50 protein-coding genes (1 of these 50 running past the window's edge) are annotated in these 57,038 nt (G+C 73.6%); 24 read left to right on the forward strand and 26 right to left on the reverse strand.

Features of this window, described 5'->3' with window-relative positions; all coding sequences use genetic code 11:
* Positions 1-333, reverse strand: a 333-nt coding sequence (locus tag AC4H2H_RS00005) for a VOC family protein (protein WP_494368755.1), incomplete at its 3' end; no start/stop codon positions are given.
* 160 nt (positions 334-493) lie between these two features.
* Here AC4H2H_RS00005 and AC4H2H_RS00010 point away from each other — a divergent pair.
* Together AC4H2H_RS00010 and AC4H2H_RS00015 are read left to right on the forward strand one after the other, a co-directional pair.
* Positions 494-1,795, forward strand: coding sequence for an endonuclease/exonuclease/phosphatase family protein (locus tag AC4H2H_RS00010; protein WP_494368756.1), 1,302 nt, complete (start codon positions 494-496; stop codon positions 1,793-1,795).
* A 267-nt stretch (positions 1,796-2,062) separates the two neighbouring features.
* Positions 2,063-3,277 (forward strand): ScyD/ScyE family protein, encoded by a 1,215-nt coding sequence (locus AC4H2H_RS00015; protein WP_494368757.1) that lies wholly within the window; start codon positions 2,063-2,065, stop codon positions 3,275-3,277.
* Between the two features lie 74 nt (positions 3,278-3,351).
* Here the strand turns inward: AC4H2H_RS00015 and AC4H2H_RS00020 are convergent, their stop codons facing one another.
* Together AC4H2H_RS00020 and AC4H2H_RS00025 are read right to left on the reverse strand one after the other, a co-directional pair.
* On the reverse strand, positions 3,352-4,764 hold the full coding sequence (locus AC4H2H_RS00020) for a pyridoxal phosphate-dependent decarboxylase family protein (protein WP_494368758.1): 1,413 nt from the start codon (positions 4,762-4,764) through the stop codon (positions 3,352-3,354).
* A gap of 69 nt (positions 4,765-4,833) precedes the next feature.
* Positions 4,834-5,853, reverse strand: a complete 1,020-nt coding sequence (locus tag AC4H2H_RS00025; protein ID WP_494368759.1) for a cyclic nucleotide-binding domain-containing protein — start codon at positions 5,851-5,853, stop codon at positions 4,834-4,836.
* A gap of 162 nt (positions 5,854-6,015) precedes the next feature.
* Here AC4H2H_RS00025 and AC4H2H_RS00030 point away from each other — a divergent pair, with 162 nt between their 5' ends.
* From AC4H2H_RS00030 to AC4H2H_RS00055, 6 genes are read left to right on the forward strand one after another with little or no spacing between them, the layout of a single operon-like run.
* Complete coding sequence (locus AC4H2H_RS00030) at positions 6,016-7,401, forward strand: adenylate/guanylate cyclase domain-containing protein (protein ID WP_494368760.1); 1,386 nt, start codon at positions 6,016-6,018, stop codon at positions 7,399-7,401.
* Complete coding sequence (locus AC4H2H_RS00035; RefSeq protein WP_494368761.1) at positions 7,398-8,165, forward strand: ABC transporter ATP-binding protein; 768 nt, start codon at positions 7,398-7,400, stop codon at positions 8,163-8,165. Before AC4H2H_RS00030 ends, AC4H2H_RS00035 begins: the two co-directional genes overlap by 4 nt.
* Before the next feature lie 6 nt (positions 8,166-8,171).
* Positions 8,172-10,583, forward strand: coding sequence for an ABC transporter permease (locus tag AC4H2H_RS00040; RefSeq protein ID WP_494368762.1), 2,412 nt, complete (start codon positions 8,172-8,174; stop codon positions 10,581-10,583).
* On the forward strand, positions 10,580-12,175 hold the full coding sequence (locus AC4H2H_RS00045; protein WP_494368763.1) for a sensor histidine kinase: 1,596 nt from the start codon (positions 10,580-10,582) through the stop codon (positions 12,173-12,175). The genes AC4H2H_RS00040 and AC4H2H_RS00045 overlap by 4 nt, the downstream gene beginning before the upstream one ends.
* A complete protein-coding gene (locus AC4H2H_RS00050; RefSeq protein ID WP_494368764.1) occupies positions 12,165-12,890 on the forward strand; it encodes a response regulator in 726 nt (241 codons plus the stop codon). Before AC4H2H_RS00045 ends, AC4H2H_RS00050 begins: the two co-directional genes overlap by 11 nt.
* A complete protein-coding gene (locus tag AC4H2H_RS00055) occupies positions 12,887-13,303 on the forward strand; it encodes a response regulator transcription factor (protein ID WP_494368765.1) in 417 nt (138 codons plus the stop codon). The genes AC4H2H_RS00050 and AC4H2H_RS00055 overlap by 4 nt, the downstream gene beginning before the upstream one ends.
* A gap of 124 nt (positions 13,304-13,427) precedes the next feature.
* Here AC4H2H_RS00055 and AC4H2H_RS00060 read toward each other — a convergent pair whose 3' ends face one another.
* The 11 genes from AC4H2H_RS00060 to AC4H2H_RS00110 all read right to left on the reverse strand — a co-directional run bounded on the left by AC4H2H_RS00060 (position 13,428) and on the right by AC4H2H_RS00110 (position 26,374).
* A complete protein-coding gene (locus tag AC4H2H_RS00060) occupies positions 13,428-13,688 on the reverse strand; it encodes a hypothetical protein (RefSeq protein WP_494368766.1) in 261 nt (86 codons plus the stop codon).
* Between the two features lie 103 nt (positions 13,689-13,791).
* Complete coding sequence (locus AC4H2H_RS00065; protein WP_494368767.1) at positions 13,792-14,631, reverse strand: HpcH/HpaI aldolase/citrate lyase family protein; 840 nt, start codon at positions 14,629-14,631, stop codon at positions 13,792-13,794.
* On the reverse strand, positions 14,628-15,848 hold the full coding sequence (locus AC4H2H_RS00070; RefSeq protein WP_494368768.1) for a CaiB/BaiF CoA transferase family protein: 1,221 nt from the start codon (positions 15,846-15,848) through the stop codon (positions 14,628-14,630). The genes AC4H2H_RS00065 and AC4H2H_RS00070 overlap by 4 nt, the downstream gene beginning before the upstream one ends.
* Positions 15,845-17,983 (reverse strand): SUMF1/EgtB/PvdO family nonheme iron enzyme, encoded by a 2,139-nt coding sequence (locus AC4H2H_RS00075; RefSeq protein WP_494368769.1) that lies wholly within the window; start codon positions 17,981-17,983, stop codon positions 15,845-15,847. The genes AC4H2H_RS00070 and AC4H2H_RS00075 overlap by 4 nt, the downstream gene beginning before the upstream one ends.
* An 81-nt stretch (positions 17,984-18,064) precedes the next feature.
* Positions 18,065-19,174, reverse strand: coding sequence for a ribokinase (locus AC4H2H_RS00080; RefSeq protein WP_494368770.1), 1,110 nt, complete (start codon positions 19,172-19,174; stop codon positions 18,065-18,067).
* On the reverse strand, positions 19,171-20,640 hold the full coding sequence (locus AC4H2H_RS00085) for an ADP-ribosylglycohydrolase family protein (protein WP_494368771.1): 1,470 nt from the start codon (positions 20,638-20,640) through the stop codon (positions 19,171-19,173). Before AC4H2H_RS00085 ends, AC4H2H_RS00080 begins: the two co-directional genes overlap by 4 nt.
* Positions 20,637-21,878: an ADP-ribosylglycohydrolase family protein gene (locus tag AC4H2H_RS00090; RefSeq protein WP_494368772.1), complete on the reverse strand. Its 1,242-nt coding sequence runs from the start codon at positions 21,876-21,878 to the stop codon at positions 20,637-20,639. Before AC4H2H_RS00090 ends, AC4H2H_RS00085 begins: the two co-directional genes overlap by 4 nt.
* 133 nt (positions 21,879-22,011) lie before the next feature.
* Positions 22,012-23,292 carry an ABC transporter substrate-binding protein gene (locus AC4H2H_RS00095; RefSeq protein WP_494368773.1) on the reverse strand — a complete coding sequence of 427 codons (1,281 nt, stop codon included), beginning with the start codon at positions 23,290-23,292 and terminating at the stop codon, positions 22,012-22,014.
* 113 nt (positions 23,293-23,405) lie between these two features.
* Positions 23,406-24,233: a carbohydrate ABC transporter permease gene (locus tag AC4H2H_RS00100; protein ID WP_494368774.1), complete on the reverse strand. Its 828-nt coding sequence runs from the start codon at positions 24,231-24,233 to the stop codon at positions 23,406-23,408.
* Between the two features lie 3 nt (positions 24,234-24,236).
* On the reverse strand, positions 24,237-25,199 hold the full coding sequence (locus tag AC4H2H_RS00105) for a carbohydrate ABC transporter permease (protein ID WP_494368775.1): 963 nt from the start codon (positions 25,197-25,199) through the stop codon (positions 24,237-24,239).
* Entirely contained in the window at positions 25,196-26,374 is a 1,179-nt protein-coding gene (locus tag AC4H2H_RS00110; RefSeq protein WP_494368776.1) for a LacI family DNA-binding transcriptional regulator, read from the reverse strand. The genes AC4H2H_RS00105 and AC4H2H_RS00110 overlap by 4 nt, the downstream gene beginning before the upstream one ends.
* A 257-nt stretch (positions 26,375-26,631) precedes the next feature.
* On the opposite strand from AC4H2H_RS00110, the gene AC4H2H_RS00115 reads away from it, so the two are divergent.
* Together AC4H2H_RS00115 and AC4H2H_RS00120 are read left to right on the forward strand one after the other, a co-directional pair.
* Positions 26,632-27,009, forward strand: a complete 378-nt coding sequence (locus AC4H2H_RS00115; RefSeq protein WP_494368777.1) for a hypothetical protein — start codon at positions 26,632-26,634, stop codon at positions 27,007-27,009.
* A gap of 2 nt (positions 27,010-27,011) precedes the next feature.
* Complete coding sequence (locus AC4H2H_RS00120; RefSeq protein WP_494368778.1) at positions 27,012-29,318, forward strand: hypothetical protein; 2,307 nt, start codon at positions 27,012-27,014, stop codon at positions 29,316-29,318.
* A 20-nt stretch (positions 29,319-29,338) separates the two neighbouring features.
* On the opposite strand, the gene AC4H2H_RS00125 is transcribed toward AC4H2H_RS00120, so the two are convergent.
* Positions 29,339-30,025 (reverse strand): TetR/AcrR family transcriptional regulator, encoded by a 687-nt coding sequence (locus tag AC4H2H_RS00125; protein WP_494368779.1) that lies wholly within the window; start codon positions 30,023-30,025, stop codon positions 29,339-29,341.
* A 199-nt stretch (positions 30,026-30,224) separates the two neighbouring features.
* Between AC4H2H_RS00125 and AC4H2H_RS00130 the strand changes: the two genes are divergently transcribed.
* From AC4H2H_RS00130 to AC4H2H_RS00145, 4 genes are all read left to right on the forward strand, one after another.
* Positions 30,225-32,408: an excinuclease ABC subunit UvrA gene (locus tag AC4H2H_RS00130; protein ID WP_494368780.1), complete on the forward strand. Its 2,184-nt coding sequence runs from the start codon at positions 30,225-30,227 to the stop codon at positions 32,406-32,408.
* A 321-nt stretch (positions 32,409-32,729) separates the two neighbouring features.
* On the forward strand, positions 32,730-33,305 hold the full coding sequence (locus tag AC4H2H_RS00135; protein WP_494368781.1) for a dihydrofolate reductase family protein: 576 nt from the start codon (positions 32,730-32,732) through the stop codon (positions 33,303-33,305).
* Between the two features lie 320 nt (positions 33,306-33,625).
* The gene (locus AC4H2H_RS00140) at positions 33,626-34,429 is read left to right on the forward strand and encodes a CPBP family intramembrane glutamic endopeptidase (RefSeq protein WP_494368782.1); all 804 of its coding nucleotides are present in this window, start codon (positions 33,626-33,628) and stop codon (positions 34,427-34,429) included.
* A gap of 119 nt (positions 34,430-34,548) precedes the next feature.
* Positions 34,549-35,388, forward strand: coding sequence for a CPBP family intramembrane glutamic endopeptidase (locus AC4H2H_RS00145; protein ID WP_494368783.1), 840 nt, complete (start codon positions 34,549-34,551; stop codon positions 35,386-35,388).
* Positions 35,389-35,621: 233 nt separating this feature from the next.
* Here the strand turns inward: AC4H2H_RS00145 and AC4H2H_RS00150 are convergent, their stop codons facing one another.
* The 4 genes from AC4H2H_RS00150 to AC4H2H_RS00165 form a co-directional block, all read right to left on the reverse strand.
* On the reverse strand, positions 35,622-36,401 hold the full coding sequence (locus AC4H2H_RS00150) for a CPBP family intramembrane glutamic endopeptidase (protein WP_494368784.1): 780 nt from the start codon (positions 36,399-36,401) through the stop codon (positions 35,622-35,624).
* Positions 36,402-36,556: 155 nt separating this feature from the next.
* Positions 36,557-37,222, reverse strand: a complete 666-nt coding sequence (locus AC4H2H_RS00155; protein ID WP_494368785.1) for a response regulator — start codon at positions 37,220-37,222, stop codon at positions 36,557-36,559.
* Positions 37,219-38,451, reverse strand: a complete 1,233-nt coding sequence (locus AC4H2H_RS00160) for a sensor histidine kinase (RefSeq protein ID WP_494368786.1) — start codon at positions 38,449-38,451, stop codon at positions 37,219-37,221. Before AC4H2H_RS00160 ends, AC4H2H_RS00155 begins: the two co-directional genes overlap by 4 nt.
* 399 nt (positions 38,452-38,850) lie before the next feature.
* Positions 38,851-39,780, reverse strand: a complete 930-nt coding sequence (locus tag AC4H2H_RS00165) for a hypothetical protein (protein WP_494368787.1) — start codon at positions 39,778-39,780, stop codon at positions 38,851-38,853.
* A 460-nt stretch (positions 39,781-40,240) separates the two neighbouring features.
* Here AC4H2H_RS00165 and AC4H2H_RS00170 point away from each other — a divergent pair, with 460 nt between their 5' ends.
* Positions 40,241-40,552, forward strand: a complete 312-nt coding sequence (locus AC4H2H_RS00170; protein WP_494368788.1) for a carbohydrate-binding protein — start codon at positions 40,241-40,243, stop codon at positions 40,550-40,552.
* Positions 40,553-40,555: 3 nt separating this feature from the next.
* Positions 40,556-41,239 carry a chitinase gene (locus AC4H2H_RS00175; protein ID WP_494368789.1) on the forward strand — a complete coding sequence of 228 codons (684 nt, stop codon included), beginning with the start codon at positions 40,556-40,558 and terminating at the stop codon, positions 41,237-41,239.
* 42 nt (positions 41,240-41,281) lie between these two features.
* Here AC4H2H_RS00175 and AC4H2H_RS00180 read toward each other — a convergent pair whose 3' ends face one another.
* Positions 41,282-42,013: a DUF305 domain-containing protein gene (locus AC4H2H_RS00180; protein WP_494368790.1), complete on the reverse strand. Its 732-nt coding sequence runs from the start codon at positions 42,011-42,013 to the stop codon at positions 41,282-41,284.
* Between the two features lie 110 nt (positions 42,014-42,123).
* On the opposite strand from AC4H2H_RS00180, the gene AC4H2H_RS00185 reads away from it, so the two are divergent.
* The gene (locus tag AC4H2H_RS00185; RefSeq protein WP_494368791.1) at positions 42,124-43,938 is read left to right on the forward strand and encodes a carbohydrate-binding protein; all 1,815 of its coding nucleotides are present in this window, start codon (positions 42,124-42,126) and stop codon (positions 43,936-43,938) included.
* A 163-nt stretch (positions 43,939-44,101) separates the two neighbouring features.
* Here the strand turns inward: AC4H2H_RS00185 and AC4H2H_RS00190 are convergent, their stop codons facing one another.
* A complete protein-coding gene (locus AC4H2H_RS00190; protein ID WP_494368792.1) occupies positions 44,102-44,692 on the reverse strand; it encodes an NADPH-dependent FMN reductase in 591 nt (196 codons plus the stop codon).
* 97 nt (positions 44,693-44,789) lie between these two features.
* Between AC4H2H_RS00190 and AC4H2H_RS00195 the strand changes: the two genes are divergently transcribed.
* Both AC4H2H_RS00195 and AC4H2H_RS00200 read left to right on the forward strand, forming a co-directional pair.
* A complete protein-coding gene (locus AC4H2H_RS00195; RefSeq protein ID WP_494368793.1) occupies positions 44,790-45,257 on the forward strand; it encodes a MarR family winged helix-turn-helix transcriptional regulator in 468 nt (155 codons plus the stop codon).
* The gene (locus AC4H2H_RS00200; RefSeq protein WP_494368794.1) at positions 45,254-45,715 is read left to right on the forward strand and encodes a YchJ family protein; all 462 of its coding nucleotides are present in this window, start codon (positions 45,254-45,256) and stop codon (positions 45,713-45,715) included. The genes AC4H2H_RS00195 and AC4H2H_RS00200 overlap by 4 nt, the downstream gene beginning before the upstream one ends.
* Before the next feature lie 21 nt (positions 45,716-45,736).
* On the opposite strand, the gene AC4H2H_RS00205 is transcribed toward AC4H2H_RS00200, so the two are convergent.
* Positions 45,737-46,207 carry a VanZ family protein gene (locus tag AC4H2H_RS00205; protein WP_494368795.1) on the reverse strand — a complete coding sequence of 157 codons (471 nt, stop codon included), beginning with the start codon at positions 46,205-46,207 and terminating at the stop codon, positions 45,737-45,739.
* 141 nt (positions 46,208-46,348) lie between these two features.
* Between AC4H2H_RS00205 and AC4H2H_RS00210 the strand changes: the two genes are divergently transcribed.
* Positions 46,349-47,338, forward strand: coding sequence for a TIGR03885 family FMN-dependent LLM class oxidoreductase (locus tag AC4H2H_RS00210; protein WP_494368796.1), 990 nt, complete (start codon positions 46,349-46,351; stop codon positions 47,336-47,338).
* Positions 47,335-49,038, forward strand: a complete 1,704-nt coding sequence (locus AC4H2H_RS00215) for an alpha-amylase family protein (protein ID WP_494368797.1) — start codon at positions 47,335-47,337, stop codon at positions 49,036-49,038. The genes AC4H2H_RS00210 and AC4H2H_RS00215 overlap by 4 nt, the downstream gene beginning before the upstream one ends.
* Before the next feature lie 75 nt (positions 49,039-49,113).
* On the opposite strand, the gene AC4H2H_RS00220 is transcribed toward AC4H2H_RS00215, so the two are convergent.
* Together AC4H2H_RS00220 and AC4H2H_RS00225 are read right to left on the reverse strand one after the other, a co-directional pair.
* Positions 49,114-49,470, reverse strand: coding sequence for a hypothetical protein (locus tag AC4H2H_RS00220; RefSeq protein ID WP_494368798.1), 357 nt, complete (start codon positions 49,468-49,470; stop codon positions 49,114-49,116).
* The gene (locus AC4H2H_RS00225) at positions 49,467-50,141 is read right to left on the reverse strand and encodes a TetR/AcrR family transcriptional regulator (protein WP_494368799.1); all 675 of its coding nucleotides are present in this window, start codon (positions 50,139-50,141) and stop codon (positions 49,467-49,469) included. The genes AC4H2H_RS00220 and AC4H2H_RS00225 overlap by 4 nt, the downstream gene beginning before the upstream one ends.
* Positions 50,142-50,212: 71 nt before the next feature.
* Here AC4H2H_RS00225 and AC4H2H_RS00230 point away from each other — a divergent pair, with 71 nt between their 5' ends.
* Together AC4H2H_RS00230 and AC4H2H_RS00235 are read left to right on the forward strand one after the other, a co-directional pair.
* The gene (locus AC4H2H_RS00230; RefSeq protein ID WP_494368800.1) at positions 50,213-51,412 is read left to right on the forward strand and encodes an FAD-dependent oxidoreductase; all 1,200 of its coding nucleotides are present in this window, start codon (positions 50,213-50,215) and stop codon (positions 51,410-51,412) included.
* Between the two features lie 35 nt (positions 51,413-51,447).
* Complete coding sequence (locus AC4H2H_RS00235; protein WP_494368801.1) at positions 51,448-52,560, forward strand: threonine aldolase family protein; 1,113 nt, start codon at positions 51,448-51,450, stop codon at positions 52,558-52,560.
* Between the two features lie 76 nt (positions 52,561-52,636).
* Here AC4H2H_RS00235 and AC4H2H_RS00240 read toward each other — a convergent pair whose 3' ends face one another.
* Positions 52,637-53,680, reverse strand: coding sequence for a hypothetical protein (locus AC4H2H_RS00240; RefSeq protein ID WP_494368802.1), 1,044 nt, complete (start codon positions 53,678-53,680; stop codon positions 52,637-52,639).
* 104 nt (positions 53,681-53,784) lie between these two features.
* Here AC4H2H_RS00240 and AC4H2H_RS00245 point away from each other — a divergent pair, with 104 nt between their 5' ends.
* Positions 53,785-54,213, forward strand: a complete 429-nt coding sequence (locus tag AC4H2H_RS00245; RefSeq protein ID WP_494368803.1) for an SRPBCC family protein — start codon at positions 53,785-53,787, stop codon at positions 54,211-54,213.
* A gap of 109 nt (positions 54,214-54,322) precedes the next feature.
* Here the strand turns inward: AC4H2H_RS00245 and AC4H2H_RS00250 are convergent, their stop codons facing one another.
* Positions 54,323-57,038: the 3' portion of a DUF5979 domain-containing protein gene (locus tag AC4H2H_RS00250; RefSeq protein WP_494368804.1), read on the reverse strand. The gene runs 536 nt beyond the window's last position; 2,716 of the gene's 3,252 nt are visible here — the last part of the coding sequence; its start codon lies beyond the right edge, outside the window — the gene reads right to left on this strand; its stop codon occupies positions 54,323-54,325.

A 57,038-nucleotide genomic window follows, 5' to 3' on the forward strand; every position in this document is an offset into this window, starting at 1 on the left:
CATCCGCCCGGGCGGGCCGACCGTCGTCGGGCCGTCGAGAACCTCGCCGCCCAGGTCGGGCACGCCGCGCGCGGACGCGTCGACGTCGACGACCGCGACGTACGTGATCCACTCGGCCGCACCGTTCCCGGAGGCGATCGCGGCGACGTCCTGCCCGCCGAGCGACGCGACGACGAATCGCTCGCCGGAGCCAGCGGGGAGCCTGTCCTCGAACACCCACCCGAAGAGGGCGCCGTAGAACGTGAGGGCGGCGTCGACGTCGGGCTGCTCGGTGTCGACCCAGCACGGCACGCCGTGCGGGTAGGTCCGCTGGGGCTGTGGCGGGGTGCTCATGGACCCAGACTCCCACCGGGCTCCCACGGTCGCGCGTCGCCCGGCGCCGGTCACCGACCGTTCTCCTGCCGTTCGCCCGCCGACTCTTCCGGGGCCGACGACGCGTGCGTAGGGTGGCGACACATCACCCGAGACCGTCACCGACGACGAGGAGCCGACCGTGTCCACGAGACCCGCCACCCGGACCTTTCCCCACGCAGCACGCACCGTCCTCGCGCCCGCCCTCGCCGCGACACTCGCCCTGGGGAGCGTCGCCGCGGTGGCGAGCCCCGCCGTCGCGCACGGCGGCCCCGGCGGTGGCCACAGCGGCGAGCACGGCGGCGGACACGGCGGGAAGGGTGAGACCCTGCGCGTCGCGACGTACAACGCGAGCCTGAACCGGGCAGCCGCGGGCGAGCTCGAGGCCGACCTCTCCACGCCCGACGACGCCCAGGCCGCGACGATCGCCGAGGTGCTGCAGCGCACGCGGCCCGACGTCGTGCTGCTCAACGAGTTCGACCACGTCCCCGACGGCCGGGCCGTCGACCTGTTCCGCGACAACTACCTCGAGGTCTCCCAGGGCGGCGCGGAGCCGATCGAGTACCGGTACGCGTACGTGGCGCCGTCGAACACGGGCGTGCCCAGCGGGTTCGACCTCAACAACGACGGCACGGTCGGCGGGGGCGACGACGCGCTCGGCTTCGGCCTGTTCGAGGGGCAGTACGGCATGGCCGTGCTCTCCCGGTACCCGATCGACACGCGGGGCGTGCGCACCTTCCAGGAGTTCCTGTGGAAGGACATGCCGGGCGCGCTCCTCCCGGACGACCCGGCCACGCCCGCGCCCGCGGACTGGTTCACGCCCGAGGAGCTCGAGGTCGTGCGGCTGTCGAGCAAGTCGCACTGGGACGTGCCGGTCCGCGTCGGCCGCGAGACGGTGCACGTGCTCGCGTCGCACCCGACGCCGCCGACGTTCGACGGCCCGGAGGACCGCAACGGGCGGCGCAACCACGACGAGATCCGGTTCTGGGCGGACTACGTCACCCCCGGGGCGTCGCGGTACGTGTACGACGACGACGGCCGCCGCGGCGGCCTGCGCCCGAGCGAGAGCTTCGTGATCCTCGGCGACCAGAACGCCGACCCGCTCGACGGGGACTCCGTCGACGCCGCGATCGACCAGCTCCTCGACCACCGCCGCGTCCAGGACCCGGCGCCGCGCTCCGACGGCGGTACCGAGGCGGCCGCGCTCCAAGGCGGCGCGAACACGACGCACGAGGGCGACCCCGCGCTCGACACGGCCGACTTCGCCGACACCGCGCCCGGCAACCTGCGGGCCGACTACGTGCTGCCGTCGCGCGACCTGCGCGTGCGCGACGCGGGTGTCTTCTGGCCCGTGCAGGCGGACACGCTCTCGCGTCTCACCGGCGTGTTCCCGTTCCCGAGCAGCGACCACCGGCTCGTGTGGGTCGACGTCTCCGTGCGCTGACGACCGCAGATTCACCCCCTCCGGCCGGCCGAGATCCCTGGCGCGGCAACGGCCGGAGGGTGCACACTCGTTCTGGCTCGCGCTCATTGCCGAGTCACAGCCACCTCGCCGCCGGCACCCTGCCGGTACTCGGCACCGTCGCACCGTCGACGCGCGCCTCCGTCGTCCGGCCCGACGACAACCCTCACCCCGTCCGGTCTCTCTGGCGCCCGCAACCCGCGCGCCGTCCCCCGAGAGCCGGACGCTGCCGGACCTTGGAGCACACCCATGAGACGAGTACCCACCGTCCTGGCCGCAGCGGCGACGTCGCTGCTGCTGGCCGCCACCCCCGCCGTCGCGCACGGCGGCGGCAGGCCCGACCCCAAGCCCCCGACCGTCACGGACGTCGTCGGCGGGCTCGTCGGCCCGCTGAGCGTGGCCGTCGGCCCGCGCGGCACGACGTACGTCACGCAGGACTTCGCCGCGCTCGTCTCGGCCGTGCGGCCCGACGGCACCACCACGGTGCTGCACGCCGCCGAGGGCGGCGCGGACGCGGGCGGGGTCTCGTACTCCCACGGGACCCTGACGTTCGCCGAGACGTTCTACGGCATGAGCGAGACGTCGCTGTCGGCCGTCGTCAAGACGCTGCGGACCGACCGGGCCGGCAACCCCGTCGGGGAGCCGACCGTGCTCGCCGACATCCACGCGTACGAGACCGCGAACAACCCGGACGGCGGCGTGTCGTACGGCCTGCTCGAGACGGACCCGGCGTGCGTCGCCCAGGTGCCGGCCGAGCCCGTCTCACCCCTGTACACGGGGCACGTCGACGCCCACCCGTACGCCACGACCTCCTTCTTCGGCACCACCTACGTCGCCGACGCGGGCGCGAACGCCATCCTCGCGATCGACCGGCGCGGCGTGCGCACCGTCGCCGTCCTGCCCTCCCAGCCGTACGTCATCACCGAGGCACTGGCCGCGGAGATCGGCTGGCCCGCGTGCACGATCGGCGAGACGTACTGGTTCGAGGCGGTGCCGACGGACGTCGAGGTCGGGCCCTGGGGCCAGCTCTACGTGTCGGTGCTCCCGGGCGGTCCCGAGGACCCGACCCTCGGAGGTCGGGGCATCGTCTACACGGTCGACCCGTGGCGCGGGACGGTGCGGCAGCTCGCGAGCGGGTTCGTCGGCGCGACCGACCTCGCGGTCACCGAGCGAGGGGTCGTGTACGTCGCCGAGATGTTCGGCGGCAAGATCTCCGTGATCGAGCGTGGGACGCCGCGGACGCTCGTCGACGTGCCGCTGCCGGGCGCCGTCGAGTGGAACGGCAAGGGACTCGTCGCGACGACGAACGTGCTCCCGATGGACGAGACCACCCCGCCCGACGGCCACCTCGTCACCATCAGCACCGGGAAGAGCCGCGGGCACGGGCACGGCGGCTGGCACCGCGGCTGGGGCGACGACGACCGGCGCGGCCCGGGCGCGTGGTTCGACCGCGACGACGGCTGACGGATGATCGGCTGACCGATCGTCGCCGAGGGCGGGACCGGTCAGACGGCGGACGTCGCCGAGGCCGGGACCGGTCAGACGGCGGACGCCCGGGCGAGCGCATCGAGGCTCGCCCGGACGTCCGCGTCCGTCGTCGCCCAGCTGCTCACGGAGATACGCAGCACGGCCTGGTCGTGCCAGCGCGAGCCCGACATCCACGCCGTACCGTCGTCGAGCACGCGGCGCACCACGTCCTGCGTGCGCTCGTCGCTCCCGAACGTCGCGCACACCTGGGTGAAGACGACGTCGTTGAGCACCTGCGCCCCGTCGAGCCCGCGCATCCCGTCCGCGAACGCGGTGGCGTGCCGGCAGAAGCCGTCGACGAGGTCCGTGACGCCCTGGCGTCCGAGCGAGCGCAGCACCGCCCAGACGGGGAACGCGCGTCCCCGGCGGGAGAGCTCCGGGACCTTGTCGAACGGATCGCCGGCGTCGCTCTGGATGAGGTAGTTGCCGTGCATGCCCATCGCCGCGCGCAGGGGCGCGGGGTCGGCGACGATCGCGAGCCCGCAGTCGTACGGGACGTTGAGGGTCTTGTGCGCGTCGGTCGCCCACGAGTCGGCGGCCTCGTAGCCCTCGACGAGGTGCCGGTACGTCGGTGACGCGGCGGCGAAGAGCCCGAACGCGCCGTCGACGTGCACCCACGCGCCGTGGCGGTGGGCGACCTCGACTGCCGCTCCGAACAGGTCGAACGCGCCCGAGTGCACGTTCCCGGCCTGCAGCACGACGATCGTGGGACGCGAGATAGAACCCTGGTTCGCCGAAGTAGAACCGTGGTCACGCGAGATAGAACTCTGGTCGCTCAGCGCCTGCTCGAGCGCGGCGACCGAGATCCGGCCCTGGTCGTCCGCCGCCACGACGTCGGGCGTGCCGAGCCCGAGGTAGGACAGCGCGAGGTCCACCGACTCGTGCCGCTCCGCGCCCACGAGGACGCGTACCCGCGGGGCACCGGTCAGGCCGTCGCGGCGCACGTCCCACCCGACGCGACGCAGCACCTCGCCGCGGGCGGCGGCGAGGCACGTGAAGTTCGCGGTCGTCGCACCGGTGACGAACCCGACGGCGCCCGTCGCGGGCAGGCCGAGAAGGTCGAGCAGCCACGCGCTCGTCACGTCCTCGACCGCGGTGTGCGCGGGCGTCACCGTCCGCAGGGCGGAGTTCTGGTCCCACGCGCTCGTCAGCCAGTCGGCTGCGAGCGCCGCGGGGTGGCTGCCGCCGATGACCATGCCGTAGAAGCGCCCGGACGGCATCGCGGTCAGCCCCGGCCCGCAGGCCGTGGCGAGCAGGTCGACGACGTCCGCGGCCGACGTCGGGCCGTCCGGGAGGTCGGTGCCGAGCCTGGCCGCGACCTGCTCGACCGAGGCCCGCGGCGGGACGGGCCGGGTCGCGAGGGAGTCGAGCCAGGCGGCGGCGTGCTCGTGCGCCCGCAGGAGGGCGGCGTCGCGATCGTCCATGACCGCTCCAGACCGGGCCGGACCGGCGCCGGTCCCTCCCGCCAGGCTGGACCCGCCCGGCGCCCCAGGTCAACCGGCGGCCGACCCCTCGGTCTCGCGGCGGTGCCCGGACGCGAGCTCGGCGAGCGCTGCGTCTCCGAGGTCGCCGGGGTGCACGCTGACGACGCGCAGTGGCGTCAGCGCGCGCACCGTGGCTGTCCGGACCCCGTCCTCGACAGCGGCTCGTTCGCCGAGCAGCGCGCCCGGGCCCACCTCGGCGACCACGCGCCCGTCCACGACGACCTCGACGACCCCGTCGAGCAGGAGGACCATCGTGGCCTCCGCCGGGTCGACGACGTCGCCCTGACGAGCGAGCACGTCGCCGGTCGCGTGGCGGACGACGCGGGGCCGCCCCGCCATGACGTCGGTCGCGAGCTCGCGTTCGAGCGCGGTGCTCGCCACCGTGACGAGAGCCGGTGAGTCCTCGTCACCCCAGGGCGTCGCGGTGACGGCGGGCTGGCGCAACCACGTGCCCCAGTCCGCGACGCCCGCCTTGAGCGCGAGCTCGCCGTCGGGCCCGTACACCCAGTGCCGGGGGAACGGGCTCGCGCCCGTGAGCTCGTACGACGTCGTCCCGTCCGCCCGGAGGGTGACCCGCAGCGTCGTCCACACGAGCGGGGGCGCGATGCGGACGTAGGGCGGGCGGGCGACGCGGCGCGGCAGCGGGAACGCGGTGCGGCCCCCGGCGGTGCGCGTGACCACGAGCGCGTCCGGCGACGCGTCGACGAGGAGGCGGTCGGGCATCGCCGGGGCCGGCAGTGTGAGGGACCAGCGCCCCAGGCGGGCGGTCGTCGCTCCCATGACGACGCCCCCGCCGACGTCGTGGGAGACGAGGCGACCACCGTCGAACGTGGCGGTCGCGGAGAGCCGGTGCGCGAACCGGAACCCCCCGGTACGCCGTAGCGCGTCGACGGCGTCGTCGTCCGGGAGGGTCGACGGCGGTGGCGCGTCGTACGTGGCCAGGCCCAGTGTCATGGCCGCGTCGACGAGGCCTGACACCGCCTCCGACGGTATCCACGACACCGAGAGCACCTGCGTGGCGACGTCCATGAGCTCCTCCAGCCTTCGACGTGGACCGTGACGTTCCGAGCGTCGCGCGGCGGCGACGCCCGGACGAGGGGGCGGGCCGCACGACCACCCAGGTGCTGGCACCCGGGCGTCGACGATGAATTCCCCCTTGTGGCAAGGGCCCGCGAGGGGCCCAATAGGGATGTGAGCCCCGTCACAGTCCTCCTCGCCGACGACAACGTGATCGTCCGGTCGGGTGTGCGCGCGCTCCTCGCGGCCGACCCGCGGCTCGAGGTCGTCGCGGAGGCGGCCGACCTGGACGAGGCCGTGGCGCTGGCGACCGAGCTCGCGCCGCGTGTCGTCGTCACCGACATCCGGATGCCGCCGACCTTCACCGACGAGGGCATCGTCGCCGCCCGGGAGATCCGCAGGCGTCACCCCGGGACGGGGATCGTCGTGCTCAGTCAGTTCGACGACCCGGAGTACGCCGTCGGGCTGCTCGCCGACGGCGCGTCCGGCTACGGGTACCTGCTCAAGTCGCGCGTCGCGGACGGTGACCGCCTGTGCCGCGCGGTGCACGAGGTCGCGGCCGGCGGGTCGGTGCTCGACCCCGAGGTCGTCGCCGCGCTCCTCGCACCGGTGCGGCAGACCGAGGGGCTGACCACCGCGCAAGAGTCGTTGCTCGACCAGGTGGCCTCGGGCCGCGCAGTGAAGTCGATCGCGGCGGTGACGGGCGAACCGCCGGAGGCCGTCGACGGACGCATCGAGGAGCTGTTCGTCGTGCTCGCCCGCGACGCGTCGACGGGTCGCCGGGACGCGGTGCGCCGGCTGCGCTCGTTGCACACCGCGATCCTCCGCCGCGAGGAGCAGGGGCGGACCCTGTCCCGGCTCCTGCCGTCGGGGCTCGCGTCCCGCCTCGACCGGTTCGCCGACGGCCGCACCGACGAGCTCGACGTGTCCGTGCTCATGAGCGACGTGCGCGGCTACTCCGGGATCGCCGAGCGGACGGAGCCGGCGGAGCTCGCCCAGCAGCTGGGCGAGCACCGCGCCGCGATGAACGCGGCCGTGCTGGGTCTCGACGGCACCGTCATGCAGTACGTCGGCGACGCCGTCATGGCGGTGTTCGGTGCGCCCGAGCCGTCGGACGACCACGCCGCCCGTGCCGTGCTCGCAGCACTCGACATGCACGCGCGGCAGCACGCCCTCGACGCCCGGTGGGCCGCCGTGGGCCGCGCGCCGTTCGGTCTCGGGATCGGCATCTCCACCGGGCACGTCGCGGCAGCGCTGCTCGGCAGCGCCGAACGCGTCGAGTACACGCTCGTGGGCGACACGGTGAATCTCGCCCAACGGCTCCAGGACCTCGCCCGCCCCGCGGGCACCACCGTGGTGAGCGCCGCGACCGTCGCCGGGCTCCCCGCGGCCGCCGACGATGCCACACCCACTGCCGCGCCCTCGCCCCTCGCCGACCGGCTCTCGCACGTGGCGTGGCGGCCCCTCGGCGAGCAGACCGTCAAGGGGCGGCACGACGCCGTACCCGCGTTCGCCGTCGTCCACGAACCCGTGCTCGCACCCGCAGGAGGCCCACCATGACGACGACCGGCACCGGCACCGTGCGCACCACGACCGGCCCCGACGGCACGACCGCCCCGGCACCGGCCGTCGCCGGCGCCCCGGAGACACCCCCGCTCGTGCGGGCGCGCGGCCTGCGGCGGACGTACGCGAGCGACCTCTCCCCCGTCCGCGCCCTGCGCGGCGTCGACCTCGACGTCGCACGGGGCGAGATGGTCGCCGTCATGGGCCCGTCGGGGTGCGGGAAGTCGACGCTGCTGTCCGTCCTCGCCGGTCTGGAGAGCCTCGACGAGGGCACGGTCGAGATCGACGGGGAACGCCTCGAACGCCGCTCGGAGGCGTGGCTCGCCGAGTTCCGGCGTCGGCACGTGGGCATCGTGTTCCAGTTCTTCCACCTCCTCGACGGCGTGAGCGCGCTCGACAACGTCGCCCTCGCCGCCCAGCTCGCGGGCACCGGCCGCCGGGCGGCGACGACCAGGGCGCGTGACCTCCTCGACCTGCTCGGGCTGGGCGACCGCGCGGACCAGGTCCCTGCCGTGCTGTCCGGCGGACAGCGGCAGCGGCTCGCCATCGCGCGGGCACTCGCCAACTCGCCGACGTTGCTCCTCGCGGACGAGCCCACGGGAGCCCTCGACACCGCCGGCGGCGCCGAGGTCGTCGAGCTGTTCCATCGCCTGCACGCCGACGGCCAGACGATCGTCCTCGTCACCCACTCCCCGGAGGTCGCCGCCGTGGCCGGGCGGGTCGTGAGCATGCGCGACGGCCGTCTCGAGAGCAAGGGGTGACGTGCGATGGGGTTCACGGCGACCTGGCTGCGCTGGGAGCTGCGGCGCGCCCTGCGCACCTGGGTGCTGCTCGCGGCGCTCGTCGCGGTCGCGGTCGGCGGGGTGCTCGCGGCGGTCACCGGTGCGCTGCGCGGGGCGGGTGCGCTGGACCGGCTGCAGGCGCAGACCCTCCCGGCCGACCTCGTCGTCCTGCCCAACCGCCCCGGGTTCGACTGGGACGCCGTGCGGGAGCTGCCCGAGGTGGAGGCGCTCTCCGCGTTCCTCATCACCTCGTACGGGGTCGACGACGGCGACCTGACCACCCCGAGCGGCTTCTTCCCGCCCGTCGACGACGACTGGATGCGCACGATCGAGCGTCCGGTGCTGCTCGACGGCCGTCTCGCCGACCCGGTCCGTGCGGACGAGGTGGTCGTCACGGAGTCCTGGCGACGGGAGAACGGTCGCGGCGTGGGCGACACCGTGTCCCTGCACCTCGCGACGCCCGAACAGGTCGACGTGGGTATGTCCACCCCGGACGCCGACCCGCCCGACGCGGCCGGGCCGGTCGTCGAGGCCACCGTCGTCGGCGTCGTGCGGTCCGCCTGGTACTCCGGGTGGGACGCGCGTACCGGGGGCACCGTGCACGTCACCCCCGCCCTCTTCGCGCAGCACGGGGAGAACCTCGCCGGCCGCGCGGGCGCCACCTACGCGAACGCGCTGGTCCGCCTGGACGGCGGGGAGGCCTCCGCGGACTCGTTCCTCGCCGGGCTCGAGGCCCTCGCGGGCGGCGGCGACATCGAGGTGTGGCGCATGTCCGAGCACCTCGCGCCGGTGCGGCAGGCGATCCGGGTCGAGACGACCGCGCTCCTCGGGATCGGGATCGCCGGCGCGCTGGCCGCAGCCGTCCTCGTGGGCCAGGCGGTGGCCCGTGCCGCGGCCGGGACCGCCGCCGAGCTCGCACCCCTGCGCGCCTCCGGCCTCACCCCCCGCCACCTCCGGGCCGCGGCGACCGCGGCGCCCGTGGCGGCCGGCCTCGCGGGCGCGCTCGCGGGGGCGGTCGGTGCCGCCGTCGCGAGCCGCTGGTTCCCGCTCGGCACCGCAGGCCTGTACGAGCCCGAGCCCGGGGTGTCCGTCGCGGTGCTGCCCCTCGCCCTCGGGGTCGTCGCGACGGTCCTCGGCGTCGCCGTGGTCGCCGTCGCGAGCGTGGAGCTCGCGGCGGCGACCCGGCACATCCCTCCGCGCCCCTCCGCGGTCGCCGCGGCGGCGTCGCGCGCCGGGCTCCCGGTCCCCGTCGTCATGGGGACGCGCCTCGCGTTCGAGCCCGGCCGCGGTACCCGTGCCGTCCCGGTCCGTCCGGCGCTCGTCGGCGCGGTCACCGGTGTCGTCGGTGTCGCGGCCGCGTTCACGTTCGCGGCGGGCATGGCGGACGCGACGACGAACCGGGACCGGTACGGCGGCTACTGGGACCTGTCGTTCCCCACGGAGTACGCGGGTCAGGTCGCGGCCGACGGCACCGCGCTCGGCCAGATCCTCGCGGACGACCCCGCGGTCGACTCGGTCGTGGACGCCCGGGTCGCGGTGGGCGACGTCTCCGGGGCGAAGGTCGCCCTCCTGACCGCCGACGTCGTCGCGGGAGACCCCGGGTGGCTGCCCCTGTCGGGGCGGATGCCCGCCGCGCCCGGAGAGATCGCGCTCGCGCCGCTCACGGTCCGTCGCACCGGTGCTGAGGTCGGTGACACGATCGACGTCCGCGGCCCGGCCGGGTCGGTCGCGCTCGACGTCGTCGGCACCGCGTTCGTGCTCCCGGGGCACAACAGCTACGCCGACGGGGCGTGGGTCGGCGCCGTCGACCACCGGGCGCTCTTCGGCGGCCACCCCCTGAAGGCCCGGTTCCTCACCGTCACCCTGGAGGACGACGTCGTCCCCGCCGTGGCGGCGGAACGCCTCAGCGCCGCGAGCGCCGCGGTCTCCACGTGGGGTGCGCCGATTCCCCCCTTCCTCCCGGAGACGCCCGACGAGGTGCGAGCGCTCGTCGGCGTGGGGCGCCTGCCCCTCGTGCTCGGCGGGTTCCTCGCCGTCCTCGCGGTCGGCGCCGTCGCGCACGCGCTCGCTGTGACGGTACGTCGGCGCGGCCACGACCTCGCCGTGCTCCGCGCCGTGGGGATGACGCCTCGCCAGAACCGGGCGACCGTCGCGGTGCAGGCGACGGCGTTCGCCGTCGTCGGGCTCGCGCTCGGCCTCCCGCTGGGCATCGCCGTCGGCCGGGCCGTGTGGCGCGCCGTGGCGGACGGCACCCCGGTGCAGTACGTCCCGCCGACGGCCGTGCTCGCCCTGGTCGTGCTCGTCCCCACGACCGTCCTGCTCGCGAACCTGCTCGCGGGCGTCCCCGCCCGGCGTGCGGGACGCCTGCGCGTCGCGACGGTGCTGAGGGCGGAATGAGCGCCGTCGCCCCGACCTGGACGGCCCCGTCGACGACGGCGCTGCGATGGGTCCTGGCCGGGGCCCTCGGTGCGGTCGCGACCGGCACCGTCGTCGGCACGCTGCACGTGCTCACCGGGTGGCCCGCGCCGTGGGCGGCCTGGGCCGCGTGCCTCCCGCTGGCCGGGGGCGTGTGGTGCGCGGCGACGCACCGAGCCCCCGCTGCCGCGCGCTCGTGGCTCCGGGCGGCGGCGGTGTGCGCCGCCCTGGCGCTGCTCGTCGCCACGGCGTTCTCGGTCGTCGTCCTCGGGCTCGGCGCCCCTCCCGACTCCGCGGGACGACGCCTCCTGGGCGGGGCGCTCGTCGCCGGCGGGGTCGTGGCGCTGCTCGCCGTCCCGGTGCGTGCGCGCGTGCGCCAGGTCGTCGACGACCTCGTCGGGACGACGGGGCCTGCCGTGAGCGACGTCCTACCCGGGCTCTCCGCCCGCATGTCGCGCGCCGTCCCGCTCGACGAGCTCCTGCTGGGCATCGCGGAGCAGCTGCGCGCCACCGTCGGGACGAGCGGCGTCGAGATCTGGACGGGGTTCGGCCCGTCGCTCGAGCGCACGGTCTCGGTGCCCGACGTCGGGCCCGGCCGGCTGACGTTGGGGGGCGAGGAGCAGGGCGTCGTCACGCACGCACGGATCGGCGGCGCTGCCTGGTCGGCGATGTGGCTTCCGGGCCTCGACACGGACGTTCCTCACGAGCACGACCCGGGCGCAGTCGGCACGACGGCGGACCTGCGCGTCGCACCGATCTCGCACCTCGGCGCGCTCCACGGGCTCGTCGTCGCCCGGGACCGGTCGTTCGGGGCCGAGGACGAGCGGGTGCTCGTCGAGGTCGCCCGGCAGCTGGGGCTCGCGCTGCACAACGTGCGCCTCGACTCGGCGCTGCAGCGCTCGCTCGAGGACCTCGAACGGGCGAACGCCGACCTGCGCGCGTCGCGGCTGCGCCTCGTGGCCGCGTCCGACGAGGCACGGCGCCGCATCGAGCGCGACCTCCACGACGGCGCCCAGCAGCGCCTGGTCGCGATCGCGGTGCACCTCGCGCTCGTCGAGGCGAGGCTCGCCGCGGATCCCGAGAGTGCCCTCGAGAGCGTGGTCGCGCTGCGGGAGGAGGTGCAGGAGACCGTGCGCGAGGTGCGCGAGCTCGCGCACGGGATCTACCCGCCGCTGCTGCGCGACCGTGGTCTCGGCGAGGCGCTGCGGTCCGCCGCGACGCGGGGCGCGGGCGACGTCGAGGTCGACGTGTCCGTGCCCGGGCGGTACTCCGCCGACGTCGAGAGCGCGGTCTACTTCTGCTGCGTCGAGGCCCTCGCGAACGCGGGCAAGCACGCCGGCGCGGGGGCCCGCGTGCGCGTCGCGGTGGGTGAGGACGCCGGCGACCTGTGGTTCGAGGTGTCCGACGACGGCGCCGGCTTCACGCTCGGCCCCGCCCTGCCCGAGGGCCACGGGTTCCTCAACATGGCGGACCGGCTGGGCGCGCTCGGCGGCAGCCTCACGGTCGACACCGCCGCCGGCGCGGGCTGCCGCGTCCGGGGCCGGCTCCCGGCGGTGGTCCGCGATGAGCCGTAGCCTCGGACCTGGGCGTGCCGACGCGGTGCGCGCGCCGCGAGAGGCAGGAGCCGCCGTGGTCCGGGTCGTCGTCGCCGAGGACTCCCTGCTTGTGCGCGCGGGCGTGCGCGGGCTGCTCGACCTCGACCCCGGCATCGAGGTCGTCGGCGAGGCGGGCGACCTCGGCGGCCTGCTGGCGACGGTCGACGCGCAGGCTCCCGACGTCGTGGTGAGCGACGTGCGCATGCCGCCCGACCACGACGACGAGGGGATCCGCGCGGCCACCCTGCTGCGCGACCGGGTGCCGGCTCCCGGGGTCGTCATCCTCTCGCAGTACGCCGAGCCCGCCTACGCGCAGGCGCTGCTCGACGGCGGCAGCGCCGGCCGTGCGTACCTGCTCAAGGAGTCGGTGAGCATGCCCGGGCAGCTCGCCGACGCGGTGCGTGCCGTGGCGTCCGGCGGCTCCGTGGTCGACCCGCTCGTCGTCGAGGCGCTGCTGCGCGCGCGGCGGCCTTCGCCCCTGGGCGTCCTCACCCCGCGCGAGCGGGACGTGCTCGACCAGATCGCGCTCGGCCGGTCGAACGCCGCCGTCGCGTCCCGCCTGCACCTGTCCGAGCGGTCCGTGGAGAACCACATCAACGCGCTCTTCGCGAAGCTCGGGCTCGCGCCGGAGCCCGACACGAACCGGCGCGTGATGGCGGTCCTGATCCGCTTGCGCGGTGAGGTCCCGCGATGACCGGGGTCCTCGTCGTCGACGACCAGGAGACCTTCCGCCGGGTGGCGGTGGCGCTGGTGGGCCTCGTCGACGGGTGGCGGGTCGTCGGGGAGGCCGCCTCGGGCGAGGAGGCGCTCGTCGTCGCCGCGGCGGACGGCGACGTCGACGTCGTCCTCATGGACATCAACCTGCCGGGGATGAGCGGGATCGAGGCGACTCGGAGGATCGCTGCGGCGCACCGCGACGTGCGGGTCGTGCTCGTGTCGACGTACGCGCCCGGCGACCTGCCCGCCGACGCGTCGACGTGCGGTGCCGTGGCCTACCTCCGCAAGGAGGAGCTCACGCCGGAGGCCCTGCGTGCCGCGTCCGACATGGATCCTGTACGCGCGCACTTCTTACGCCCAGGCAATCATCAGGCGACCCACGGTGCCTAGCGTCGGGCGCCGAACACGACGTTGCTGTCGTCGTCGCCTTCATAACGACAGCAACGTCGTGTTCGGGCGCGCGGAGGGTCGTGCTCGGCCGGATGCACTCCCGGCATCAGCCGCGACGGCGTGGTCAGCGCCTGCGCCGTGCCCGCGCCCGCTTCCACACCTCGGACCGTCGGAGCACGGCGTACAGCCAGAGCCCGAACAGACCGCCCGCCGTGAGGATCGCGACGCCGACCCACCGTCCGGTCTGGTCGCCGCCCGAGCGGCCCCCGAAGAGCGCGACCAGCAGCGCGACGACGAGGAACGCGATCGTGCCCACGAGCAGAAACACCGCGAAGGGCCGGACGAGCGCCTCCCGGTCGCCGGGCTCGTCCGGAGGCTTGCTCATCGCAGTGCCTCCGCGATCTGGGGAGATCGAGCGTTCACGCATTCTGCCGCACCGTCGACGACCTCGGCGACGACTCCTGTCGAGCGTCCACCACGTCGCCACCTCATCGATCGGTGAGCGCGAGGACCGTGCGCGCGCGCTCGACCATCGCCACGTCGAGGAACGTGCCGTCCGCGAGCGCGACGACGCCCGTGCCCGACGCCGCGGCGTCGTCCACGCGCTCGACGACCTCGCGCGCGCGGTCCACCTCGTCCGGTGTCGGCAGGAACGCGTCGCGGATGGTGTCGAGCTGCCCGGGGTGGATCGCGGTGCGGCCGCAGAGCCCGAGCGCGCGCCCGGCGCGGCACGACGCCGCGAGCCCGTCGAGGTCCCGGACATGCGTGTACGCGGACATCGCCGGCGACGGCAGACCGGCCGCCCGGGCCGCCACGACGACCCGGCTGCGCGCCCACGCGAGCCCGGCCTCGTCGTCGACCCGCAGGTCGGAGCGCAGGTCCGCCTCGCCGAGGCCGATCGACGCGACCTGAGGCGACGCCGTCGCGATCTCGAAGGCCCGCTCGACGCCGAGCGCCGACTCGACCAGCAGGTGCAGAGCCCGCCCCGGCAGCGCCGCGGCGAGCGCACGCACCTCGTCGGCCGACTCGACCTTGGGCACACGCGCCCCGACGGCGGCCGGCAGCCCTGCGAGCGCCGCGACGTCGTCGGCGTGCCACGGCGTCGCGGGGTGGTTGATCCGCACCTGGACCCCGCGCTCGGCCGCGGCCTCGTCCAGCAGCCCGACGACGTTCCCCCGCGCTTCGTCCTTGCGCGCCGGCGCGACGGCGTCCTCGAGGTCCACGAGCACGACGTCGGCGGCGGACGCGAGCGCCTTGGCGACCCGGTCGGGCCGGTCCGCCGGCACGTACAGCAGCGTCAGCGGCGCTGCGGTGCGGGGGTCGGTCATACCGCCCCCTCCGACCGCAGTTCGGCGACGCGCTCGGGATCGAACCCGAGCTCGCCGAGCACCTCGTCCGTGTCCGCGCCGTGCGCGCGGCCGGTGAAGCGGATGACGCCGTCGTTGTCGGACAGCCGGAACAGCGGCCCCTGCATGAGCATCGGTCCGAGCTCCGGGTCCTCGATCTCGTGGATCGTGCCGAGCGCGCGGAACTGCGGGTCGTCGACGATGTCGTGCGCGTCGTAGATCGGCGCGACGGCGGCCTGCGCCTCCTCGAACGCGGCGACGACCTCGTCGCGCGTGCGCTGCGCGATCCAGCCGCCGACGGCGTCGTCGAGCAGGTCGGCGTGGCGCGCGCGCTCGACGCCGCTCGCGAACCACGGCTCCTCGATGAGCTCGGGCCGCCCGACGAGCCGCATGACGCGCTCTGCGATCGACTGCGCCGACGTCGACACCGCGACCCACTGCTCGTCGCGCGTGCGGTACGTGTTGCGCGGCGCGTTGTTCGCGGAGCGGTTGCCGGTGCGCGGCTGGACCGTGCCGAGCTGGTCCCAGCGCGTGATCTGCGGCCCGAGCATCGCGAGGATCGGCTCGATGATCGCGGTGTCGACGACCTGCCCGTGGCCGGTGCGCTCGCGCGTGGACAAGGCGACCATGACCGCGAACGCCGTGGCGAGCGACGCGACGCCGTCGGCCAGGCCGAACGGCGGGAGCGTCGGCGGGCCGTCGGGCTCGCCGGTCATGGCGGCGAACCCGCTCATCGCCTCGGCGAGCGTCCCGAAGCCGGGTCGCGTCCGGTACGGGCCGACCTGCCCGAACCCGCTCACGCGCGCGAGCACGAGCCGCGGGTTGCGCTCGGCGAGGACGTCGTAGCCGAGCCCCCAGCGCTCGAGCGTTCCCGGGCGGAAGTTCTCGATGACGACGTCGGCCTCGGCGACGAGCGCAAGGAACACCTCCCGCCCGCCCTCGCTCCCGAGGTTCGCCGTGACCGTGCGCTTGTTGCGCCCGAGCGTCTTCCACCACAGGTTGACGCCGTCCTTCGCTGCGCCGTGCGTGCGCGACGGGTCGGGTCGGGTGGGGTGCTCGACCTTGACCACGTCGGCGCCCAGGTCGCCGAGGTGCATCGCGGCCATGGGCCCGGCGAACAGCGTCGACGCGTCCACGACGCGCAACCCGGCGAGCGCGCCGCCGGCGGGGTCGCGCGAGACGCGAGGAGCGCCCGTCATGCCGTCACCCCCTCGGCGGTCAGGTCCCACGCGCAGCGGAACCCGACCGTCGCGCCGCGCGCGAGGCCGAGGCCGGGGACGAGGAGCTTCACGGCGTAGTCGGCGGCGTGCAGACCGCCCTCGACGTACCAGTCGGAGCCCTCCGCGCGGTAGTCGCTGCCGCCCTTGAGCATGACGAACCGGGTGCGCCCGTCGGAGTGCTCGGACGCCGTCCAGCTCCACACAGCGGGCTCCCGCCGCGTCCAGCCGGGCTGCTCCGCCGCGAGCTGCCACTCGTCCTCGGTGGGCAGGCGCCCGCCGCGCCACGCGCAGTACGCGCGCGCGTCGTCGAGATCGACGAACGTCACCGGCTCGTCCTCCGTCCCCGGCGTGGGACGGCCGTCGGCCCAGTGCGCGAGGAACCGGTGAGCGACGGCGGGCGCGTAGCCCGTGGCGTCGAGGAACGCCGCGAACTCGGCGTTCGTCACGTCGCCGCCCACCGCGACCGGCGAGGCGAGGTCGCCGTCGCGCTGGAGGGTCCGCGCGTCGTGCAGGCGCGGCGGCAGCGGCTTCCACTCGTCGACGTACGGCGCACCCTGGTACATCCCCGTCTCGCGCGCCCGGTACCGGACCGTCAGCACGTACGGCCCGGCGGGCACGACGGCGGCACCCGGCTCGGGCGCGCGGGTCGCCTCGTCCGGCCCGACGGCGGCACTCTCCACAGCGCCGAGCGTGGTCGACGCGGACGGCGTCAACGCGGCAGGCGCGGACGGCACCGGGGCGGCAGGCGTCGCGTCGAGACGGCGTGCGAGCCGGTGCGGGAACCGCGTGTCCTGTTCGTGGGGCGCGGACTCGTCGAGCGACGCGACCACCTCGCGCAGGTGCCCCAGCCACGCGGGCTCGGCGACGCCGTCGGCCACCCGCAGCACCGCGGCGATCCCCCGCGCGGGCACCCGCACGCCGTGCCGAGCCCGGGATTCCTCCCCACCGACCGGGCCCGCTGCGGAGGGATCCAGGGTTCGGCGGGAGAACTCGTCGGCCGGGAGCGCGGGTCCGACGTAGTCGGTGCCGCCGCGGTTGACGAGCGTCCACAGGGTCACGCCGTCGAGCTGCCAGCGCGACGCGTACACCCCCGCGGCCTCCGCCTCGGGCGCGAGCTCGGCGAGCGGCGTCCACTCCCCCTCGAGCAGCAGCTCGCGCGCGGCGCGCTGGACCGTGACCAGGCGCTTGACCGTCGCGGCGTCGCGCGGCGACCAGCCCACCCAGACGCCGAACACGACCTCCCACACCATGACGCCCACGCCGTTGAGCCACGCGGACTGCAGCTCCTCGGAGTGGTCCCGGTGCCAGCGGCGCACGTGGTGCTGCATGTGGCGGCGCTCGTACCAGTGCGCGCGCAGCACGCCGGGCACGGGCGAGTCCGCGAAGAACTGCGCCCACGACGACGAGTGGTCCTCGATGCGCTCGACCGGCAGCTTGGACTCGCCCTCGAGGACGATCCCGGGGCGTGCCGCCTCGAGCCGCGCGACGAGCTCGGGCTCGGCCTTCTTCAGCGTGTCGAGGAAGACGCCGTCGGCGCCGAGGTCGCGCACGAGCGCGGCGAGCTCGGTGAGGTCGTCGTCGCCGCGGCGCGTGCCGACGTCCCACGGGTTGTAGTCGACGAACACGTGCAGGCCCGCGTCGTGGAACGCCCGCACGAGGTCGACGATCCCCGGCACGTCGCGGTAGAAGTCCCACTGGTTGCGGTCGTCGATCCCGATGACCGGGTACGCGTGCCACAGCACGACGGCGTCGAGCCCGCCGAAACGGTCGCGCGCGTCGGCGAGGAACCGCTCGGGCGTGAACCGGTGCTCGTCGGACGAGTACAGCAGCTCGTCCCAGAGCCAGACCTGCGCGACCGTCGAGCATCCCGCGGCCCACTCCGCCTCGGGACGCTCGTACGCGGCACCGGTGTACCCGTGGCGACGGCGGGCGTCGTCGCGCCACGCGGCGAGCCGCTCCCGCCATGCCGGGCGGTCGGCGGGGTCGGCCGGGCCGACGAAGATCTTCGCCTCGTCGAGCGCGAGGGACTGCTCGGGCGTGAGCGGCCCGCCGAGCGCGACCTCGGTCGGCCGGTCGATCGGTCGCGGGACGAGCGGGTCGAACGTGTACGTCATGGTGCCTTTCCCTCGGCGGGCGGTCCCGCGCTCGGTCTGGTGCTGGTCAGGCCGGTGCGGCCCGGGTGCGGTTCGCCGGGTTCAGCCCGTGGCCGCCCGCTCGGCGAGCGCGACGACGTCCGCCGCGTCGGGCACGGCATCCTGCGCCCCCGGCCGGGTCACCGCGAGCGCACCCGCGGCCGCGGCGAGGTGCGCGGCGTCGGGCAGGTCCGCGCCCCGCGCGAGCGCCGCGGCGAGCACGCCGCAGAACGTGTCGCCCGCGCCGGTCGTGTCCACGGCCTCGACGGGGATCGCCGGAATGTCCGTGAGGAGGTTCCCACCGGGGAGCCGCTCGCCGACCAGGCTCCCCTTGCCGCCGAGCGTCACGACGACGGCGGGCACGCGGTCGAGCAGGAGCGTCGCCAGCGCGGACGGGTCGACGGCGCCCTGCGAGCGCTCGGCGGCCGGGACACCCTCGTCTGCCCCGGCCGCATCGACGGGCGCGACGCCCGGCGTCGCCCCCGTGCGGGCGACGCCCGCGAGGTCGGCTGCCTCGTGCTCGTTGACGACGAGCACGTCGAGCGCGGCCCACACGTCGTCCGGCAGGTCGCGTGACGGCGCGGCGTTGAGCACCATGAGCGCCCCCGGACGCCGCGCGGTCGCGGCGGCCAGCACGACGTCGAGCGGGATCTCGAGCTGCGCGAGCACGACGTCGGCCGCCGCGATCCGCTCCGCCTGCGCGGCGCCGACCGTCACGTGCGAGTTCGCGCCCGGCGCCACGACGATCGCGTTCTCGCCGTCGGGCGAGACGGTGATGAGCGCGGTCCCGGTCGCGACGTCCACGCGCTCGACGAGGTCGGTACGGACTCCCCCGCGGTCGAGCGACGCGAGCAGCAGGTCCGCCGCGTCGTCGTGACCGAGCGCGCCGACGAACGTCGTGTCCGCCCCGCCCGCGCGCGCCGACCCGACGGCCTGGTTCGCGCCCTTGCCGCCCGGGTTGCGCCGCAGGTCGCCGCCGAGGATCGTCTCGCCGCCGCCGGGGTGGCGCGGCACGTCGACGACGAGGTCGACGTTCGCCGACCCCACCACCACGACCTGGCCCACGCCGCGCGCCGCGGCGGCATCGTCGTGCGCGGCGGCGCCGTCGTGCGCGGCGGGCACCCCGCCGGGCCGCACCGGACCGCCCTGGCCCGCGTCCGCCGTCGTGCTCATGCGCGTGCTCCCTCGCGTGCTCTCGCGTGTGCCTTGTCGAGGACCCGGACCCCTGCGAGCGCCGCCGTGCGCGCCGCGAGGTCCACGATCCTCTGTTCGCCGCCGGGGAGCGAGGTGGCGATGTGCCCGTCGAGCGGGCGCGTCCACTTCTCGCCGATGCCGTCGACGCCCTGCAGCGCCCCCACCACGCCGCCGACGGTCGCGCCCGCGGAGTCGGTGTCCCAGCCCGCGGTGACCGCGATCGACACGCTCGCGCCGAAGTCGCCGCGGCCGTCCTCGCCCCGCCCCGCCGTGAGCGCGTACGCGACCACGGCCGCGTTGTTCAGCACGTGCACCCAGTGCAGGTCGCCGTACGCGGCGTGGATCGCGTCGAGGCCGGCGCGCACGCCCGCCTCGGACGTGTCGCCGTCGCGGCCCGCGTTCCGGCCGAGCCGGATCGCCGCGGCGAGGCGACAGCCCGGCGGCACGACGGCGTCCGCGGCGTCGAGGACGTCGACCACCGTGTCGCACACCATGGCGGCCGACGCGAGCGCCGCGGCCCACATCGCGCCGTAGACGCCGTTGCGCGTGTGGCTGAGGCGTGCGTCCGTCCAGGCCAGCCGTGCGGCCCCCCGCACGTCGCCGGGCGAGACCCAGCCGAGGACGTCCGTCCGGATGAGCGCGCCGATCCACTCGCGGAACGGGTTGTGGTGCGTCGCCGTCTCCGGCACGTGCCGCGCGTCGAGGACGTTCCGGTACGCGGCGCGCTCGGCCGTGAACACGCGGCCCGCGGGCAGCGCGTCGAGCCAGAGCTGCGCGACGTCGTCCGTCGTGAACGCGCGCCAGTGCTTCTCCAGCAGGGCGAGCGCGAGGATCGGGTAGTTGAGGTCGTCGTCCTCGGGCATCCCGTCGATGTTCTCCTCGAGCGACGTCGGGGCGCTGCGCTTGTTCCACGGCCAGCGCGCGGCGACGTCGTCGGGCAGCCCGACGGCGGTGAACCAGCGGTCGAGCGGCCACCGGCCCGTCGCGCGCAGGATCTCCTCGATGCCCTGGCGCGGGATCTTCTCGACCGGCTTGCCGAGCAGGCAGCCCGCCGCGCGGCCGGTCCACGCGCCGAGCACGCGGTCGGCGTACGCGGCGTCACGGCTCGGCGCGTCGGTGACCTCGTGCCCGACGGCACCCGGGCGGGTCGGCAGGTCGGGCGCCGGCGGGAGCGTGGCGACGATCGCGTCCCAGTCGTCGGGCTCGTGCGGTGCGGACGCGGCGGGCAGCGCGTCGAGCTCGTCGAGGAGCTCGCGCGCGAGCGCGCGCAGCGCCGGGGTCGCGGGCACCGGCCCGGCGCCGCTCACCGCGGGCACGGGGTTTCCCCCGGCCGCCGCCCAGCGCTCACCCACGTCCGCGAGCGCCGCCGCGTCCTTGCCCTCCGCCGCGGACTGCACGAGCTCGTGCGCGAGCAGGTCCTCCGGCTGCGCCCAGGTGAGCCTCACGCCGGATCACCGTCCGCGAGGTGGCGCGCCGCGCCGTCGGGCACGACGGCCGCGGTGACCCCCGGCGCCCCGTCCGGCGCGGACTCGCCGAGCACGTCGAGCGCGCGCAGGCGGGCCGTGGCGCGCTCGCGGTCGGCGCGCAGGATGTCCTGCGCGGCCGAGGCCATGAGACGGCCGGTCTCGCGGACGTCCATGCGGCTCGCCTCCTCGATCGCGTCGAGCCACTCGTCCGGCACGACGGCGGTCCCGCCGAGCCCGGCGCAGACGGCACCCGCCATGACGGCGATGGAGTCGGCGTCGCGGCCGTAGTTCACGGCGCCGAGCACGGCGCCGCGGAATTCGCCGCGGTGGCCGAGCACGAACCCGAGCGCTGCGGGCAGCTCCTCGATGGACTTGGTCCGCGACGGACGGCGTGCGTCCATCGACATCTGCCGGTACTCCGGCCCGACGGAGTCGAACGGCGCGACGGTCTCGCGGACGAGCCGCGCGAGGGCGCGCTCCTCCTCGTCGGTCGTGGGCGCCGTCGTCCAGCCGTCGAACGCCTCGACGACGGCGCGCAGCGCGGCGGCCGTGCCGTCGTGCGCGACGTCGAGCGCGGCGCGGACGACGTCGTCGACCGTCGCCCCGGGCGCGACCGACGCCGCGACCATCGCCGCGAACACGCCCGCGGCCTCGCGGCCGTAGCTCGCCTGGTGCGCGCCGGTGAGGTCGATCGCCTCGGCGTACGCGCCGCGCGGGTCGCCCGCGTTGGCGAGGCCGACCGGCGCGACGTACATCGCCGCGCCGCAGTTCACGACGTTCCCGACGCCCGCCTCGCGCGGGTCGACGTGCCCGTAGTGCAGGCGCGCGACGATCCACTTCTCGGCGAGGAACACGCGCTGCAGGAGCAGCGCCGTCGACTCGAGCTCGGGGATCCAGCGCGGCTCGCCGATCATGAGCGGCACGAGGTCCTCGGCCATCGCGTACGCGTCGAGGTGCTCGCGGCGCTTGGCGTACACCTCGACGAGCGCTCGCGTCATGAGGGTGTCGTCGGTGATGTGCCCGTCGCCCTTGTGGTAGGGCGCGATCGGACGCGCGTCCTGCCAGTTCGGGTACCAGGGCTCCACGATCCCGGTCACGCGCCCACCGTGGCGCTCCTCGATCTGCTCGGGGGTCCAACCCTCGGTGGCGCCCCCCAGCGCGTCTCCCACCGCTGCTCCGGTGATCACGGCCACCGCTCGGTCGTCCAGCCAGCTCACGGGTCCACTCCCTGTTCGTCCATCCATGGCGCGCCTCGCGCCCGGTGCGACCCGGCGTGCGGGTCGCGAGGTCCGGCGCGGGGTGGTCGTCTCGCGACCACCCCGGCCGTCGTGCTCGGGGCCTGCTCGGGCCCTACTTCGTGATCTCGTCCCAGCCGTTCTCCAGCTCGCTCGCGAGCTGGTCGGCGTCGATCTCCTGCGCGAGGAACTTCTGGTACGCGGGCGTCGCGACCGTGTCCTTCCACTGCGCGTACGCGTCGACGAACAGGTACGGCGCCGACGTGAGGTGCTGGCCGGACGACAGGATCGTGTCCCAGCCGTTCTCCTCGCCGAGCGACGCGGCCATGGCCTCCTGTGCCGACGTCGTCGCCGGGATGAGCGCGTCCGCCTCGTTGAGCGCGGCGAGGTTCTCCGTGTCGGTGAAGAACTCGATGAACTCGGCCGACTCCTCGACGTGCTCGGAGTCGATGTTCACCGAGAGCGTCTGCGGGTTGGCGGCCTGCTCGGCACCCTCGGGGCCCTCGAGCGGCGGCAGCACGACCCAGTCGAAGCCCTCGGGCGCGTCCTTCGCGATGTTCGCGGCCTGGAACGAGCCCTGGATCGTCATCGCGACCTGGCCGGCGTAGAACGACGCGAGCGTCTCCGAGCCGGACTGCGTGAGCGTGACGGGCAGGACCGTGTTGTCGGTGTGCGCCATCTCGTCGACGAGCTCGGGGAGGGCCATCTCGCCCTCGCCGATGGTGATGTTCGCGTCGGCGCCCGTGCCCTCGAAGTACTCGCCGCCGAAGCCGGGGGCCATCGCCATGAACGCGGCCGTCGGGCTCGCGAGGCCCCAGCCGAGGCCGTAGGCGCCGTCCTTCGTCGTCGCCTTCGAGATCTCGCGCAGCTCGTCCCACGTCATGGTCTCGCCCGTGGGGATCTCGACGCCCGCGGCCTCGAGCATCGTCTTGTTCGCGAACACCATGTAGGACTGCAGCTCGGTCGGGTAGGCGATGACCTGGTCGTCGACGGTCACGGAGTCGAGGATGCCCTCGGGGATGTCGGCGCGCTTCTCGTCGGTCATGTACTCCGAGAGGTCGGCGAGGTAGCCGTCGACCGCGAACGGCACGATGCTCGCCGCCTCGTAGTGGATGATGTCCGGCGCGGCGCCGCCGTTGAACTGGGTGATGAGCTTGTCGTAGATGCCGTCCCAGCCGGCGGGGACGATCTCCACCTGCACGTCGGGGTTGGCCTCGTTCCAGTCCGCGACGATCTTCTCGGTCGCCTCGATCGCGGCGGGCTGGTCGGACAGCGACTGGAACTCGAGGGTCACGGGGCCGTCACCGCCACCCTCGTCCCCGCCGCTCCCGCAGGACGCGACGAGCAGGGTCGTGATCGTGAGGCATGCGGCGATGGACGCACCACGAGTCTTCATGGTTCTCCCTTTCGGATGGGGTCGTGCGGGGGTCTGCCCGACGGCGGAGCGCGGGTCGCGCGTCGTCGTGCGGTCGGTCGGGTGGCTCGGTGTGGCCGACGGCGGCATGTCGGTCAGCCCTTCACGGCGCCGGAGAGCAGGCCGCCGGTGAGCCGCTTCTGCATGAGCGAGAAGAAGACGATGCTGGGGATGGCCGCGAGCACGGACCCCGCGGCGAGCGGGCCGAGCGCCACCTTGCCCTCGCCGCCGATGAACATCTTCAGCGTGATGGGCAGCGTGTAGTTCTCGGGCGACTGGAGCAGCACGAGCGCGAAGAAGAACTCGTTCCACGACGACACGAAGCTGAACATCGCCGTCGCGACGACCCCGGGCATGAGCAGCGGGAAGACGATCGTGCGCAGCACGGTGAAGCGCGTCGCGCCGTCCATCGACCCGGCCTCCTCGAGGTCCACGGGGATCGCGGCGACGTAGCCCTGCATCATCCAGAGCGCGAACGGCAGCGTGTACGTGGTGTGGACGAGCGTGAGCCCGACCAGGCTGTCCGTGAGCCCGATGGTCCGCAGGATGAGGAACAGCGGCAGGATGATGAGGATCACCGGGAACACCTGGCTCACGAGGATCCAGCCCACGCCCGCGGCGCGGATCTTCCCCCGGAGCCGGGCGAGCACGTACGACGCGGGCAGCGCGATGACGATGACGAGCGCCGTCGAGACGATCGCGACGACCGCGCTGTTCCACGCCGAGCGCACGAGGCCCTGGCGGGACAGCGCCTCGGAGTAGTTCTCCCAGTGCCAGTCCTGCGGGAGCAGGCTCACGGTGAGCGAGTTGAGCTCGCCGGACGACTTGAGCGACGCCGAGATCAGCCACAGCAGCGGGAAGCCGAGGAACAGGATGTAGAACGCCAGGGCCGCGTACTGGGCGGGGCGGACGAGTGCGCGCACTTCTCAGCTCTCCTTCTCGGCGCGGAACTGGGACCGCAGGTAGATCGCGAGCAGGAGGACGACGACGACCACGAGCACCACGCCCATCGCGGCGGCGTAGCCGATGTTCCGGTTCTTGAACGCCTCCAGGTAGGTGAAGAGCATCGGGAGCATCGTCCGGCCACCCGGGCCGCCCTCGGTGAGCACGTAGACCAGCGAGAACGAGTTGAAGTTCCAGATGAAGTTCAGCGACGTGATCGACGTGATGATCGGCCGCAGGCTCGGCAGCGTCACGGCGGTGAACCGGCGCCACGCGTTCGCGCCGTCCATCGCGGCGGCCTCGTGCAGCTCGTCCGGGATCTGCTGGAGCCCGGCGAGCAGGGTCACGGTCGTCTGCGGCATGCCGACCCACACCCCGACGACGATCACCGCCGGCAGCGCGGTCGAGAAGTCCGCGAGCCAGTTGATGTCGTCCGGGAGCCCGATGCTGCCGAGGAACGCGTTGAGCGGCCCGGCGTTGGGCGAGTAGATCATCTGCCACATGATCGCCACGACGACCGGTGGCATCGCCCACGGGATGAGCGCGAGGACGCGCGTGAGGCCCTGGAGCCGCAGCCCCGAGTTGAGCAGCAGCGCGAGCCCCATCGCCGCGACGAGCTGCAGCAGCGTCACCGAGACGGCCCAGATCATGCCGATCCGGAACGAGTCCCAGAAGAAGCTGTTGTCGGCGAGGCGGACGAAGTTGTCGACGCCCACGAACTGGTAGTCCGGGTTCCGGACGAGCCGCGCGTCGGTGAACGCGAGCGCGACGCCCATGACGAGCGGCGCGACGCTCAGCACGAGGATCGGCAGCAGCGACGGCATGACGAGCGCGATCGCCTCGCGCCGCTTGGCGCGCGCCATGCCCCCGGTCCGGCGGGGCGCGCCGCGGTCGGGACGGCGGGCGGCGGCGGCGTGCGGGTCGCCCGCGAGGGTCGGGGCGCTCATCGCGCACCTCCTTCCGTCAGGGCGGCGGCGCGCTGCCCGACGGCGGCGCTCGCCTCGGGCGCTGCGGTCACCGGGGGCGCGGCGAGGGCTCCGGCGACCTCGGCCGACGTGGTCGCCTCGGTCGACTCGGTCGACTCGCGCACGACGAGGCGCGGACCGACGAGCGTGTGCCGCCCGGCCTCCGCGTCGCCGTCGACGAGGTCGAGGACGAGCTGTGCCGCGACGCGACCACGCTCGGTCGAGCCGAGGGACACGCTCGTGAGGCTCGGCTGGAACACGCGGCCGATCTCGGTGTCGTCCATGCCCGTCACCGCGACGTCGCCGGGGACGGAGAGCCCGGCCTCGCGCACCGCGCGGATCGCGCCGATGGCGAGCAGGTCGTTGGCCGCGACGATCGCGTCGAGGCGAGGGGCGCCGTCGGACGCGGCGACCGGCCCTGCGTGAGCCTCGGCGGCGGGCTGGGCGGCGAGGAGGTCGCGTGCCGCCGCGAGGCCAGCCGCGACGGTGAAGTCCGCCGCGACGGCGACCTCGGCGCGCTCGCCCGTGAAACCGGGGTCGCGCGTCGCGGCGTCGAAGCCGCGCTGGCGCGCCTCGCCGGGAGTCGTGTCGAGCGGGCCGTTGAGGAAGCCGATCCGACGGCGCCCGAGGCCGAGCAGGTGCCGCACCGCCTCGCCGATGCCGCCCGCCGAGTCGGTCGAGACCGAGTCGATGCCGCGGTCGGCGAGGGTGCGGCCGATGACCACGACCGGCACCGACGCGTGCTGGATCTCGTGCACGAGCTCGTCGTCGGTGCGCAGCGGGCTGAGGATCATCGCGTCGACGAACCCGCTCGACAGGCTGCGCACGAGCTCCGCGGTCGAGGCCGTCGTGTCCCCCGTGGTCATGACGACGACGCGGTACCCGTGCGGCGCGAGCACCTCGTGGATCGCGGTCATCATCTCGACGTAGACGGGGTTCCCGATGTCCGCGACCGCGAAGGCGACCTGGAACGTCTTCTTGAGGCGCAGCGAGCGCCCGATGGCGTCCGGGCTGTAGCCGAGCTCGGTGGCCGCGGCGCGCACGCGCTCGACCATCGCCTCGCTCGCACCCGTCCCGTGCAGCGCACGGGAGGTCGAGGCCAGGGAGACCCCGGCCCGCTGTGCCACCTGGATCAGCGTGGCGCGTGATGACGTCACTGTCGCTCCACCTCGTCGTCGAGTCCGTCGTTGGAAACGTTTCCGAGCCACCTGAGAAGACTGATCTGGAAACGTTTCCGGGATGTTCGAGCACTGTCTCACCACGAGCCGAGGGTCGTCAAGCGATGTCGTGGACGCGGCGTCGGCACACCCCACCAGCCGCCTGTGGACAACCGTCGACGGCGCACCGCCCCTTGCTAGGTTCGGCGCACGGCCCGCCGACTGCCGACGCGGGCCCGTCGACACGGGGGGGGCGGATGAGCAGTCATGGCACGGTGGGCGGGGTGGGTGGCGGCACCGTGTCGGTCCTGGTCGACACGGAAGCGCTCGCGGCGGCGGGGTCGGGAGTCTCGTCGGCCGGGACGCAGCTCGCCGCGGCAGCGGCCGCGGAGGCACACGTGGACCCGGGCCGGGCCGCCGGGGACGCCGCGCTCGCGTCCGCCCTCGCGACGGTGCTGGACACGTGGGCACTGACCCGACGCACCCTCGTCGCCGACCTCGCCCAGGTCGGCGACGCGTTCACCACGGCGGCCGCCGTGCTCGACGGCGCGGAGTCGTCGACGGCGCGGCACCTCGCCGTACTGCTGTCGCCGACCGTGCACGGCGGCGGAAGCCTCGCGCGGCGGGCGGTGTGACGGTGCGCGACGCTGAGATCAGGCCGCTGCCCGGCGACCCCGCCGGGCTCGCCACGACCGCCGGGGCGTTCTCCCGTGCGGCGAGCGCGCTCGGCACCGCACAGGGCGACGTCTCCCGCGTGCGCCAGTCGGTCGCCGACCAGCGCGGCACGCCGGTGACGCGCGCCGTCGAGCGGCTGGCGGGCGTCGAGACCCGGACCACCACTGCGGCGCACGTGCTCGAGCAGGCGGCATGCGCACTGCGGGACTACGCGGACGTGCTGGCCGTGCACCAGCGCGACGCGCAGGACGCGATCGCGCGGCGCGAGGCCGCGCTCGACGAGCAGCGCCGCTGGTCGGCGGCGGCCTGGACCGCCACACCGACGCTCCCCGGGCTCCCGGCGCCGGGCTCCCCCGCCCCGTTCGGCTCCGGACCGGCGGGCGTCTGGCAGACCGGCGTCGGACCGTCGCGGACCTCCGCGCTCGCGCCCTCCGCCGTCGACCCGTCCACGGCACGGGCGCGTGCGGCCGACGCCGCCGACGACGTCCAGCGTGCGGAGGCGGACTGGCGGCGCGCGCGGGACGCCGCCGAGGCGGAGGCGCGCCGTGCCGCGAGCCGCCTCGCACCGCTGAGCGACGTCACGACGGTCGGCCTGTGGGTCGCCTCCGGCCGCACCGCGTGGTCCCTGCAGGGTGCGTGGGACGCGGGCTCCCGTGCTGCGGTGGTCCTCGACGGGCTCGTGGGCAGCGACGCACCCTGTGCCGATGATGACGCGGCACGCGCGGCGGCCGTCGACGAGCTGTCCCTGCTCGTGGCGCAGGGCGAGGACGACGACGTCTTCTGGTCCGCGTTCTTCGCCGCGACGACGCCCGAGGAGTCGTACGTGCTGCTCGCCGAGCTCGGTCCCGCGGGCGACACGGCGACGGCGGAGCACGTCACGCGGGGCTTCTCGGCCTGGACACGCGCGCTCGACACCGAGGCCCAGGAGGAGCTCGGGCGCGAGATGCTCTCCGTCACGGATCTTCCTGGGCGGTTCGAGGCGGTCCCGTGGGCGCCGTACGCCGCACTCCTGCTCGGAGCGCCCCTGGTCCCGGGACGGGTTCACCTCGGCGCCGCCCGTGCCCTGGACGACGGGGTCCGCCGCTCGCTCAGGATCCCGGGGACCGGGACGGCCGGCCCCTCGGCCCCCTACCTCTCGCCCGGGGCCCTGGCCGACCCCGCGACCGACGCCGTGGACGCCCAGCTCGACGTCGTGGTCTTCCGGGGCCTCGCCGGATCCGGCCCGGAAGCCCTCGACTTCTTCGCTCCGGCCGGGGACGACGCCCTGGGACGCGAGCGGATCGCCCGGTGGGTCGGGGCGGCGCCCTTCGCCTCGGGGCTCGACCGTGGCGAGGCGCTCGCCGACACGTTGCGTGCGGCCGTGCTCGAGGGGGAGTCGAGCGGTGCCCCGGCGCAGCAGGAGCGCGCCGCCGCGCTCGTCGCGCGCGTGACGACCGCCCTGCCCGAGGGCCTGCTCGCCACCCCGCTCTCGCGCGACGCCGTGCTGCACCTCGTCGACCTGTACGAGCCGTACCTGGGCGCGTTCGACGACGCCGTCTACGCCGAGGCGCCCGAGGCCGCCGCGGGCGGCGTCGCGCCGGAGACGCAGGTCGGCCTCGCGCGGCTCCGGTACCTGGACCTCGACGTCGGGCCCCACGGACCGATGCCCGTCCTCGACCCGTTCGCGCTCCGGGAGGTCATCGCGGGCACCGCCTCTACCCATCCGGATGCTGCGGTGCGGTGGGGCCAGCTCGCCACGAGCTACCAGATGCGGACGCTCGCGGCGGTGTACCTCCCCGAGTCGGGCGTGGTCCCCGAGCTGGCCGCGCAGCCCACCGCGACCGACGACGTCCTGCGCGTCGCGGGCGTGGTGTACGGCGGGATGGAGTACGCCGGGCTGCTGGAGGGAGAGGCGAACGCGAAGCTGCAGGCGAATCTCCTCTCGGCGGCCGGGACCCTGGCGGGCATCGCGGCCTCCGGTCTGAACCCCGTGGCCGTGGCCGGCGGAGTCACCGTCGCCACCGAGCTCGCGAAGTTCTTGCTTCCCGACCACGTGGGCGCGGCGGTCGACCGGATCGTCGCGGCCGGCGGTTCGTACAAGGAGCTCGTCGCGAGCGGCAACCACGAGCTGGCGGTCGCCGTCGCCGTGCAGAACGGGATGCCGGAGGCGGAGGCGCAAGCCGTCTACGCGCCGCTGTCGCCGGACTCGAAGGAGGCGACCGACGCGTTCCAGAACGCCTTCGACACGATGTCCGGCCTCGACCGCGGGTCGGACGAACCCCCCGGCTGAGCTCCAGGACCGGTGCCGGATCAGACCGACTGCCCGCTCTCGGCGAGCCACCGACGGCATCGCTCGACGTGGTCGAGCCCGTCGAGCAACAGCTCCACGCCGCGACGGAAGGCGCCTTCTGGGTCGTTGGCCCTGCCGGTGGTCTCACCCAGGGAGCGCGCTACTCGTGTGGCGACGGGGTAGGCCGCGGGGCTGCCGATCGCGTCCAGGAGTGCGGGCTCGAGCGTCTGCCACCACGGGGTGTCGTCGGGCTCGTCCAGCCCTCGCGCACCGGCGACCGCCCTGGCGGCTCGTGCCGCGCCCTGGACGAGCGAGAGAAGGGCCGTCAGGGTGTGTTCCATCTCGAGGTCGGTGAGGTCGAGCCCTTCCAGGCTGCGCAGCTCGGTCTCGTACTTCGCCGATGCGCCCGGTCCGGGTACGGGTCTCCCGGGGGCCAGGTCGGCGAGCCAGGGATGGCGCTGGTGCGCGGACCAGTTGGCGTCGGCCACCGCGGTGATGCGATCACGCCAGGCGAGCGCGTCGAGCGGCGCCGCGTTCACGTACGTCGTCCCGGCGACGTGGTCGAACATCAGCTGCAGGAGCTCGGCCCGGCCTCCGATGTGGGGGTACAGAGCCATCGGGCTGACCCCGCACTCGTGTGCCAGCCGCCGGATCGTCACGGCGTCGAGTCCCTCGCGGTCGGCGAGGTCCACGGCCAGCGCGGTCACGCTCCGAGTACTGAGTCCCGACCGCGCCCCGGCGGGCGATTCGCGCCAGAGCAGCTGCACCAACCGGCGCTCATCCATGTCGTTGCCTTCCCTCTCGCCACCGCGCCCGTCAACTATACGTCGTATAGTTTCGTGGATGCCGTAGCGGTCAGTGCGCGTGGTCGACCGTCAACCGTGGTCGGAGGATGCAGTGCGATCAGTGTCGGAGAACGTCATCCGTGTCCGGGGGGCGCGGCAGAACTCGCTCAAGGACGTGGACGTCGACGTTCCCAAGCACCAGCTCGTCGTCGTGACGGGCGTCTCCGGGTCGGGAAAGTCGTCGCTGGTGTTCGACACCATCGCGGCCGAGTCGGCACGCCAGCTCAACGAGACGTTCTCCGCGTTCGCTCAGGGCCGTCTGCCGAGCTATGCGCACCCGGACGTCGAGTCCTTGGAGAACCTCTCGGCGGTCATCGTGGTCGACCAGCAGCGGCTCAGCGGCGGTCCGCGCTCCACCGTGGGCACGATCAGCGACATCGGCGCTCGGCTCCGGCTGCTGTACTCGCGGCTCGGCGAACCGCGCGCGGGGTACTCCAACGCCTACAGCTTCAACGACCCTGCCGGGATGTGCCCGCACTGCCAGGGTCTGGGCGTCGCAGCCGTCGTGTCCGAGGCCGCGCTCGTCGACGCGAGCCGGTCGCTCAACGAGGGGGCCATCACGTTCCCGACGTTCAAGCCGGGCACGTGGCTGTGGAAGGCGTACGCACGGTCCGGCTTCTTCGACCCGGACGCCAAGATCAGCGGCTACACCCCGGAGCAACGTGAGGTGCTCCTTCACGCGCCGGCGGGAGAGCTCACCCCTCCCGCGGGGATGGACGCCGTCGGCACTGCCTACGAAGGGCTCGTCACCCGCTTCGAACGTCTGTACCTGCAGCGCGAGCCGGAGTCGTTCAAGGGCGCTCAGCGCGCGGCGTTCGAGCGCATCGTCTCGCGCGGGCCATGCCCTGAGTGCGGCGGCACCCGCCTCGCGACGCCGGCCCGCGCGAGCGCGATCCAGGGCAGGTCCATCGCCGACCTCAACGCGATGCAGATCGACGACCTCGCCCGGCACGTCGCCGCCATCGACAGCCCTGCGGTCGCACCGCTCGTCGATGCCCTGCAGGTGCACCTGGGTCGGATGATCACACTGGGCCTGGGCTACCTCAGCCTCGACCGCGCGACATCCACCCTTTCCGGTGGGGAGGCGCAACGGATCAAGATGGTTCGCCACCTCGGCAGCGCCCTGGCCGACCTGCTCTACGTCTTCGACGAACCCACCGTCGGTCTGCACCCCCGCGACGTCGCTGCCCTCGGTCAGATGCTGCTCGAGCTCCGGGACCGCGGCAACACGGTGATCGTCGTCGAGCACGACCCGGACATCATGGCGATCGCCGACCACGTCATCGACCTCGGCCCAGGAGCCGGCGCCGCCGGCGGGCACGTCGTCTACCAGGGCGACTACGCGGACCTGCTCCGCGCGAGCACGCCCACCGGGCGTGGCTTGCGTACCCGACGTCCGCAGCGGCGACCACGACGCAGCCCGTCCGGGTGGCTCGACATCGTCGACGCCACCACCAACAACCTTCAGCACGTCACCACCCGCATCCCTCGCAGTGTGATGACCGTCGTCATCGACCAGCGCCCCATCCACGGCTCACGCCGCTCCAACCCAGCGACGTTCACCGGCCTGCTGACCCTCGTCCGCGACGTCTTCGCCCGGACCACCGGTGAGCCGGCCGGGCTGTTCACGCCGAACTCCACCGGGGGCTGCCCCGCCTGTGACGGCAACGGCGTCATCTACACCGACCTCGCGTTCATGGACGGCGTCCTGACGCGCTGCGAGGTCTGCGACGGCCGACGATTCACCACCGAGGCACAGTCCCACCTCGTCGCCCGCCGCAGCATCGCCGACGTGTTCGAGATGAGCGTGACCGACGCCCTGGACTACTTCACGCAGGAACCGATCCTGGCGATCCTGCGGCGCATCCGAGACGTCGGACTCGACTACCTCTCGCTCGGCCAGACCTTGACCAGCCTCTCCGGCGGCGAGCGGCAGCGGCTCAAGCTCGCCGCCCAGCTCGGCGCACCCGGACGCACGATCGTCCTCGACGAACCCACCACCGGACTCCACATCACCGATACCGCACAGCTGCTCACGCTGCTCGACCGCCTCGTCGACCACGGGTCGACACTCGTCGTCATCGAGCACAACCTCGACGTCGTCGCAGCCGCCGACTGGAACATCGACGTCGGCCCCGAAGCCGGGCACGACGGCGGCCACGTCGTCTACGAAGGCACCCCCGAGGACATGACCCACGCCGACACGCACACCGCCGAACACCCACGGCGCCACTTCGCCCACTGATACCCCACGACCCACAACGTCAAGACGGACCCCGTAGCGCCCGCGCGCTCCGCCTCCGCGAGACCGACCCTTCGTCGGGCGTCGCGAACCAAGGTTCTCCGACGTCGGAGCAACGCCGGTCCTCAGGCAGCCGTCTCTTCCGCGGCTGCGTCACTGGCCAGGACGATCCGGCCCACTGCGCACCCGAGCACGAGACCGACGGTTGACCACATCGTGCGAGGAGGGGTACATGCAATTGCGGTGACCCGAGCTGTCGGTGGCGCGTACGGTCCGGGTCTGACCGCCGACTCGACTGCACCACCCCCGAACAGGAACGGAACCATGGCACGCGAACTCGTCTACACCGGATTCATCACCCTCGACGGCTCGGTCGACTCTCCCGGCGGAACGGCCGAGGGCCATCCCGGAGGCGGATGGGTGTTCGACACCGACTTCGTCCCGGAGGCCTACGCCCTGAAGGGCGAAGAGCTCGAGGAGACGACAGCCCTGCTGTTCGGCCGACGCAGCTACGAGGCGTTCTCGAGCTTCTGGCCGACGTCCTCCGACCACGCGGCCTACCAGGAGCTCCCCAAGTACGTGATGTCCACGACGCTCGAGGAGGACGCTCTCGTCGACGGCTGGGGACCGACGACCATCCTGCGCAGCACCCAGGACGTCGCCGACCTCAAGCAGACCGACGGGGGCGCGATCTTCATCCACGGCAGCGCGGAGCTCGCCCTGCGGCTGGGCGAAGCCGGCCTCATCGACCGCTACAACCTGCTGACGTTCCCCTACCTCCTCCCCGGCGGCAAGACGATCTTCGGCCCACGCGGTGCGGACCGTCGCACCTTGTCGCTGCGCGACTCCGCAACGTACGCGAACGGCGTCGTCAAGCTCGTCTACGACGTCCAGCACTAACGACTCGAACCGCTCACCCGAGACGCAGGCCACCCGGGTGAGCGGTTCACAACGAGCACTCACGCGCGGCACGCGGAGGCTGTGCACCTCATCGAGGAGTCGTGGTCGACGTGCAATCGACCATCCACGTCGAGGAGAGTGGTGGGCAGTGTCCCGTGGGACTGCTCCAGGCGTTGGTTCTGCGACGTCGGTGTTCGGGCGTGCGCGCGTATCGCTCGCCGGAGGGTGTGGTCATGGGTACGTTGATCTCACTCATCGCGACCCGACGCCTGTCGGCACCGCAGAGCCTGCGGGCGGTGCCCGCCAGAGCGGAGGTTCTCATGTCGTCACCTGCAGAGCTCACTTCCCCCCGTTGGCGCGTCACGCCGTCGGTGCCGGTCGCAGCGGTGGTGTTCGTCGTCTACGTCGTGATCGTCGTCGGTCTCATGTGGTCGTCGGGCGTCAAGTACGCCGACTTCTTCGATACCGCGGACACGACACTGCGCTCCGGCGTCGTGCCGCTCGCCGCGGGGGCAGTCTGGCTGACCGCGTTCTTGCTGTGGGCGCGGTGGGACCACGTCTTCCGTGACGCGCGAAGGCTCCCCATGGGGGCGTTCTTGTGGGCGCTCCCGGTGGTCGTGGTCGTGATCGCCCTGGTGTATCTCGTCGGTACCGACTGGGGGGCGTTCTCGGCGGATCACCTGCTCGCCATCGCCGGCGCAGCACTGCTCGTCGGCTACGCGGAAGAGACCATGTTCCGGGGCGTCGTGCTGCGTTCACTACGGCAGGGCTCGCGCTCCGAGGGCATGGCGGTGCTGTGGACCACGCTGTGGTTCGGCGGGTTCCACCTCACCAACCTGATCCTCGGCGAACCCGGGGCACTCGTCCAGTGGATCCTCGCCGCGCTCACCGGCACCGCGCTGTACCTCGCGCGTCGCGGCACGGGGACCATCCTCGCCGCGATGGGACTTCACTCCTTGTGGGACTTCTCGACGTTCGTCTCCGGCGAGCACGCGACCGACGGCGTCCTGATCCCGAGCGCGCAGTTCCTGACGTTCGGCCTCTACGCGTTCGCGGCCGTCACTCTCGTCATCCTCGTGAGGCGCGAACGCACGCGCCCGGCCCGCGAGGCGATCACCCCGTAGCCGACCGCGGTAGCCACCCGCTCGGGACCGGGCCAGCACTGCCGCAGAGCACGCCGCACGACCGATGCTGGCGGTGCTCGGCGCGAGCGGCGCGAGCGTTCGTGTGATTCAGTCTCGTCATGAGATCGCCGGTCGGAGAGCCGCTCGCCGGCGTCGGGGCGCCCCGGGTGCGTCCCTCGATAGGCGTCGGCCTGGTCGCGGTCGCTGTCTTCGCAGCTCTGGTCGCCCTTGACGACTTCCTGCCCGGCAGCCGCGACGGTGACATCGCCGACCCGACGCTGGCCCTGCTGCGGACCCACGTGGTCCCGCTGGCTGTCATCGCGGTCCTGCTGGTGCTCTTCGTGCGCTGGGCGGGGTGGACCCAGCCGGTCTGGCGCGAGCCGGCCGAACTCAGGGCGCCGAGATGGTGGTGGCTGTTCCCGGTTGCCTACCTCGTGGTCGTGGCCGGCACCCTGACCGGCGCGGACTGGGATCAGCCCCCGACCTACCTGCTCGTCGGTGCTGCCAGCTACCTCCTGGTCGGGTTCACCGAGGAGCTCACCGTGCGCGGTATCTTGCTCGTCGGCGCCCGCGGATCCTGGTCCGAGCTCGGCGCCCTGCTCATCACCTGCGTCCTGTTCGGGGCCTTGCACGGGCTCAACCTCCTGCACGGCGCCCCGGTCAGTGCGGTCGTCGTCCAGGTTGCCTTCGCCACCGCGTTCGGGGCCATCTACTACGCCGTGCGACGCGTGACTCGCCTGCTGTGGGCCGCGATCGGTGTCCACGCCCTGGACGACTTCGCCCTGTTCGCGGCGAACGGATCAGCCGACAGCACGAGCAGCGAACTCCCCCCGTGGGCGATCACGGCGGCGGTGCTCCTCGGGTTCGGCCTCATCGGCCTCCTCGTCTCGGTTGCTCGCGAGTCCCGGCGAGCCCGCTCGAACCGTCCCCCTCCGGAACCCGCCGCATCAACCCCGTGAGAGACGACCATGTCAGCCATCAAGGCCCGCACGTGAGCGTCGCTGCTGCCAGGTAGGCGCACATCGCAGAACCGACCGTTTGTCAGGCGTCGCGAAAGAAGGTGCTGCGACGTCTGACCAACGCGGGCTGGTGATCGCGGGTCGACGTCGTTCTCACACTGGCCGCGCTCCGCGCGGTTGCGGGCGGCGACCGATAGGTCGCCGCCCGTGGGTCGTTGCTGGTCCGACACGGGTCAGGACGAGAGCATGCCGATGCCGAAGAGCGTCCAGTCGTTGAGGACGTGGGAGGTCGCGGAGACCGACAGGTTGCGCGTGATGAGGTACGGCACCAGGAGGATCACCCGGGCGACGCCGATGATCAGGACGCACTGCACGACGTTCCAGCCGTAGGTCGTCAGGTGCATCGCGGCGAAGGCCAGCGACGCGACGGTGACTGCCAGCACCGTGCTCGTGCGACGCGACAGGTGCAGCACCGAGACGCCGAGGGCGAGCACGGCCAGGAACGGCACGATCGTGGCGACCTCCTCGCCGACGAGCTGCGGGATCGTGCCGAGGAAGGTGAGCGCACGGTCACCGAGGCTCGCGTCGGCGAGCGCCCCGCCCATCGGGTTCGCCGTGGTCCCGATGAGCTGGGCGACGACGGTGCCGATGACGAACGTGGCGATCACGTTGACGAGGGCGACCCCTGCCGCGAGGAGCCCGTCGCGGGGCCGCATCCGCCGGAACAGACGGCCGACGGCGCCCGGGTCGAGCCGGGAGAGGACGACGAGAGGGATCCCTGCGAGGAGGACACCTCTGACCGTGACCCCGAGCCAGTCGGGGCCGGGGATCGGGAGAAGGAGGTCGCACGCGACGGCGATCACCCAGGCTCCCAGCAGCACCGCCCAGCCGCGCCCCGAGAGCCGCACCGGGTCCATGCTGTCGCGGTTCACAGGGGTGCGGGGCGGGACCGGGCGGTCGCCGGAGACGTGGGTCGTGGTGGCGTTCCCCGTGGTGCGGGTCGTGGTGCTCATCGTGCGCTCCTGGCGACGTGCGGGTTGGGTGAGGTCCCGTTCCTCCGCCGGGCTTTCTCCCCGACGTCTCCACGATGCCGCCCGGCACCCCCCTCCGTCGTCGTGCCGGGGCAGACACCTGCACGTACTCCCAGGGGAGTACGGCGGGCTCCCCGTCAGCGCGGGTCGACCAGGCCGGAGCGGTAGGCGAGCACGACGAGCTGCGCCCGGTCGCGCGCTCCCGTCTTCGTCAGCGCCCGGCTGACGTGCGTCTTGGCCGTGAGCGGCGACACGACGAGCTCCTGGGCGATCTCGTCGTTGGACAGGCCCCGTGCGACGAGCGCGACGACCTCCCGCTCCCGCTCGGTGAGCCTCCCCACGAGGTCCGGGTCGACGTCCCGGGCGGCGTGCGGGCCGCTGCCCAGGTGGGCGACGACGGCGCGCGTCGCCGCAGGGGACAGGAGCGCCGCTCCCTCGGCGACGGTGCGCACGGCGGCCACGAGGTCGGCCGGGGCCACCCCCTTGCCGAGGAACCCGCTGGCGCCCGCCCGCAGCGCGCCGAGCACCTCTGCGTCGCCCTCGAAGGTCGTGAGCACGACGACGCGCACCGCGCCCAGCTCGGGGTCGTCGGCGATGCGCGCCGTGGCGGTGATCCCGTCCGTGCCGGGCATGCGGATGTCCATGAGCACGACGTCGGGACGCAGCTCGCGTGCCAGCCGCACCGCGTCGTCGCCGTCGGCCGCCTCGCCCACCACCTCGACGTCGTCCGCGTGCCGCAGGAGCGCGACGAACCCGCTGCGGATCAGCTCCTGGTCGTCGACGACGAGCACGCGCACGGTCATGGGCTCTCCTCCGGGAGGGTGGTGTCCGGCGCGGCCGGGACCGGCCGCTCGGGGCTGAGCGTCGGCAGGACGGCCCGGACGACGAAGACGTCGCCGCCGCGGTCGACGTCGAGCCTGCCGCCCACGGACTCGACGCGCTCGCGCATGCCGACGAGCCCGAGACCCGTCGTCGCGAGGGGCTCGTCGACCGGGTCGTCGGCGTTCCCGGTCGCCTCCCGGGGAACGGGGTTGGCGATCTCGAGGCGGAGCTCGGCCGCGCGACGGCTCACGATCAGTCGCGCGCTCCCCGTGCCGTGCTTGTGCGCGTTGGTGAGCGCCTCCTGGACGACCCGGTAGGCCGCGAGGTCGACGACGGGGGCGAGCGGCGAGGGATCGTGCTCCATCGCAAGCTCGACGTCCAGCCCGGTCGCGCGGACCTCGTCCAGCAGCGCGCCGAGCCTCGCGAGGGTGGGAGCGGGGGCCGCCCGCTCGTCGCCCGGGGTCGTCGCGCCGGAGGCGTCGCGGCGCAGGAGGTCGAGCAGCGTGGCGAGCTCCCGCAGTGCCGCCGCCGACGCCTCGCGCACGTGACCGAGCGCGTCGCGCGCGACGGCGGGGTCGTCGGTGAGAAGCGCCTCGGCCACCCCCGCCTGCACGCCGACGACCGCGACCTGGTGGGCGAGGACGTCGTGCAGCTCGCGCGCGATCCGCAGGCGTTCCTCGGCCACCGCGCGCCGGGCCTCGGCGTCCCGGGTCGCCTCGGCGCGGGCGGCGCGGTCCCGCGCGGCGGACAGCTCGGCGCGCCGGGCCGCGACGGCCAGCCCCACGACGGCGGCGAGCGCGAGCACGAGCGGGACCGCCACGACGACGCTGCTCGACAGGCTCTCGCCGCGGAGCAGGAGCACACCGACGACGGCGACCGCCGCCGCCGCCGCGCCCGCGAGGCCGAGCCGGCGCCGGCCGAGCGCGACGACCGTGTAGACGGAGACCGCGAGGGGCAGCAGCAGGGCCTGACCGGGTTCGGCGGCCGCCGTGTCCGCGACGCCGAGGACCGCCGTCATCCCCAGGACGGCCACGGGACGCGTGCGACGCCAGAGCAGCACGACGGCGCTCGTGACCGTCGCGACGACGGTCCACGGCTGCCACGGCTCCGGCTCGACAGCCCAGAGCGCCACGGGCAGCGCCAGCACGACGACGGCGACCGCCACGTCGAGCGCGACGCCGGCAGCCGGTCGAGGCGGGCGGTCCTCCACGCCCGCAACGTACCTCTCCAGGCGTTGTCATGCCGAGCATTCCAGCGCGAACGAACCGCCCAGGACCACCGGGTGATGCGACCTCTACCCTCCTGCGACAAACTCGACCCGCCCATCCCGGGTGCACAGGCGGCCCGTCGCCCAACAGATCCTCAACACCATCACCCAGACTTTGCGAAAGCATGATCCTCTCGGCGGGGTTCTGCTGCGACGCAGAACCGACCGTTTGTCAGGCGTCGCGAAACTGGGTTTCGCGACGCCTGACAAACGCCGGTTCTGAGACAGTGCTCGGGTGGCGGGCACGGCTCGCGTAAGGCCAGCACCTCGGACGGCCCGGTTCTCGGGCCAACGCGAAGGGCCGCACCCGATCCGGGTGCGGCCCTTCGTCGTGCGGTCTTGCTACTGCTTCAGCGACTTGTCGGGCTGAGGGTGGCTTGCTCCCCGTGTGGGCGTCTCGGCTCGAGCATCGACGATGGCTCGAACGACGAACGACCCGACGATCGCGGCGATGCCGAGATGGAACGCTGCTGTCCCGATCAGGTTGCCGATGCCGAACAGGGACTGCAGGGCTTGCGCGACCCCGACCGAGCCGTACGCTCCTGCGCTGACGGCGAGGATCTGGTTCACGATGATGCCTACGACGAGAAGTCCGAGGCCCCACCAGAACATCGCGCTGGCGGAAAGACGAGGCGGCACGTTCATATCGCTCCCTGCGGTCTTGGTTTCGTCTTCGAAACCTAGAGAATGGACCACTGAAGCGTAACGCCCGTGATCCCGGCCGACTTCGCCTTGGCTGCGGGGTGGCCGAGGACGTTGCCCCACGGGATGTTCGCTCGCGTCACGGTGCTCCCGCACCCGATCACACCAGGTCGAGTTGCCGTTGTAGTAGCCGCGGCCCTGCCCGCAGCCGTGCGTGACGCTCGAGTAGCCGGAGGCGAACTTGTAGCCCACGGTGACCCCCGGGCTGCCCCAGATGGTGCTGGGGCAGAGCATCCCGTTCGTGGGCGACCACGCGCCGCCGATCGGCCCGACGATCGTCAGCCCCTGGCAGATGCGAGCCCTCGCCTGAATGGCGGAGCTCTGTCCCTCGACGAGGGACCCGTCGGGGTAGTAGATGATGTCGCCCGGCTCGTAGTCGGCGATGATCACGTCGGACTGCTGGACGACCTCGGGAAGGGTCTCGATGACCTCAAGCGAGACGTCGGGGTTCGCGACGGCAATGGGCGGGAGCGGCTCCTCGGCCGCAGTAGCGGGTGCGCTCGCGAGCGCTCCGGAGATGAGCAGTGCAGCTGCCGCGCCGACTGCGGTGGCGATTCTCTTGCGTGTCATGTCGTCCTCTCTCCATTGAGAGCCCCCTGCGGATCGTCCGCGGGGACGTCCTGACGCGACCGTCCATACAGACACATCTGTACAAGTTCTACGGGGAGCTCGAGCGCCGACCTCCCCCGCCGGCGAGGCTCGACCTGGGCGTGGGCATTGTCGAATCCTCACAAGGTTGTCGGACACCGCAGAACCGACCGTTTTCCGTACACCGCGACACTCGTCGCGACACGCCGAGAGAACATGTGGCAGAACTAGTGTCCGAAAACTCCCGGTGTCGCAGAACGCGACCCGGGGTTTTCGCTACGGTCACCGCCTGACGCACACCTTCGGTTACGCCCGGGCTTCGGGGATTCAAGGTCCCGTCGACGCACCGCACCGGCTACGGGGTTCCCCGTACGGGGGTTGTCCATCCAGGCACACCGCGCCCAGGCTCGGGAGTGACCCGACCTCGACGAAAGGTGCACCGATGCACACGCGATCCCCGGCGTCGTCCGATCCCGCACACACGGACGCGCGCGCCGCGCTTCCCACCACCGCCGCGCTCCGACGAACCGTCCCCCGTCCGGTGGCGGCGCTGCTCGCCCTCGTCCTCGCCCTCACCGCCGCCGTCGCGTGGTCCGTCGCAGGGCCCGCGTCCCCGGCGCACGCCGCCGCCTGCGCCCCCGCGTGGAGCTCCGGCTCCGTGTACCTCGGCGGCGCGGTGGTGTCGCACGGCGGGCAGAACTGGAAGGCCGGGTGGTGGACCCAGGGCGAGACGCCCGGCACGACCGGCCAGTAGGGCGTGTGGCGCAGCCAAGGCACGTGCGGTGGCGGCACGAACCCGGACCCCGATCCCGGGACCCCGGGCGGCTTCGTCGTCTCCGCGGCGCAGTTCGACCAGATGTTCCCGAACCGGAACCCGTTCTACACGTACCAGGGCCTCGTCGACGCGCTGTCCGCCTACCCGGGCTTCGCGACGACGGGCGGCGACCAGGTCGCGAAGCGCGAGGCGGCGGCGTTCCTCGCGAACGTCAACCACGAGACCGGCGGGCTGGTCTACATCAAGGAGATCAACACCGCGAACTACCCGCACTACTGCGACCGCTCGCAGTCCTACGGCTGCCCGGCGGGCCAGAGCGCCTACTACGGCAAGGGCCCGATCCAGCTGAGCTGGAACTACAACTACAAGGCCGCGGGTGACGCGCTCGGCATCGACCTGCTCAACAACCCGTACCTCGTGGAGCAGAACCCGGCCGTCGCGTGGAAGACCGGCCTGTGGTTCTGGAACACGCAGTCGGGGGCCGGCTCGATGTCCGGGCACCAGGCGATCGTCTCCGGCGCGGGCTTCGGCGAGTCCATCCGGTCCATCAACGGCTCGATCGAGTGCAACGGCGGCAACCCGGCGCAGGTGCAGTCGCGCATCGCCGCGTTCCGGCGCTTCACGCAGATCCTCGGCACGACCCCGGGGAGCAACCTCTCCTGCTGACCCGCTCCCGCCGGGCCGAGGCTCCGCCTCGGTCCGGCATGGTCACAGCGTGGCGAGGAGGTCGCGCAGGCGGTCGATCTCGCCGCCCTGGCCCGACGCGGTCTCGGCCGCGATCTCGTTCGCGAACAGGTCCCGGCCCTCGACGAGCACGACGTCCGCCATGTCGAGCGCGCCCTCGTGGTGCTGGATCATCCCCTCGACCCAGAGCCGGTCGAACTCCGCTCCGCTCGCCGCTTCCAGCGCGGTCAGCTGGTCCTCCGAGAGCATCCCGACGACGCCCTCCCCGTGCGCGTCGTGCCCCGAATCCGCCCCCGCGGGGGCGCGCGGGCCTGACCCGCCCAGGTCCTCCGCCCCGGCGGGCACCGCGAGATCCCGGGCCTGCAACCAGGACGCGAGCGCGTGGACCTCCGGGCCCTGCGCTGCGGTGACGCGCTCGGCGAACGCGCGGACGTCGTCGGACTCCGCGCGGTCCGGCGCGAGCGCGGCGATCTCCAGCGCCTGGAGGTGGTGCTCGATCATCCCGGCGACGAACGCGACGTCGGCCTCGTTCCAGGAGTCCTCCTCCGGGGCGGCCTCGTAGTCCTCGGGCGCGATCGTCGTGGCCTCCTCCCCCGGCCGGCCGGGCTGCACGACGACGCTCGACGGCGTCGACGTCGGCTCGGGGTCGTCGGTGCACGCAGACAGGCCGAGGACGATTCCGGCGAGGACGAACCCGCAGGTCAGGACGCGCCGACCGAGACCCGGCGCCGCGTTACCGCTGGGAAAACTCTGCACTCGCGCTGTTCCCTCCGTGTAAATACTTTCCGAGAACGGCCCAGTTTGGGTGGTACACGTCACATGTGGGGGTCAGAATGCGGGAACCCTACCAAGGAGGTGTTTCCCCCGTGCATCGAACGACGCACCGGCAGACCCACCGGCAAAGAAGCCGGGTACTCCTCGCCTCGTCCCTGGCGGCCACCCTTGCCGTCTCCTCGCTCGCGATCGCCTCGTCGGCGTCCGCCGAGCCGTCCGACGGCTCTCCCGAGGCGGTGGCCGAGCTCGTCGAGCAGGGCACGTCCTCGCTCCCCGCCCAACGCCTCGCTCCCCTCGCCCAGGCCACAGACGTCCTGGCTCCGGGAGAGGTCGCCGGCACCCCCAACCTGACCCACGTCGCGAACATCCCGAAGAACGGCGAGTTCGCGCCCGAGGGCCAGTACTCCAGCGACCTCGCGTTCCAGGACCACTACGCGTTCGCCGGCAACTACGGCGGGTTCACGGTGTACGACGTCGCGGACCCGACCGCTCCGGTGCAGGTCGCCCAGGTCGTGTGCCCCGGCTCCCAGAACGACATCTCCGTCTACGGCGACCTGCTGGTCCTCAGCACCGACTCCTCACGCAGCAACGACTCGTGCGAGAACGTCGCCCAGAGCGCCACGATCAAGGAGTCGTGGGAGGGCATCAAGGTCTTCGACATCTCGGAGCCGGCGTCACCGCAGTACGTGTCGTCGGTCGAGACGCAGTGCGGGTCGCACACGCACTCGCTCGCGCCGTCGAAGGACGGGCAGGAGCTGTTCGTCTACGTCTCGTCGTACAGCCCCAACGGGCAGTTCCCCGACTGCCAGCCGCCGCTCGACCTCATCTCGGTCGTGCAGATCCCGGTCGACGACCCGGCCGCGGCCGCGCTCGTCTCCACGCCCGTCCTCTTCCCGGCCCCCCCGGTCGGCGACGGCGGCAACCCCGGCGGCAACGGCTCGAGCACGACGTCGGGCTGCCACGACATCACGACCTACCCGTCGAAGGACATCGCGGCGGGCGCGTGCATGGGCGACGGCATCCTCATGGACATCTCCGACCGCGCGAACCCGGTCGTCACCGAGCGGATCCGGGACACCGAGAACTTCGCGTTCTGGCACTCGGCGACGTTCAACAACGCCGGCACCAAGGTCGTCTTCACCGACGAGCTCGGCGGCGGCGGCGCGCCCACGTGCAACGCGGCGACCGGGCCGGAGAAGGGCGCCGACGCGATCTACGACATCGTGGACGGCCAGCTCGTGTTCAAGAGCTACTACAAGATCGACCGGGAGCAGGCCGCGACGGAGAACTGCGTCGCGCACAACGGCTCGCTCATCCCGGTCCCGGGCCGCGACATCATGGTCCAGGCCTGGTACCAGGGCGGCATCTCGGTGTGGGACTTCACGGACTCGGCGAACCCCGTCGAGCTCGCGTGGTTCGACCGCGGCCCGCTGTCGGCGGAGCGGCTGATCCTCGGCGGATCGTGGTCGGCGTACTGGTACAACGGCGCGATCATCTCGAACGACATCCAGCTGGGGCTCGACGTCCTGCTGCTCGACGACCCGATCACCAACGCGGCGAAGACGGTCGTCTCCGACGAGTTCAACCCGCAAGCCCAGCCGACGTACGACGAGCCGCCGGCCTGGTCGAAGGACACCGCCTACCGGGGCGGCACCACGGTGACCTACGGCGGCGCCGTCTGGCGCGCGCTGTGGTGGACCAAGGGCCAGACGCCGGGCGCCAGCTCGTGGGGCCCGTGGGAGGAGATCGCGGGCGTCGACTCGAACGGCGTCGGCGCCTGGAAGCCCAGCCGCGTCTACCTCCGGGGTGACGCCGTGATGCACGAGGGCACCGAGTACACCGCGAAGTGGTGGACCCGGAACCAGGAGCCCGGCGACCGCTGGGGCCCCTGGGACCCGAAGGACTGACGCCACGACGCCCGGGTCACGGCCCGGGTGACCGGCAGCACGACGGCGCCCGCTCACCCTCCGGTGGGCGGGCGCCGTCGTGCATGTGCCGAGACGTGAGGATTCGCCCCGGAATCGGGCAGATCCGGGGCGGATCTTCACATCTCGGCGGGGGCAAGCGCCCTCAGGCTGCGGCGACGGCCGTCTTGCGCTCGCGCACCGAGGCCAGCGCGACGCTCCACGCCACGACCTCGTCGAGCGTCGCGTCGAGGTCGTCCAGGTGCCGCTCGCGCGGCGCGAGGCGCGCGAACCCCTCGAAGTCGTCGTAGAGCGACAGCCCGACCGACGTCCGGACGTCGGCGAGCCGCAACTCCCCGGCGACGAGCCGCAGCTGCTCGACGGCGCGCGAGCCGCCCTGCACGCCGTAGCCGACGAAGCCCACGGCCTTGTCGGCCCACTCGTGGTAGAGCCAGTCGAGGGCGTTCTTCAGCACGGCGGGCGGCGCGTGGTTGTACTCGGGCGTCACGACGACGTACCCGTCGAAGCCGTCGATCACGCGCGACCACTCCCACGCGAGCGGGTTCTCGTACTGCTGCATCCGGGGCGGGAGCGCCTCGTCGAGGTGCGGCAGCGGGTGGTCGGCGAGGTCGACGAGCTCGAACGTCGCGTCCTGCCGCTGCACGGCCCGGTCGAGCGCCCACTGCGCGACGGCGGCGCCGTTGCGCCCGGGGCGCGTGCTCCCGACGATGACCGCGATGCGCGGTGTCCAGGTCATGGTTCCTCCAGAAGAGTGACGTGTCACCGAACTTGGTGATGCGTCACCATAACCCCGTTTCCGTGACGTGTCACCTACTGGCGGTAAGATCGTCCGCATGACGGGACACCCGGTCTTCGACGACGCCGAACGCGGCGCCTGGGACGCCTACCTCACGATGCGCGCGACGCTCGACCGCGTGCTCGAGGCGGCGATGCGCACCCACGGCAACCTGTCCCCCGCGGAGTTCCAGGTGCTCTCCGCCCTGCACGCCTCCGCCGACCGCGCCCTGCGCACCGGCGAGCTCGCCACGGCGCTCGGCTGGGAGCGGAGCCGCGTCTCGCACCTGAGCCGGCGCATGACGGAACGCGGACTGCTCGAGCGCACCGACTACCCCGACGACGCGCGCGGCACCTGGATCGTCCTCACCAACCCCGGTCGCCGTGCACTCCTGCGCGCCGTCCGCGGCCACACCGAGCTGCTGCGCGAGGTCCTGTTCGAGCCGCTCGGCACCGACGGGCTCGCGCAGCTGGAGAGCATCGCCCGCCGGGTGGTCGACGCGGTCGAGCGGTCGGAGCGCTCGTGACCGCGGCTCCCGGCACGCGTCCCGTGCCCGACGACGCCCGCTGTCCCTGCCTGTCCGGCGACACCTACGGCGCGTGCTGCGGCCGGTTCCACGCCGGCCTCCGCACCGGGGCCGGTGGCGAGCTCGCCCCGACCGCCGAGGCGCTCATGCGGTCGCGCTACAGCGCGTTCGCCGTGGGCGACACGGCGTACCTCCTCGCGACGTGGCACTCCTCGACCCGGCCCGTGGACCTCGACCTCGACCTCGACGACGACCTGGAGTGGCGGCGCCTCGACGTCGTGCGCACCGAGGCCGGGGGCCCGTTCGACACCACCGGCATCGTGGAGTTCGTCGCCCACCACCGGTCCCGCACCGACCCGTCCGACCGCGGCCGGCTCCACGAGGTCAGCCGCTTCGTCCGCGAGGGCGACCGCTGGACCTACGTCGACGGGACGGTCGACGGGACGGTCGGCGCGTGACCGGCATCCCGGCCCGGGAGGTCACCGGGTCGGCGACACCGGCCGGGGGCCGGGTCGGCGGGCCGCCGCGCCGACCAGCACGACCGCGACCGCTGCCGCGCCGAGCAGCGCCCCCGCGGTGTTGAGCACGACGTCCTGGACGGTCGGCACGCGGCCCGGCAGGAGGTTCTGGGTGAGCTCGATGGCCGTGGACAGCGCCGCCCCGGCCAGCGTCACGAGCGCCACGGTGCGCCACACGCCCGGGGCGGGCCCCCGCCGTCGTGCGGACGCGCCGCGCAGGAGCGGGACGCCGAGCATGCCGAACGGCAGGAACATCACGACGTTCGCCGACGCCTCGAGCACCGGGAGCGTCATGGGGATCCCCAGCCCGTGCAGCACGTCGAGCGTCGCCGTGGCCCAGCCGGGGGCGTCCGTCGACTGCGGCGACGGCCACAGCGTGACGACCAGGACCGCGGCGAGATAGGCGGCGAAGGTCCAGGTCAGCAGGCGCATCGCCACAGCGTACGGCGGGGTGCCGGGCGAGGCTGCGGCCGCCGTCGGACGGGCACGCGCTCTTCACGACCTCCCCTCCCTCCGCCCCGTCCGCCCCGCCCCGGCGCGCGAGACAGGCGCAGACTCGGTTCACTGGCAGCCATGGTCACTCTCGGATTCCACGCGTCCCACGAGCAGATCCCGCCCGGACCGCTGCTCGCCGCGGCCCGGCGGGCGGAGGAGGTCGGCTTCGACGTCGCGATGTGCTCGGACCACCTCGCGCCCTGGAGCGAGCGGCAGGGCGAGTCGGGGTTCGCCTGGTCCTGGCTGGGGGCGGCGCTCGCGACGACGGACCTGCCGTTCGGCGTCGTCACCGCGCCCGGCCAGCGCTACCACCCGGTGATCGTCGCGCAGGCGATCGCGACCCTCGGTTCGATGTTCCCGGGCCGCTTCTGGGCGGCGCTCGGGTCGGGCGAGGCCATGAACGAGCACGTCACGGGCGACCCGTGGCCCACGAAGGCGGACCGGGACGCCCGGCTCCGCGAGTGCGCCGACGTCATCCGCGCGCTGCTCGCGGGCGAGGAGGTCACGCACCACGGCCACGTCACGGTGGACCGCGCGCGCGTGTGGTCCCTGCCCGACGTCGCCCCGCGCCTCGTCGGCGCTGCGGTCACCCCGCCGACCGCGCGCCGGCACGCCGACTGGGCCGACGGCCTCGTGACGGTGAACCAGCCGGTCGAGTCGCTGCGCCGCGTCGTCGGCGAGTACCGCGACGCGGGCGGGCGTGGGGACCTCGCCCTGCAGGTCCACGTCGCATGGGCCGAGGACGACGAGGCGGCGTTCGCCGTCGCGCACGACCAGTGGCGCTCCAACCTCCTGCCGCCGAGCGTGAGCTGGCACCTCGAGACGCCCGAGCAGTTCGACGCCGTGGCGGAGCTGATCCGGCCGGAGGAGGTGCGCGGGACGGTGCTCGTGGAGCACGACGCGCAGCGGCTGGCCGACCGCATCGCCCGGATGGCCGCGTGCGGGTTCGACGAGGTCTACCTGCACCACGTCGGGCAGCAGCAGGACGCGTTCCTCGACGCGGCCGGCGAGACGCTGCTCCCCGCACTCCGGGACGCCTGCACGACGACCGACGGAGGTGCGGCATGAGGATCAGCGACACCGGCGACCTGTGGTGGAAGAACGCGGTGATCTACTGCCTCGACGTCGAGACGTTCATGGACTGGGACGACGACGGCGTCGGCGACTTCCCCGGCCTCGTGCAACGCCTCGACCACCTCGCCGACCTCGGCGTCACCTGCCTGTGGCTCATGCCGTTCTACCCGACCGCCGACCGCGACGACGGCTACGACATCACCGACTTCCTCGCCGTCGACCCGCGCCTCGGCGACGTGGGCGACCTCGTGGAGCTCGTCCGCACCGCGCGGGACCGCGGGATCCGGGTGATCGCGGACCTCGTCGTCAACCACACGTCGGACCGGCACCCGTGGTTCAAGGCGGCGCGCTCCAGCACGGAGAGCCCCTTCCGCGACTTCTACGTGTGGCGCACCGACGAGCCGCCGCCGACCCAGGACCAGGTGATCTTCCCCGACCAGGAGGGCGGCATCTGGACGCTCGACGACAAGACGGGCGAGTGGTACCGGCACCGGTTCTACCGGCACATGCCCGACCTCAACACCGCGAACCCGCAGGTCCGGGACGCCATCGCGAAGACCATGGGCTACTGGATCGAGCTGGGCCTCTCGGGGTTCCGCGTCGACGCCGTGCCCTTCTTCCTCGCCGACGCCGCCGGCACCCCGGGCGACGCGATCGACGACCCGCACGACTTCCTGCGCGCGCTGCGGTCGTTCCTCTCGCGCCGCGCGGGCGACTCGATCCTCATGGGCGAGGTCAACCTGCCGTTCGACCAGCAGCGCCTGTTCTTCGGCGACGACGGCGAGGGCGACGGCAGCGAGTCCGGGCCGTCGAGCTCGGAGCTCACGCTGCAGTTCGACTTCAACGGCATGCAGGCGATGTACCTGTCGCTCGCGCGGCACGACGCCGGCCCGCTCGCCACGTCGCTCGCGTCGCGACCGCCCGTCCCCCACGACGCGCAGTGGGCGACGTTCGTGCGCAACCACGACGAGCTCACGCTCGACAAGCTCTCCGAGGAGGAGCGCCAGGAGGTCTTCGCGGCGTTCGGTCCCGAGGAGGACATGCAGCTCTTCGGGCGCGGGCTGCGCCGTCGGCTCCCGCCGATGCTGGGCGGCGACCCACGCCGCGTGCGCATGGTGTACTCGCTGCTCTTCGCGCTGCCCGGGACGCCGGTGCTGTTCTACGGCGAGGAGATCGGCATGGGCGAGAACCTCGCCGCCGAGGGGCGGCTCGCCGTCCGGACGCCCATGCAGTGGTCGTCCGAGAAGAACGGCGGGTTCTCGCGCGCGCCCGCGCGCCGGCTCTCCGGGCCCGTGCCCGGCGACGGGTACGCGCCCGAGCACGTCAACGTCGCCGACCAGCGGCGCGACCCCGAGTCGCTGCTGATGTTCGTCCGGCTCCTCGCGCACCGCTACCGCGAGTGCCCCGAGCTCGGCTGGGGCGACATCGAGGTGCTCGACCAGCCGGAGCCGTCCGTCCTCGCGCTGCGCAGCACGTGGCAGGAGGCGTCCATGGTCACGGTGCACAACCTGTCGCCGAACCCGGTCGTCGTGCCGCTCGCCCTCGAGGACCTGCCCGACGGCGCCCGGCTCGTCGACCTGCTCGACGCCGACGACGTCGAGCCAGCGCCCGACGGCACGGCGGAGGTCCGGCTCGACGGCTACGGGTACCGGTGGCTGCGCATCACGCACGCGGGGTCGCGCCGGCTGCTGTGAGCCCGGCCACCGACCTGTCAGCGCTCCACGGGTCTCCGTACCCGTGGAGTGCTGACAGGTCTTGTGCGCCGAGCGTCAGCCGTGCGTCGGCTCGTCCGGGCCGACGGGACGGCCGGGCGACGACGGCCAGTCCGGTTCGTCCGGCACCGGGTCGCTCGGTCGCGGCTCGCCGGGGACCGGCGCGCCGGTCGGGTCGTGCGGCGGGGCCGACGGGTCCGACGGCGGCCCGGGCGACTTAGGCGGGTCGACGACGGGCTCGGCCGGACGGACGGGCTCGGCCGGGCGGGTGGGGTCGGCCGGGCGGGTGGGGTCGGCGGGGCCCGCGGGGTCCGTGGGCTCGGCCTGGTTCGCGAACGTGTCCCGCTCGTCGCGCGGGAGACCGGTGAAGTTCGGGTCGTCGGGCGCGGAGCCCGGGTCAGGGATCGTGGTCATCGCATACCTCCAGCGTTGCGTCCGACGCCGACGTCGGCGTCTGTCTCGACGGTAGGCCCGGAGCGTCCGGCTCGCGCCGCGGGCCGGGGTGGGCGGAGGCACGCGTGGAGCGCCGGGGCGAGGTGCTGGACGACCTCCGCCCGGTCCATGCCGGCGAGGGGTTCGAGGCGGACGACGTACCGGGCGACGAAGAGGCCGGTGACGACGGACGCCGCCGCGGCGGCGCGAGCCTGCGCGCGGGGACCGCCGAGGACGTCGGCGATGCGGGCGACGACGTGGGCCTCGATGTAGCCGCGAAAGGCGTCCTGGGTCCGGGGGTCCGACTCGATGTCGGCGAGCAGCCGGCGAGAGCGCTCATGGACGCTCGGTGCGTCCCAGGCCGTGAGGAGGGCGTTCAGCAGCCGGGGGGCGAGGTGGTCCGGGCCCTGTCCGGTGACGTGGTCGACCAGCTCGCCCGGGCTCGCCACCAGGTCCAGGACGACCGTGAACAGGCCCCCCTTGCTGCCGAAGTGGTAATTCACCAGCGAGTGGTCGACGCCGGCCTGCCGGGCGATGGCCCGCGTCGTGGTCCGGACGAAGCCGTCGCGCAGGAACAGTTCTGTCGCCGCGTCGATCAGTCGTCGCCGGGCGTCCGAGCCGCCGGTGGGACGCCCACGCCGGTTATTCACCATGCTTGCCAGTATCGCCCGCCGACGGTGAGCCTGTCCGTACCTCGACGATCTCGGCAGGAAGGTGCTCGGACATGACGCGACCAGCGCGGAGCGTGTGCATCGTCGGCGGTGGACCGGCCGGCATGATGGCCGGGGTGCTGCTGGCCCGGGCCGGGATCGAGGTCACCGTGGTCGAGAAGCACCGGGACTTCCATCGCGACTTCCGCGGCGACACCATCCACCCGTCGACCTTGGAAGTCCTGCACGAGCTCGGGTGGCTGGAGTCGTTCCTCCGCCTCCCGCACCGGACGATGTCGACCGTCGAGGTCGCGTTCGGAACCCGCCGGGTCACGGTCGCCGACCTCACCCGGCTGCCCGTCCGCTGCCCCTACATCGCGTTCGTCCCGCAGTGGGACTTCCTCGCGTTCCTCGCCGCCCAGGCCGAGGACCTGCCGACCTTCACGCTCCGCCGCGACACCGAGGTGACGGACCTCGTCCTCGACCGCGGCATCGTCGTCGGCGTCGTCGCCCGGTCCGGCGCGGACACGGTCCGGATCGACGCGGACCTGGTGATCGGTGCGGACGGCCGCCACTCCGTCACGCGTCGCGTCGCCGGGCTCCCGCTCTCCGGGACGGCCGCGCCGATCGACGTCTTCTGGCTCCGGATCCCGCGACGGGCGGACGAGGACGTGCCGCTCTTCACCGGCGGGAAGGGCTCCCTGGTCTCGATCGACCGGGGGGACTACTGGCAGCTCGCCTATGCGTTCCCCCGCGGCACGGGCGACGCCCTCCGCAGCCAGGGGCTCGAGGCCCTCCGGTCGAGGATCACCGACCTGCAGCCGGGCTATGGGGACCGCGTCAGCGCGATCGCGAGCTGGGAGGACGTCCACCTGCTCACCGTGAGTGTGGACAGGCTCCGACGCTGGCACCGCCCCGGCCTGCTGTGCATCGGCGACGCCGCGCACGCCATGTCGCCGGCCGGCGGCGTCGGGATCAACCTGGCCGTGCAGGACGCCGTCGCCACGGCGAACCTCCTCGGACCGATCCTCCAGCACCGCACCCCGACCGCTGCCGACCTCGACCTCGTCCGCCGTCGACGGGCCTGGCCGGCCCGTGCCACCCAGCTCTTCCAGACACGCCTGATCCGCGGCCTCTACCGCGAGAGGTCCGGTGCGGCCCGACCACCCCTCGTCCTGCGGCTGTTCTCGCTCCTGCCGCTGCTGCGCCATCTCGCCGGCCGGTTCGTCGGCCTCGGCCTGAGGCCCGAGCACCCGACCACCCGCCCGCGCTGACGGCGACGATCCCTGTCACGGCCTAGGCTGCGCCCGTGACCTCGTTCGCCTCCGACAACTACGCCCCCGCCCACCCCGACGTCCTCGCCGCGCTCGCCGCCGCGAGCGCCGGCCACGAGATCTCCTACGGCGAGGACCCGTGGACGGCACGCCTCCAGGAGGCCGTGCGCGAGCGCTTCGGCCCCGACGCGACGGCGTACCCGGTGCTCACCGGGACGGGCGCGAACGTCGTCGCGCTCATGGCGATGCTGCCGCGCTGGGGCGCCGTCGTCGCGACGGAGCACGCGCACCTCAACACGGACGAGAACGGTGCGCCGGAGCGGGTCGGGGGCGTCAAGGTCCTCGCCGTCCCGGCGCCCGACGCGAAGCTCGGTCCGGACGCCGTCGAGCGCTTCGCGGGCGACCTCGGCGACCCGCACCGCGCGCAGCCGCTCGTCGTGTCGCTCACGCAGTCCACCGAGCTCGGCACGCTCTACACGCCCGCCGAGATCCGCGCCGTGGCCGACGCCGCGCACGCCCTCGGCATGCGCGTGCACCTCGACGGGTCGCGCCTCGCGAACGCCGCCGCCGCGCTCGACGTGCCGCTGCGCGCGCTCACGACGGACGCGGGCGTCGACGTCCTGTCGTTCGGCGGCACCAAGAACGGCCTCGCGCTCGGCGAGGCGGTCGTCGTGCTCGACCCCTCGGCGGTCGACGGCGTGGAGTTCGTCCGCAAGGCGACCATGCAGCTCGCCTCCAAGATGCGCTACGTCTCCGCGCAGCTCCTCGCCCTGTTCGAGCCGGTGGGCGACGTCGTCGCGGAGGTCGACGAAGCCGCGGACGCCGACGAGCTCTGGCTGCGCAACGCCCGCCGCGCCAACGCCGCCGCGGCCCGCCTGCGCGCAGGGCTCGAGGAGCTCGCGGCGCCCGGACTCGCGTTCACGCAGCCCACCCGGGTGAACGCGGTGTTCGCGACGCTCCCCCGCGCCGTCGTCGCGCGGCTGCACCAGCGGCACCGCTTCTACGACTGGGGCCCGGGCGAGACGCCCGACCGCGTCGAGGTGCGGTGGATGTGCGCGTGGGACACGACCGCGACGGACGTCGACGGCTTCGTGGCGGACGTCCGGACCGCACTGACGGACGCAGAAGACTTCCCGCTGCCGAGGTAGAACCCTGGTCCGCCGAGGTAGAACCCTGGTGCGGTATCGGTTCCCTCCCGGAGTTCTCTCTCGCGAAACCAGGGTTCTACCTCGGCGGACCAGAGTTCTCTCTCGCGGGAAGGGCGTTCGCGACGGTGCGGGCCACCTCCGGAGTCGCGAGGTAGCCGGCGGTGGTGCCGTCGTCGCGCAGCACGGCTGCGGAGTGGTGCCCGGGGGCGCGGTTGTCGACGACGAGGGTCTGGATCGCGGGCGCCGGCGGGTCGAGCGGGAACGCCTCCGGGCCGAGGCCGTGGGGCGCGAGCAGGTCGCGCGGGTCGCGCGCGGCGACCCAGCGGCGCACCGGGGCCGGCACGCGCAGCGGCGACCGGGCGGCGAGCACGTCACGGATCGCGCGGATCGCGAGCGGCGAACCGAGCGTGAGGAAGAGCGGCACGTCCCAGCGCGCGGCGTCGGCGTGCTCGCGCAGCACCGCGTACGCGATCACGGACCCGAAGGAGTGCCCCACGACGACGGCCGGCTCCCCCACGGGCATCGCCGCCGCGAGCGCGTCGTCGAGCGCGCGCCGGGCGGCCGGGTCGTACAGGTACGTCCACACGTCGCGCGCGAGGAGCACGACGACGCCGCTGCTCAGGCCCGGCACGTTCCGGTCCAGCGCGGACAGCAGCGCGGACAGCCACGCCCGCAGCGCACCGCCCATGTCCACCCCCGTCCCGACGGCGGTCGCCCCCTCGGCACCGACCGCTCCACCGAGGTCCGCGCTCTCCGCACGCCCGACGGCGTCACGCAGCGCCGCGACATCGACCCCCGCTGCGTGGAGCACCTCTTCGGCGACGGCGACGACGAAGGCGAGCTCGTCGTCGGGCAGGATCACGAGCGCGCGCACGTCCACGACGATCTCCGAGGTTCGCCCGCGCAGGTGCACGGTGACGGGCGGCGCGTCCGCGTCCCCGTCGACGAGTCCCGCGAGGGCGTCGCCGTAGTAGACGAACGTCGCGTCGTCGTCCCCGGGCCGGGCCGTCGACCCCACCCCGGCGAGCCCCGCGCCGAGCACGGCGAGCCAGGTCCGTTCGAGCGCGTCGGCGTCGAGCTCCTGGTTGTCGCGGCCGTGGACGAGGACGAGTCGGGTCACGCCGACGAACCTACCCACGAGAGCCGACGCCCGCCGGGCTGCCGCGCGGCGCGGGACGGTCTACCGTCTCTCGCAGGCCCCCTGCCCGACTCCGGAGGTACCCGATGACCGAGAGCACCGCGACCGAGCACAGCACGACCGTCGAGATCCACGTCGCCCGCCCGCCCCAGGTGGTGTGGTCGGAGATGATGCACCCCGGCGCACGCTGGATGCTCGGCATGAACGTCGAGACCGACTACCGTCCCGGCAGCCCCGTGACGTTCGAAGGCCACTACATGGGCCGCGAGTTCGCGGACTGGGGCACCGTCGTCGCCGTCGAGCGGCCGCGCCTGCTGCACTTCACGCACTTCTCGCCCACCATGGGACTGCCCGACGAGCCCGGGAACTACCACGACATCGCCATCACGCTCGAGCCGGACGACTCCGGCACGCGCGTGCGCGTCGTCGAGAAGAACATCGAGACCGCCGATCGCGCCGAGCGCGCGCACGCCCTGTGGGCCAAGGCGCTCACGACGCTCGCCGGCCACGACTGACGCCACCGACGAGCGCGCACGACGACGGGCCGGCACCTCCCTCGGGGCGCCGGCCCGTCGTCGTACCAGGGTTCTACCTCGCCGACCAGGGTTCTCCCTCGGCGGGTTGTCAGGCGGTGCGGCGGCGGTAGGCGCGGACCGCAAGGAGCGCGCCGCCCGTACCGAGGAACAGCAGCGCGAGGACCGTCGCGAGCATCGCGTCGGTGCCGGTGACCGCGAGCTCCTCGTCCGAGGCGGTGTTCGTGAGCGTCACGACGACCGGGGCGCCGTCGTCCACCGTGACCTCGGTGACGCGCTCGCCGTCGACCGTGAAGACCGGCGTGCCCCAGTCGACGCCGCCGATGTCGGGCAGGTCCGTCTCGGTGAGCCGCACGACGGTCCCGACCGGCAGCCCCTGCGGCCCGTCGACGACCTCGCCGTCCGCGCGGACGGTGAGCGCACCCTCGACGGTCTCGCCCCCGACCTCGAACGCGTAGCCGACGGTGAACTCCGTGCTCGCGGGGACGGCGTCGGCCGCCTCGCCCGTGACCGCCTTGACGACCGCGAACCCGCCGACCGCCTGGTTCGCGGTGTTCGTCACCGTGACGAGCGTGCTCGCACCGTCACCGACGACGACCGAGTCCGGGCTGAACTCCGGCACGCCCCACGCGACCGCCGGGATCTCGGGAAGGTCCGCCTCGGTGTACGTCACGACGGTCCCGGCCGGAAGGTTCTGCGGCCCGTCGACGACGGTCCCGTCGGCGGGGACCTCGAGGTAGCCGCCGACGAGCGTGCCGTCGAGCTCGTAGGAGTACGCGACGGTGAAGACGGTGTCCGCCGGCACGAGGTCCGCGCGGTCACCGGTCACCTCCTTCGCGACGGAGAAGCCGCCGACCTCGGCGACGTCCTGCGTGGTGTTGGTCAGCGTGACGAAGGTGTTCTCGCCGTTCCCGACGGTCACCGACTCCGGCGAGAACGTCGGCGCGCCCCACACGACGCCGTCGACGTCGGGGAGGTTGATCTCCGTGAACGTCACGACGGTCCCGACCGGAAGGTCCTGCGGACCGTCGACGACGGTCCCGTCGGCGAGGAGCGTGAGCGTGCCGGTGGTCTCGCCGTCGTAGGTGAAGCCCCCCGGGATCGTCGCGGACCACTCGACCTCGAACGGCATCTCGGGCGGCACCGCGCCGGCGAGGTCGCCCTCGACCGCCTTGGCGAGCGAGAACCCGCCCGTCTGCGCCGTCGCCTCGTTCGTCACGACGACGCCCGCGACCTCGTCGCCCTCGCCGATCGTCACGGTGCCGGGCGACACGGTCGGCTGCCCCCAGTCGACGCCGGAGACCGGGGGGATGGTCTGCTCGGTGAACGTCACGACCGTCCCGGCGGGGAGATCCTGCGGGCCGTCGACGACCGTCCCGTCCGCGAGGACCGTCACGGTCCCCGACGTGGGGCCCTCGTACTCCGACCCGTCGGGGATGTCCGCGGTCCAGGCGACCACGAACGCGGTGTCGCCGGGCACCGCACCCGTCGCGTCGCCCGTCACGGACTTCTGCACCGCGAAGCCCCCGACCTCCTCGGGGGCGATCGCCGTGTTCGTGACCGTCACCGCGACGCCCGTCGCGCCCTCGACGACGGTGATCGGGGACGCCGGCTCCATCGTGGGCAGGCCCCACACGACGCCGTCGATCTCGGGGAGCGGCTGCTGCTCGGTGAGCGTGACCGTCGTGCCGACCGGGAGGTCGGACGGGCCGGCGACGACCGTCCCGTCCGCGAGGACGGTCAGCTCGCCCGACGTCACGCCGTCGTACGTGGCGCCGTCCGGGAGGGTCGCGGTCCAGTCGACCGTGAACGCCGTGTCGGCCGGGACGTCGCCCGCGGCGTCGCCCTCGACGACCTTCTGCACCGTGAACCCGCCGAACACCGGCACACCGTCGCTGTTCGCCGTGTTGACGACGGTCACGGTGAGGGTCATGTCTTCCTCGATCGTGAACTCGGCGGGGTCGCCCAGGGGCTCGCCGTTCACCTGGATCACGGCCGTGCCCCACTCCACGCCGGGCACCTCGGGCAGCGTCGCCTCGCTGATCGTGACGACGGTGCCGACCGGCAGGTCCGGCCCGTAGACGAGCTCGCCGCTGATCGGCACGACGAGAGTGTCCCCGCCAGTGGTCCCGTCCGGCTGCTCGTACGTGTACTCGACGTCGAACGTCGTGTCCGGCGGCACGTCCGCCGACGCCTCGCCCGTGACGGTCTTCTGCACACCGAAGCTCGACGACGGGATGCAGTTGAACGGGCTCGGTCCGATCCACGGGTAGTTGTGCATCTCGAGACCACCGGGGACGCCGGCATCGCCGAACGTCAGATCACCGCCGATCAGCACGCGACCGTTGGTGCTGGTCGTGAGGGTCGCGTCCGCCGTCGGCGCCAGGATCGTCCCGAGGAACTGGTCCGCGCGGCCGAGCGAGAGCTGGGTCGTCGACTCGAAGTTCCAGAGGAGGCGCGCGGCCCAGCTCCCGAACCCCGGCGTCGCGAGCCCGTTGATGAACGGCGTGCCGTTGCCCTCCCAGTAGTTGGGATTGAAGTCGATCGGAGCGTCGCCGGTGACGTTGATCGCGATGGCCGTGCCGTCGGGGACGTCCGCGAAGACCACGTCGGTGACCCCGGCGAGCGCCGTGGCGTCGACGGTGAACACCTGCGGGTCGTCCGTGCCCGACCCCGTGAACGTGACGCGGTTCCCCGCGACGACGCCGGCCGCGGTCGGGGTCCAGCCGCCGATCGTCGCCGACGTGTCCGCGATGACCGTGCCGAAGTCGGCCCAGTCCGCGATCGCGTCAGGTCCCAGGTTCTCC

It is taken from the genome of Cellulosimicrobium sp. BMG9.22, from assembly GCF_059159975.1.

Coding starts and splice junctions, on each gene's coding strand:
- AC4H2H_RS00015 (WP_494368757.1), top strand. CDS start 2,063: ATGAGACGAGTACCCACCGTCCTGGCCGCAGCGGCGACGTCGCTGCTG.
- AC4H2H_RS00020 (WP_494368758.1), bottom strand. CDS start 4,764: ATGGACGATCGCGACGCCGCCCTCCTGCGGGCGCACGAGCACGCCGCC.
- AC4H2H_RS00025 (WP_494368759.1), bottom strand. CDS start 5,853: ATGGACGTCGCCACGCAGGTGCTCTCGGTGTCGTGGATACCGTCGGAG.
- AC4H2H_RS00035 (WP_494368761.1), top strand. CDS start 7,398: ATGACGACGACCGGCACCGGCACCGTGCGCACCACGACCGGCCCCGAC.
- AC4H2H_RS00040 (WP_494368762.1), top strand. CDS start 8,172: ATGGGGTTCACGGCGACCTGGCTGCGCTGGGAGCTGCGGCGCGCCCTG.
- AC4H2H_RS00045 (WP_494368763.1), top strand. CDS start 10,580: ATGAGCGCCGTCGCCCCGACCTGGACGGCCCCGTCGACGACGGCGCTG.
- AC4H2H_RS00050 (WP_494368764.1), top strand. CDS start 12,165: ATGAGCCGTAGCCTCGGACCTGGGCGTGCCGACGCGGTGCGCGCGCCG.
- AC4H2H_RS00055 (WP_494368765.1), top strand. CDS start 12,887: ATGACCGGGGTCCTCGTCGTCGACGACCAGGAGACCTTCCGCCGGGTG.
- AC4H2H_RS00060 (WP_494368766.1), bottom strand. CDS start 13,688: ATGAGCAAGCCTCCGGACGAGCCCGGCGACCGGGAGGCGCTCGTCCGG.
- AC4H2H_RS00065 (WP_494368767.1), bottom strand. CDS start 14,631: ATGACCGACCCCCGCACCGCAGCGCCGCTGACGCTGCTGTACGTGCCG.
- AC4H2H_RS00070 (WP_494368768.1), bottom strand. CDS start 15,848: ATGACGGGCGCTCCTCGCGTCTCGCGCGACCCCGCCGGCGGCGCGCTC.
- AC4H2H_RS00075 (WP_494368769.1), bottom strand. CDS start 17,983: ATGACGTACACGTTCGACCCGCTCGTCCCGCGACCGATCGACCGGCCG.
- AC4H2H_RS00080 (WP_494368770.1), bottom strand. CDS start 19,174: ATGAGCACGACGGCGGACGCGGGCCAGGGCGGTCCGGTGCGGCCCGGC.
- AC4H2H_RS00095 (WP_494368773.1), bottom strand. CDS start 23,292: ATGAAGACTCGTGGTGCGTCCATCGCCGCATGCCTCACGATCACGACC.
- AC4H2H_RS00105 (WP_494368775.1), bottom strand. CDS start 25,199: ATGAGCGCCCCGACCCTCGCGGGCGACCCGCACGCCGCCGCCGCCCGC.
- AC4H2H_RS00115 (WP_494368777.1), top strand. CDS start 26,632: ATGAGCAGTCATGGCACGGTGGGCGGGGTGGGTGGCGGCACCGTGTCG.
- AC4H2H_RS00135 (WP_494368781.1), top strand. CDS start 32,730: ATGGCACGCGAACTCGTCTACACCGGATTCATCACCCTCGACGGCTCG.
- AC4H2H_RS00140 (WP_494368782.1), top strand. CDS start 33,626: ATGTCGTCACCTGCAGAGCTCACTTCCCCCCGTTGGCGCGTCACGCCG.
- AC4H2H_RS00145 (WP_494368783.1), top strand. CDS start 34,549: ATGAGATCGCCGGTCGGAGAGCCGCTCGCCGGCGTCGGGGCGCCCCGG.
- AC4H2H_RS00150 (WP_494368784.1), bottom strand. CDS start 36,401: ATGAGCACCACGACCCGCACCACGGGGAACGCCACCACGACCCACGTC.
- AC4H2H_RS00155 (WP_494368785.1), bottom strand. CDS start 37,222: ATGACCGTGCGCGTGCTCGTCGTCGACGACCAGGAGCTGATCCGCAGC.
- AC4H2H_RS00165 (WP_494368787.1), bottom strand. CDS start 39,780: ATGACACGCAAGAGAATCGCCACCGCAGTCGGCGCGGCAGCTGCACTG.
- AC4H2H_RS00170 (WP_494368788.1), top strand. CDS start 40,241: ATGCACACGCGATCCCCGGCGTCGTCCGATCCCGCACACACGGACGCG.
- AC4H2H_RS00190 (WP_494368792.1), bottom strand. CDS start 44,692: ATGACCTGGACACCGCGCATCGCGGTCATCGTCGGGAGCACGCGCCCC.
- AC4H2H_RS00195 (WP_494368793.1), top strand. CDS start 44,790: ATGACGGGACACCCGGTCTTCGACGACGCCGAACGCGGCGCCTGGGAC.
- AC4H2H_RS00205 (WP_494368795.1), bottom strand. CDS start 46,207: ATGCGCCTGCTGACCTGGACCTTCGCCGCCTATCTCGCCGCGGTCCTG.
- AC4H2H_RS00210 (WP_494368796.1), top strand. CDS start 46,349: ATGGTCACTCTCGGATTCCACGCGTCCCACGAGCAGATCCCGCCCGGA.
- AC4H2H_RS00215 (WP_494368797.1), top strand. CDS start 47,335: ATGAGGATCAGCGACACCGGCGACCTGTGGTGGAAGAACGCGGTGATC.
- AC4H2H_RS00220 (WP_494368798.1), bottom strand. CDS start 49,470: ATGACCACGATCCCTGACCCGGGCTCCGCGCCCGACGACCCGAACTTC.
- AC4H2H_RS00225 (WP_494368799.1), bottom strand. CDS start 50,141: ATGGTGAATAACCGGCGTGGGCGTCCCACCGGCGGCTCGGACGCCCGG.
- AC4H2H_RS00230 (WP_494368800.1), top strand. CDS start 50,213: ATGACGCGACCAGCGCGGAGCGTGTGCATCGTCGGCGGTGGACCGGCC.
- AC4H2H_RS00245 (WP_494368803.1), top strand. CDS start 53,785: ATGACCGAGAGCACCGCGACCGAGCACAGCACGACCGTCGAGATCCAC.